Origin of the sequence: Embleya sp. NPDC008237, assembly GCF_042956465.1 — a bacterium.
Lineage (GTDB): Bacteria > Actinomycetota > Actinomycetes > Streptomycetales > Streptomycetaceae > Embleya.
Map to the genome: position 1 here is coordinate 1 of NZ_JBIBGL010000040.1, position 41266 is coordinate 41266.

Sequence of the window (41266 nt, forward strand, 5' to 3'; positions counted from 1 at the left end):
GGGGGTGTGTGTTGCCGTCTGGTTCGGGTGGTTTTTTTTTTGGTTTCGCGGGGGTTCTCCCCCCCATGGCCCGGGGGCCCCCCCCCCCACCAACCCCCGAAGCCGATCTGCCGGACTGATGGAAGGAAGTGCCCCTACGACATCCCGCCGGGCCCTTTCGCGCTCTCCGGCCGGTGGCGATGTCGGCAGTTGCGCGATCATGACCAAGGCAGGGGTCGACGAGGTGATCGAGAGGGCAACGGATGCCGGCCCTCGGCCACTTGGCAGTACCGGTCGCATGCGAGAGGCTGCCGGAGAGGCGACGACAGTGATGCGCCGCCTCGGGAAGACGCCCGGCCGGACGGTCGAAGGGGCGTCCGGCGTCTCAGGGTCCCGCCTCGGCGGGGTACGCCGGACCCCGTTCGGGCTCCGCCGCCGGGCCGAGGCCGGGCACCTCGGACAGGGATGACAGGCGGCGTGGACAGCACGCCCGAATTCTCCGCCCGGGCGCCCGGTTTCCGATGCCGCGCAGGGCCGGACGCCACCCGACCGGCCGCCCTGTGCGTGCTCGCGGGACGGCGTCGTCGCCGCCGTGCGCGGGAGACCCCCCGGCGCGGTTCGCGTGAATCGGATAGTGGCCGTCGGTGCGAGTGGCTACGTTCGAGCGCCATGATCAATCGAATATCGGTACGGCGCAGGCGACGCGTGGTCATCGTCGTTGCCGGAGCCGTCGCGATCCAGGTCGGATTGGGGGCCGGCGCGTTCGCGGCATGGGATACCGCCGGCTCGGGGAAGGACTCCGCCGGCCCCCGGACATGTACGAGCCGCCCGAATCCGGATGCACCCGAAGCCGGCGAGGAGCGCAGCTGCTTTTCGGTGGACGCCGGCGTCGACCACCCGCTCGCGGTCGGCGAGACCGCCACCGTGCGATTCGAGGTACGGTCCCAATTCGCGGCCGGGAAGGTACGCGTGGAGGCGGACCTGCCGGCCAACCTCGCCTGGCTCGAGGCGCCCGTCGGACTGACCCGGTCCACGCATCCCTCCCCCAACCCGGTACACCTGGGCGGCATCGAACGCGCCGCGACCGTACGCACGTTCAAGGCGGGGCAGAGCACCACGTACACCGGACGGATCGTCGCGAAGGCGGCCGGTCCGGCGGAGATCAAGGTACGCGCCGCCGCCGACCTGCGTACCGGAGTGGACGCCGCGGAGGACCTGATCCCGCTCACCGTGGGCGCGGCGCCGGGCAGGTCGAGCCTGGGCGCGGAGCGGTCGACCGATTCCGACTCGGTCGAGGTCGCGGCGGACGTGGCGCCGCAGGAGTCGACTCCCCATCTCGCGGCGGAATCGTTGTCCACGGCCGGCCTGCCCGCACCCGCCGGGGACGATCCGGTGGTACCCCGGGCCCGGACCGCCGCGGCGGCGGCGGCGACCGCGTGCGCGACGGGCAAGTGGCTGTACGTCGACGAGAAGGGCGTGACCAAGCCGGTCGTCAACATGACCGTCGAGGCCTGGGACGCGGACACGAGCAACGCGCACGACCTGCTCGCCAGTGGCCTCACCGGCACCAAGGGCGAGTACAAGCTGTGCTTCGACAACGCCGAGAGCAACAACAGCGGCCAAGACGTCTACGTCAAGCTCACCACCACCAACAAGAACTGGCGCGTCCAGGCGACCGGCACCACGAACGCCTTCTCGTTCACCACACCCACGGTCGCCAACGTCGCCAACGGATCCACCACCGCCTTCGGCAACCGCAAGCCCACCCAGGCCAACCGGATGCGCGCCCTGCACGCCTTCGACGCGCTCAACGACGCCTGGAAATGGGTGCCCGGCAACACCTGTTGGGACGCCCTGGACACCACGTGCCGTCAGGTCGTCGTCAACTGGGCACCGGACTCCACAATCGGCAACTACTTCGGGAACAAGCAGATCCACCTCAAGGCGGATGCTCCCGACTCGCACATGACCGTCGTGCACGAACTCACGCACGCCCTGATGGCCGACGTCTACGAGGACTACGCGCCGCCCATCCCCAATTGCAGCCCGCACGGCGTCTCCGCGAAGTCCTCGACGGGCTGCGCCTGGGTGGAGGGTTTCGCCGAGTGGGTGCCGGCGAGCGTGTACAAGGATCCCTTCTACCGGTGGCCCAGCGGTTCGTCCCTCAACCTGGAGACGCCCACCTGGAGTACGTCGGGCTGGGACGACGGGGACACGGTCGAAGGCCGCGTGGCCGGTGCGCTGATCGACCTCACCGACACCACGAACGAGGGTTCCGACGTCTATGGGGAGGCCGCGCCCGGAAACGTCTGGAACACCTTCCTGCGGCACCGCTCCGCGACGTTCGCGGAATTCTGGCAACACCGCAAAGCGGACGGGTATGACACCTCCGCCAACGGCCCGCTGAAGAGCCTGTACCAGAGCACGATCGACTACTGACGAACGCGCCTCCCCCGTTCCGCACGCCCGACGCGCGCGGAACGAGGGAGGCACACGTCACGCGGCCCGGACAAGCGCGGCGAGCGCACCGGCGGGCGAACGGCCGGCGCCGCCCGGCTCTGTGACCGGACGGCGGTACCGGCGGCACGTGTCACGCCGATCCTGCGGACCGCGGGCCGGGGCGGTCAGTCGGCGGTGCTTCGGGTGATCCGGTCGAAGTGCACGAGTCCGTCGTTGAACGGCTCGACGCCGGTGATGTGCCGGCTGTGCACGGCCGCCGCCGACGCTTCCAGGTACACCCAGAAGGGCATGTCCCGGTTCAGCGCCGTCTGCACGCGTGTGTAGGCGTCCCGGCGGACCTTGGGGTCGGGAGACAGTCGGCCCTCGCCCAACGCCTTGTCGACGGCGGAGTTGCTGTAGCCGGTGATGTTGTTGATGCCCCCGGTGATCAGGAACTGATGCATGCTCGGTTCCACGTCGTCGGCCCACAGTTGGAAGACGGTTGCCTCGAAGTCGTGCTTGGCCGAGGTACGCGTGACCAGCGACGCGATGTCGACGACGTCCACGATCATGGTCACCCCCGGATATCCGGCCAGCGTCCGCCGGATGTACTCGGCGATGTCCCGGGACTTCGGGCTGTCCGGTACCAAGTAGTGGAAAACGAAAGGCTTTTGGCCATTCGAGGTGAGCTTGGCGAAAAGTTCGCCCGCCTGCGGGGGCTTGTTCTCCACGGCCGCCAGGTTGACGTTCGCCAACGGGGAACTCGCGTTGAAGATGCCCCTGGCCTGAACGCCGAGACCCTTGTAGAAGCGGCGGTTGAGCTCCTCGCCGCTCAGCGCCAACGCGATCGCCCGACGGGCGTCCGCGTTGTCGAAGGGGGGCTTGCGCAGGTTGAAGGCGATCATCAGGCCGCCGTTCAGCAGTGTCTCGTCGACCGTCAGGTCCTTGTCCCGGGCGTCGCCCAACACGGTCGGGTCGGTGGTGACGGTGATGTCCGCCCGGCTCTTCGCGATCGACTCCGGTGCGGCCGCGATGTTGCGGTCCACCCGGAACACGAGTTCGTCGAGGTGCGGAAGCCCCTTCTGCCAGTAGTTCTCGTTGCGCACCATGCGCAGGTCTTTCCCGGGCTCCCAGGCGGCGAGTTTGAACGGGCCCGCGCCGATCGGGGTGCGCTTGAGGGCGGCTCGGCCCTCGGGGGTGGAGACGAACTTCGTGGGGGCGACGAACGCGAGGTTGCGGGCGACCATGTGGTCGAAGTTGGCGTTGGCGGACGGAAGTTCGATCCGCAGCTGGAGGTCCGACACAAGGATCAGCTTGACGTCCCGCAACACGCCGCCGACCAAGGAATTGACCGTCGGATCCCGATGGGCGTCCCACGTCGCCTTCACGGCGGCGGCGTCCAGGACCGAGCCGTCGGAGAAGCGCAGTCCCGCGCGCAGGGTCAGCGTCCAATTCGTGTACTGGGCGTCGCTGGTCAACGACTCGGCCAGCTTGGGGTGCACGGTGCCGGTCGCCGGCTCCGTCCAGACCAGGACGTCGTACAGCGCCGACATCCGGTTTCCGTCGGCCACGTTCGGATAGCTCGCGCTGAACGGGTCGAGGCCGCGCGGCTCGCCCGGAAGGAGGAAGACGGCCGACCCACCCGCCCGTGGTGTACCGGATGCGTCGGAGTCGTCGTCGCCGACGAGCCCGCATCCGGTCGTGGCGCTCAGGCAGATCATCGCCAGGGCCAAGCCCGGCGCCAAGGGGCGCAGTACGTTTCGAAAGGGTCCGACGTTGCGAAGGAGGCCACCGAGTCCGGTGGTTCTTCGTGTGGTTCGCGGCGCGAACGGCACGAGGTGTGCACCTGCCCTGTATCGACGAGATATGGATACCGTGCGTCGCCGGCCAACCGGTCGAATCGTCGCGAAGGGGGGCGAGGGATCGCCTGAGTGCGTGCGCCACTCGCGTCGCTTTTCCGCGCGCCGCATTTCCACGCGGCGCACGCCTCGCGTGTCGATCCGTCCGGCGCTACCGGGACGTGGCGAGAACGCCGCGGGACACGGGCGGATCACGCCCCGAGCCTCGCGGCGCAACAGAAGCTATAGGCGCATTCGCGAGGCGGCTATCCATCCGACGCGAGATGCCGCCTCCCGCGGACTCCGGCGTCGCGACCACGGCCCCGGACCAGGGGCGCGCATCGGCGCCCGGGCTGCGCCCCGACCCCGTGCGGTGGCTCGGCCGGTGTCGCTCCCGTCGGGTGGCGCCGGACCGATCGGTGTGGCCGGGTGCGGTCAGCCGGCCAGGTCCTCGGCGTTGCGATCACGCAGGGCCCGGATCCGGGTGCCCCGGCGGTCCGAGGGGTCCGGCTCGCGGGACACCCAGCCGGCGCGTTCGAGTCGGTCCAGGACGCCGGTCATCGTGGCGGCATGGAGACCGGCGCGGCGCGCCAGTGCGCTCGGGCTCAGCGGGCCGTGGGCGTTGACGAGGTCCAGGCAGTCCAAGTCGACGTCTCGGAGCGTCAAATGGGTGCTGACCTGCCGGTTGAGCAGGGACAGCTGGAGGCTCGGCGCACGCAGTCCCTCTTTGACGTCGACGGTCGCCCGGCGGCGCCGCCGGTCCGCGTCACCCGCATCGCGGACGGCACGCGGCACCCACGAGCCGACCCGGCCACAGCACCCGGGCCCGGTCTCGGCGACGCCCGATCGGTAGGTCGCCGGTGGGCGCCGTGGGGGCCACCGGCCGGGGCGCGCTCGATGCCTCACGCCTCCAGGCGGCTCAGCGCTTGCATGGCCTCGCGCTCGATGCGCGAAAGATCGCCGAGGATCGTGCCGGCCTGCACGAGAAGTCGCGGCTCGCCCGATTCACCGGCCTTCTCGATCAGTGCTGCCACTTCCGTCCACAGGGTGGCTGCCTCGGTGTACAGCGTGTGCCCGGTGCGCAGATGGCCGCTGTCGAGCACTTCGGTGCACTCGGCGAGGAAGTCGCGGTAGAGGTTCCGGAACAGGGCGCCGCCGGTGCCGGCCTTCTCCATCAGCAGGGCGGCCTGTGGCAGGTCACGCTGCGGGGCGTCGGTGCGCTGGAACCATGTGCGCACCAGCTTGCCGGCCTTCTCGATGCCGCGGTGGCCGAGGTTGGCGATGGGCGGGTCGAGGAACGCTTGGGCACAGCCGGTGATGGCGGGGATGATTTGCCCCTGCGGCGAGGGCGGGTTCCTCGGAGCGGTGAGGGTGAAGGAGCGGTGCTTGGCGGTCATCGGGCCGCGCGCGGCCCTGGCCCGGGCGAGGCCGGTCAGGCTCGTGGCCACCGCTCCGCCCTGCTGGTCGGTGTCCACCAGGTAGGCGAAGCGGTCGTCGTAGCCGTACATGGCGACGACGTGGCCGCCGAAGTGGACCTTCGATCCGAAGTAGTCCAGATGGTAGCTGTCGAGTTGCAACCCGACCGGTCGACCGGCGTCGATGACGGCTGTCACGTTCTCCCACGCCCTGCGGGGGGAGGCGGTTTCCCGGACCTGGAGTTCGTACCCGAGTCCGGTCGCCAGGTTTTTGGTGAGGTCGAACGGCTTGACCCGTCCCCCGAGGAAGGGGAAGCCCATGCTCTTGCTGTCCCAGTAGATGAAGGACAGGCCGGAGCCGAGGCCGAAGAGCATCGGCTCGGACAGATCGAGTCCTTGGTGACGCAGCAACACCCCCAGAGTCGTCGTCTCGCAGTGCTGCGTACCTCGGGCATCGATGTCCGTCACCATGGTCACGCCGTGTTCTCCTCGCCAGGAATCGTCAGCCGGCTCATCGGTTCTTCGTGCGGTGCCGGTTTCGCCCGACGTGTCCGCGGCTCGTGGCCGGGCCCCGCGGATGAATTCGGCGCGCACACGGGGGAGATCATGCCGCGCGCGGCCCTGCGAAGCGAGCCGGCCCCGGCCGCCGCCCGCGAAGACTTCGACGTCGCCCCGCACACCGGGATCCGCACCGCGGTTCGGCCGGCGGCCGGATCGCCGGAGTGGCGGGTCACCGGGCTCCCCGAAGGCGAGGCCGCGACCCTTTCGGGCCGCCTGCCGCACGGATGCACCGCGCCGCGCGCCGTCCACTCGGTGGACTCGCGTTCCGAACCCGCCCGCGGCCGGCTAAGCTGGCGGACGCAGTCGGTTCGCCCTGCCCGCCAGGCAGACGCGTCGCAAGAGGGAACCCGGTGTGAATCCGGGACTGCCCCGCAGCGGTGAGTGGGAACGACCGCCGTCAACAGCACTGGGCCCGCGCCGGGCCCGGGAAGCGACGGCCAGTAGGAGTCCGCCTTTTCGGTGGGCACGCCCACGAGTCCGAAGACCTGCCACTGCCCGTGCGCCGCCGAAGCGCACGGTGATCTCGGTGACCTCGTGGGCGGGTCGGCGGACAACCCGGTGGGACACGTGCGCGAGTGCGCCGAAGTGGCCCCCGCGGTTTGCCATCCCTTCGCGCCTTCGATTCGTCCCGGGATCCCGGAGACAACTCGCGAAGGAGAGTTCCGTGACCACCAAGTCCGCAGCCGCGGCAGCACGCGCCACCGTGTACGGCTACCCCCGACAGGGCCCGCGCCGAGAGCTGAAGAAGGCCATCGAGGGCTACTGGGCCGGTCGGGTCACCGCCGACGCGCTCGGCGACGCCTCGGCCGAACTGCGCCACGCCAACTGGCGTCGGCTCGCCGATGCCGGGATCCACGAGGTTCCCACCGGTGACTTCTCGCTCTACGACCACGTCCTGGACACCAGCGTGATGGTCGGCGCGATCCCGGCCCGACACCGTGCCGCCGTCGAAGCCGACGCCTTGGACGGCTACTTCGCGATGGCGCGCGGCACCCGGGATGTGGCGCCGCTGGAGCTGACCAAGTGGTTCGACACCAACTACCACTACCTGGTCCCCGAACTCGGCCCCGACACCACGTTCTCCGCGAACTCCGTCAAGCAGGTCGCCGAGTTCGCGGAGGCCACCGCGCTGGGGCTGACCGCGCGCCCGGTGCTCGTGGGCCCGCTCACCTTCCTCCTGTCCGCCAAGCCCGCACCGGGCGTTGCGGCCGACTTCCGGCCGCTGACCCTGCTGGACCGCCTGTTGCCGGTGTATGCCGAGGTGCTCGCCGACCTGCGGGCCGCCGGCGCCGAGTGGGTGCAACTCGACGAGCCCGCTCTGGTCCAGGACCGCAGCTTCGCCGAACTCAACGCCACCGCACGTGCGTACCGCGACCTGGGCGGTCGCACCGACCGACCCAGGCTGCTGGTCGCCTCGTACTTCGATCGTCTCGGCGAGGCGTTGCCGATCCTGGCCAAGGCCCCGATCGAGGGCCTCGCCCTGGACTTCACCGGTGCCGCGGCCGCCAACCTGGACGCACTGGCAGCGGTCGGCGGGCTGCCCGGCAAGCGTCTGGTCGCCGGCGTCGTCGACGGCCGCAACGTGTGGATCAACGACCTCGGCAAGTCGCTGACCGTGCTCGGCACTCTGCTGGGCCTGGCCGACCGCGTCGACGTCGCAGCCTCCTGCTCGCTGCTGCACGTACCCCTGGACGCCGACGTCGAGCACGACATCGACCCGCAGATCGCCCGCTGGCTCGCCTTCGCCCGACAAAAGACCGCGGAGGTCGTCACTCTGGCTCGCGGCCTCGGGCAGGGCACGGACACCATCGCGGCCCACCTCGCCGCCAACCGGGCCGACCTGGCCGCACGCAACGCCTCCGCCCTCACCCACGACCCCGCCGTGCGCGCCCGGGTCGCCGCGGTCACCGAGGCGGACGGCCGCCGCGACCAGCCCTACCCCGAACGAGCCGCCGCCCAACGCACCCGCCTGGGCCTGCCGTTGCTGCCCACGACCACGATCGGCTCCTTCCCGCAGACCGCCGAACTGCGCACCGCCCGCGCCGACCTGCGCGCCGGACGCATCGACGACGCGGCCTACGAGGAACGCATCGAAAACGAGATCCGCGAGGTCGTCTCCTTCCAGGAGAAGGCCGGGATCGACGTCCTGGTGCACGGCGAACCCGAACGCAACGACATGGTCCAGTACTTCGCCGAACAGCTCACCGGCTACGTGGCCACCCGACACGGCTGGGTCCAGTCGTACGGCACCCGCTACGTGCGCCCGCCGATCCTCGCCGGCGACGTCTCCCGCCCCGAGCCGATGACCGTGCGCTGGACCTCGTTCGCCCGGTCGCTGACCGACCGACCGGTCAAGGGCATGCTCACCGGCCCCGTCACCATGCTCGCGTGGTCCTTCGTCCGCGACGACCAGCCGCTCGGCGTCACCGCCCGGCAGGTCGCACTCGCGCTGCGGGACGAGGTCCGCGATGTGGAGGCCGCCGGGAGTTCGGTCATCCAGGTGGACGAGCCCGCGCTCCGCGAGACCCTGCCGCTGCGCGCGACCGACCACCCGCGGTATCTGGCCTGGGCCACCGAGGCCTTCCGCCTGACCACCTCGGGCGTACGCGCGGCCACCCAGATCCATACCCACATGTGCTACGCCGAGTTCGGCGACATCGTGCGGGCGATCGACGACCTCGACGCCGATGTGATCAGCCTGGAGGCGGCCCGCTCGCACATGCGGGTCGCCACCGAACTCGCCGCCCACGGCTACCCGCGCGAGGCCGGACCCGGCGTGTACGACATCCACTCCCCGCGCATCCCCGGTACGGACGAGGTGGTGGGCCTGCTGCGCGAGGCGCTGGCCGCGATCCCCGCCGAGCGCCTGTGGGTCAACCCCGACTGCGGCCTCAAGACCCGCGACTGGCCCGAGGTCCGCGCCTCGCTGGAGAACCTGGTCGCGGCGGCCCGTGAGGTGCGCACGACCCTCCCCGGTCCGCTCTCCTGACCTGGGCCGTGTCCGGCGGACACGGCCCAGGGGTCGCCGGGGCGAGACCTTGCGGTCCCGGCCCGGCGGCCCCTCCGCGACCTGCTTCCTGTGGACCTCGCGTTTCACTCGGCTACGAGCCGACCCGCGGCCTCCGGGTCCGAACGCGCGCGGTCACATCGCGATCCATTCGCTCGACGTGGTCACCTCGTCGAGGACGTCGGCAAGGGGCTCGACGCCCAGGCCGGGGCCGGTGGGGACGTCGAGGTGCCCGTCGGAGAGGACGAAGGGCTTCGTGAGGTCGGTGGCGAAGTATCGGCTGGAGCCGGAGGTGTCGCCCGGGAGGGTGAAGCCGGGCAGGGCGGCCAGCGCCACGTTGGCGGCGCGACCGATGCCGGTCTCCAACATCCCGCCGCACCAGACGGGGATACCGTGGGCGCGCGCGAGGTCGTGAATGCGGCGGGCTTCGAGATAGCCGCCGACGCGGCCCGGTTTGATGTTGACGACGGAACAGGCGCCGAGGGATATGGCCGCCGCGGCGTCGGCGGCGGACCTGATGGATTCGTCCAGGCAGATCGGGGTGCGCAGCAGCTTGGCCAGTGCGGCGTGCTGGACCATGTCGTCGTTGGCCAAGGGCTGTTCGATCAGTTGCAGCCCGAAGTCGTCGAGCCCGGCGAGGTGTTGCGCATCCGACAGCGTGTAGGCGGCGTTGGCGTCGACCTGCAGGAGCAGATCGTCACCGAAACGTTCGCGCACGGCACGTACCGGGCCGAGATCCCAGCCGGGCTCGATCTTCAGCTTGATCCGGACGTAGCCCTCGGCGATGTACCCCTCCACGGCGTCGAGGAGTTCGGGCACGGAGTCCATGATCCCGACCGAGACACCGCACGGGACCCGCTCCCGAACGGCACCCAGGTAGGAGCCGAAGGATTCACCGGCACTGCGGAGCCCGGCGTCCAACACCGCCGTCTCCAGCGCGGACTTCGCCATCCGGTGGCCGGTGAAGGGCTTCAGGACACGTGCCACCGCGTGCACGTCCAGACCGTCCCTCGGCAAGGCGGGAATGAGGAACCTGCGCAGGACGTGCCGGGCACTGTCGACGTACTCGGAGGAATAGCGCGGCTCGGACATGGCCCCGCACTCGGCCCAGCCCTCGTGGTCGGCGGTGACGACGCGGACCAGCAGCACATCGCGGCTGGTCTCCACACCGAAGGAGGTACGGAACGGCGCGACGAGCGGCATCGCGATCCGACGCAGCTCGATGCCGGAAATCTTGGTCTTCACGACTGGTGGCTCCTCTGCGGGCGGTCAGGCATGGGTTGTGGTGCGTTGGACCACGTATCGGCGGCGTTCGTGGAAGCCGATGACACGGGCACCTTCGGCGAGCAGGCCGCCCAGGGTTTCTCGTACGGCCAGCCGCCAGGCGCGGGCGGCGCCGGGATCCGTGAGGCGCAGAGCCTCGATGTCGTCGGGGAGGTCGACGAGTACGGTCTCGGCGTCGGTCGCGGCGGTCTCCGGGCGGCCGTCGTGATTGCGGAGGCCGTGCACGGCGCCGGCGGGCAGTTCGACCACCTCGGGCGGGGAGGGGGCGGTGAGGTCCCAGGCGACCAGGACCCGGTCGGACTCGTCGCCGCCGTTGATGGCGTCGTCCATCAGGCCGTAGAAGGACGCCAGGTACGCTTCCGGCCGAGCGCCCAGCTTGGTCAGATTGAAGTAGGCGTTGCGACGGACGAGCGGGTCGTAGGTCCAGGTGATGCGGCTGAGTCGATGGGCGAGCGCCCACTGCCGCTGGTGCATCTTGAGGGCGAGGCCCACGCCGCGCCCCACCACGGCGCCGGTGATGTGGGAGTGCAGGCTGATGCCTACGGGTTCGCCGAAGAAGGCGACCGACGCCCCCACCAGACGGCCGTCCTCGTATGCTCCGGCCACGTAGTTGCCGGAGTGGGAGAGCGCCCGCATGACCTCGGCGGAGATGGGTGTCCTGCCGGATCGGGACCCCCAGATGTCGGCATAGAGGAGGCTGACGGCATCGAAGTCCTCCATCATGTGCAGTTCTCGGATTACGGACACTTCCTTACGGTTCGTCTTCAAGGCTTCTCCGGATGCCGAGGGCTCCGAGGCGAAGGTGGCGGGGCACCGGCGCACGTCGTCCTCGATGAGCGGGCGGGAGCACGTGGGCCGGAAGCGGACCCGCGTGCACAAGGATTCGGGTGTATTCGTGCCTGCGTGCACTTCCTCGGCGAGGCGTCGGTGGCGCATGACGACGACGGCGTCGCACGCCTCTTCCACGACGCGAGGTTGGGCGACGTGAACGACATGGTCGGGAACTCGGTGCGCGGGTGACGGCGATGCGCCGACGCCGGACGCCGGGGGCATCCGGAAGCGGCGTGCTCGCGTGAGCCGGGGTGGACAGGTCTCCGGACGGCACCACTGCGAGTGTGTGTGTCCCCGCCTTCGTGCGGCTTTGTTTCACGGTACGAGGATGTGCGCGCCCCTTTGGACGGCGGAACAAGCAGGCGGGCTTCCCGACGGCGGGAACCGCTGCGATCGCGATTCGGCGAGCACGGAGTACGTCGGGACGACGGTGGCCGCGTGCTGCCGCTTCCAATGATCCCGACCACTTCGAGGACCGGTCCGAGATCGGGCCCCGGTGCCGCGCATCCGCACCTCTATAGCCAGTCTCACAAAGCATCCGGGGAATCTCTGGACGGGTATCGCATGTACCCGGCCGGCCCGGAAGCGACGCTGTCCGCATGCACAATCCAGCAAGCGTGCGGCCGGCACCGCCGGTAACCGCACCCACCACGGCCCGGGCCGGCGCGACCGGAATCACCCCGCGCACCACCGCCCCCGCCGGCATCCATCCCGCATTCCCCGGCCCGCGACCTGCGACTCGGACAGGGTTGTCTCCCGCGCCGTCGCGAGGCCTGACGGAGTCCTTAGCGGCCGTCGTCTGAATCCCGGTTTCGGTACCGGCCATCTCACGAAGGTGGCGGTACGTGTCCGCCTCGGGCGGATCATCGCCCTCTCCGGGCCCTGCATCGTCGGCGACAGGAAGGTGCGCGCAGGTGTAGGCGCCGACCAGCCGGCCGGCGGTCTGGATAACCGAACTCCCTTTTCCAGCAGGGTCGTTCGGCGCACCATGCATATCCATGCGGGCGGCCGGAGCTCCGGCACCCGCTTGATCGGAACGTCTCCGACTCCTCGGCCCGGCAGCGTGGCGCCGAGATGTCGGGGAGTTCCACAGCAGGGGCGTCCGCCCTTGTGGCCGACCAAGTGATGACGCCGCCACGGCGGCAAGTACCGTCCGGCCGGCGCCGGTTGAGAGGAGTCCCTGTCAGATGACGGCACCATTGCACGAGCCGATCGCGGAACCGGCCCCGAGCGCGGCCGAGGAAGCGGCGGCAGTCCGGGGCAACGCCGAGCCCGTACAGGGCCGTTCGTTGGGGCGGATCGCCTGGGAACGGCTCAAGCGGGACAGGCCGGCGCTGACGGGTGGCACCGTCATAGTCGCGCTCGTCGTGATCGCGCTGCTCGCGCCCGTGATCTCGAACCTCGTCGGACAGGATCCGGACGTCTACCACGAGGACACGATCGACCCGCTGTTCGGCACCCCCAGGGGGGCGCTGGGCGGCATCAGCGGCGACCACCTGCTGGGTGTCGAGCCGGTCAACGGCCGGGACATCTTCGCCCGGATCCTCTACGGTTCGCGGATCTCGCTGCTCGTCGGTTTTCTGTCCGCCCTGGTGGCGGTCGTCCTGGGTACGATCCTCGGCATTTTGGCCGGCTTCTTCGGCGGCTGGGTGGACGCCGCGATCAGCCGCGTCATGGACGGCCTGCTCGCCTTTCCGCAACTGCTGTTCATCATCGCGCTGGTCTCGGTCATGCCGAGCGAGATGCTGGGCATGACCGGGTCGAGTGTCCGCGTCTTCGTGATGATCCTGGTCATCGGCTTCTTCGGCTGGCCCTACATCGGACGCGTGGTTCGCGGCCAGACGCTGTCGCTGCGTGAACGTGAATACGTCGAGGCCGCCCGCTCGTTGGGCGCCGGACGCTTCTACATCCTGTACAAGGAACTGCTGCCCAACCTGGTCGCCCCGATCGTCGTGTACACGACGATGATGATTCCCACGAACATCCTGACCGAGGCCGCGCTCAGCTTCCTGGGCGTGGGCGTCAAGCCGCCCACGGCCTCGTGGGGACAGATGCTCTCGAACGCGATCGATTACTACGACTCGGATCCGCTCTACATGATCGTTCCGGGCGTGGCCATCTTCATCACCGTCCTTGCCTTCAACCTCTTCGGCGACGGCGTGCGCGACGCGCTCGATCCCAAGGGCTCCCGCTGAACTGCCGTACCCCGGGCGGCCCGCGGCACTTCACACGGGGTCTGCCATCACATTCGGAGGATCCGAGATCATGACTACCCAACGCACCTCAGGGCGGCACAAGCGGGCACTGGCCGCTGCGGCCGTGGTCGCCGGGCTGCTTACCACGGCGGCGTGTGGCGGCGGCGACACGACGAGCGGGGCCGGCTACGACGCCGCCGGCACCAAGGTCGTGAACGCCGGCACCGCCAAGGGCGGCACGCTGAAGTTCGCCGGCACCCAGGACGGCGACTCGTGGGACACCACGCGCAGCTACTACGGCTTCGCCTGGAACTTCATGCGGTACTACAGCCGCCAGTTGGTCACCTACAAGACCGAGCCGGGCAAGTCGGGGGCCGCGCTCCAGCCCGACCTCGCCGCCGACATGGGCAAGGTCTCGGACGGCGGCAAGACATACACGTTCACCCTGCGCGACGGGAGCACCTGGGAGGACGGCAAGCCGATCACCGCCAAGGACGTCAAGTACGGCATCGAGCGCCAGTGGGCGCAGGACGTGCTGTCCGGTGGTCCGGTCTATCTCAAGGACATCCTCGACCCCGACGGCGAGTACCCGGGCCCCTACCAGGACGAGTCCGCCGACAAGCTGGGCCTGAAAGCCATCGAGACACCCGACGACAAGACGATCGTCTTCCGACTGCCGCAGGCCAACAGCGACTTCCCGCAGATGCTCGCGATGCCGGCGGCCTCCCCGGTACGGCAGGACAAGGACACCAAGTCCAAGTACGGCCTGCGTCCGTTCTCCAGCGGGCCGTACAAATTCGCGTCCTACGAGCCGGGCAAGAGCCTGGAACTGGTCCGCAACACGCAGTGGAAGGATGCCTCGGACCCGGTCCGCAAGGCATACCCGGACACCGTCAGCGTCAAATTCTTCTCCAACGCCAACGACTTGGACCAGCGACTGATCGCCGGCGACTACGACCTGGACCTCAACCAGTCCGGTCTGTCGCCGCAGGGCCGCCAGACCGCGCTGAAGCAGCACAAGGGCAACCTGGACAACCCGCTCTCCGGCTACGTGCGTTACGCGGCCTTCCCGCAGAACGTGAAGCCGTTCGACAACGAGCACTGCCGCAAGGCGGTCATCCTCGGGGCCGACCACCTGTCCCTGCAGACCGCACGCGGCGGCCCCGTCGCCGGCGGCGACATCGGGACCAACATGCTGCCGCCGACGGTCCCGGGTACCGAGGGCCGGACGTACGATCCGTACGCCATGGCCGGCGCCGACAAGAACGGAAACGTCGCCAAGGCCAAGGAGGAGCTGATCGCCTGCGGCAAACCGGACGGCTTCCGCACCACCATCGCCGTCCGCAACAACAAGCCGGTCGAGGTGGCCACCGCCCAGTCCCTGCAGGCGTCGTTGAAGAGGATCGGCATCGACGCGCAGATCGACCAGTACGACGGCTCGCAGACCTCCGGCATCGTCGGCAGTCCCACCAACGTGGAGAAGAAGGGCTACGGCATCGTCATCGACGGCTGGGCCGCGGACTTCCCGTCCGTCCAGGGCTTCGGTCGGCCGCTGTGGGACAGCAAGTACATCCTGGAGAGCGGCAACGTCAACTACGCCCTGATCAAGGACAAGGCGATCGACGAACTCTTCGACGCCTACGCCCGGGAGCCCGACGAGGGCAACAAGGCCCGGATCGCCACGCAGATCGACCACAGGGTCATGGAGGGCGCGTACTACCTGCCCTTCACCTACGAGAAGTACCTGAACTGGCGCTCCGGCCGCCTCACGAACGTCTACATGACCGACGCGTACAACGGTTACGACTTCATCAGCCTCGGTCTCGAGTCCTCGAAGTGAACTCCGGCGCACCCGCCGAACGGCACGAAAGGCAGGTGAAGGCCGGCGCGGCGTGATCGCGGGCCGCCGGAAGCCCCGGCGGCGCGTGATCCGCGGCAGGCCGTAGGCTGTGCTCGCTTACCTTATCAGGCGGCTGTTCGCCGCCGCAGTGATGCTGGTGGTCATCATCCTGGTGGTCTTCGGCATCTTCTTCCTCGTCCCCCAGTGGGCGGGTGTCGACATCGCCGCGAGCTTCGTGGGCAAGCAGGCCGACCCCGCCGCCGTCGAGGCCGTGCGGGAAAAGCTCGGCCTGAGCGACCCCATCCACCTCCAGGCATGGGAGTTCTTCAAGGGCATCTTCGCCGGCCGCACCTACTCCACCGGCGGCGACGTCGTCCACTGCTCCGCACCGTGCTTCGGCTACTCGTTCAAGAGCGAACAGGCCGTCTGGCCGGTGCTGACCGACCGCTTCCCGGTGACCCTGGGGCTCGCGCTCGGCGCCGCCGTGTTGTGGCTGGTCTTCGGTGTCGCGGCGGGTGTGCTCTCCGCGCTCAAGCGGGGCAGCCTCTGGGACCGCAGTGCGATGGTCGTCGCCCTCGCGGGTGTGTCCCTTCCCATCTACTTCACCGGCATGCTCTCCCTGGCGACCTTCGCGTTCGGGCTGAAATGGTTCGACGCGCAGTACGTGCCGCTCGGCCGGAGCCCGAGCGGCTGGTTCGGCGGCATGATCCTGCCGTGGATCACCCTCGCCTTCCTCTATGCGGCGATGTACGCGCGCATCACCCGCGCCACGATGATGGAGGTCCTGGGTGAGGACTACATCCGCACCGCGCGCGCCAAGGGCCTGCGGGAGCGGACCGTCATCGGAAAGCACGCCATGCGCTCCACGATGACGCCGATCCTCACGATGCTGGGCATGGACCTCGGCGCCCTCATCGGCGGCGCGATCCTCACCGAGTCGACGTTCAACCTGCCCGGCCTCGGCCAGGCCGTGCTGAACGCCATCAGGAACCAGGACCTGCCGGTCATTCTCGGCGTCGTCCTGATCACCTCCCTCTCGGTGCTGCTGGCCAACCTCGTGGTGGACGTCCTGTACGCCGTGATCGACCCCCGAGTGAGGCTCGCATGACCGAACCCGGCACGAGCGCGACTGCGGTGGGCGGGCCCGCCGCCGCTTCCCCCGCTCCGCGTGCCTTCCTCGAAGTACGCGACCTGAAGGTGCACTTCCCGACCGACGACGGTCTGGTCAAGTCCGTCGACGGGCTCGGCTTCCAACTGGAGAGGGGCAGGACCCTCGGCATCGTCGGCGAGTCGGGCTCCGGCAAGTCGGTGACCTCGCTCGGCATCATGGGCCTGCACACCGCCGGCCGATACGGCAGGCGCAAGGCGCGGATCTCCGGCGAGATCTGGCTGGACGGCACTGAGCTGTTGTCGGCCGGACCCGACCACGTGCGCAGGCTGCGGGGCCGCGAGATGGCGATGATCTTCCAGGATCCGCTGTCCGCGCTGCACCCGTACTACACGATCGGCCAACAGATCGTCGAGGCGTACCGGATCCACCACGACGTCGACAAGAAGGCCGCCCGCAGGCGGGCAGTGGAGATGCTCGACCGGGTGGGCATCCCGCAGCCGGACAAGCGGGTGGACAACTACCCGCACGAGTTCTCCGGCGGCATGCGCCAGCGCGCGATGATCGCGATGTCCCTGGTGAACAATCCCGAACTGCTCATCGCGGACGAGCCCACCACCGCCCTCGACGTCACCGTCCAGGCGCAGATCCTCGACCTCATCCGGGACCTGCAGAAGGAGTTCGGCTCGGCGGTCATCGTCATCACGCACGACCTGGGCGTCGTCGCCGAACTCGCCGACGACATCCTGGTGATGTACGGCGGCCGCTGCGTCGAACGAGGCCCGGCGGAGCAGGTGTTCCACGAACCCCGGCACCCCTACACCTGGGGCCTGCTCGGTTCGATGCCACGCCTGGACCGCGAGCAGCAGGACCGGCTCATTCCGGTCGAGGGCTCCCCGCCCTCGCTGATCGACCTCCCGTCCGGCTGCGCCTTCAACCCGCGTTGCCCGTACGCCGACGTGCCCGAGGGCGACGTCACCCGCACCGTACGCCCCGAGCCGACCGAGGTCGGCAGTGGGCACTGGGCCGCCTGCCACATGACGCGGGAGCAGCGGGAGCGGATCTGGATCGAAGAGATTGCGCCGAAGTTGTGAGTGATGACGCGAAGGACGACGCAGTGAGCATCCCTGCACATGGCGACGGCGGCCGGACCGGTGATTTCGGCTCGTCCGAGACCCGCGGTACGACCACCCTCGCGGCGGACGCCGCGCCCGGCGAGGTTCTGCTGAGGGTGACCGGGCTACAGAAGCACTTCCCGATTCGAAAGGGCCTCTTCCAGCGCCGGGTCGGCGCGGTGCGCGCCGTCGACGGCATCGACTTCGAGGTGCGCTCGGGCGAGACCCTGGGTGTCGTGGGCGAATCGGGCTGCGGCAAGTCGACGATGGGCCGGTTGATCGCCCGACTGCTCGAACCGACCGCGGGGACCATCGAGTTCGAGGGCAAGGACATCACGCACCTCGGCGTGGGCGGCATGCGCCCGATCCGCCGCGACGTGCAGATGATCTTCCAGGACCCGTACTCGTCGCTGAACCCGCGCCACACCACCGGCACCATCGTCGGCGCCCCCTTCAAGCTCCAGGGGGTCGAACCCGAGGGCGGCATCAAGAAGGAGGTGCAGCGACTGCTGTCGGTGGTCGGCCTCAACCCCGAGCACTACAACCGCTATCCGAACGAGTTCTCCGGCGGCCAGCGGCAGCGCATCGGCATCGCCCGCGCGCTCGCCCTCAGGCCCAAGCTGGTGGTGGCGGACGAGCCGGTGTCCGCGCTGGACGTGTCGATCCAGGCCCAGGTCGTCAACCTCATGGACGACCTGCAGCGGGAACTGGGCCTGACCTACCTGATCATCGCGCACGACCTGTCCGTCGTCCGGCACGTCTCGGACCGGATCGCGGTGATGTACCTCGGCAGGATCGTCGAACTCGCCGACCGGGACCTGCTCTACAAGGCGCCGATGCACCCGTACACCAGGGCGCTCATGTCGGCCGTCCCGATCCCGGACCCGCGGCGCAGGAACACCGGGCGCGAGCGCCTCCTGCTCGACGGCGACGTGCCCTCGCCGATCGCCCCGCCCAGCGGCTGCCGCTTTCACACCCGGTGCTGGAAGGCGACGCGGATCTGTACGACGACCGAGCCGGCTTTGCGGGAACTGAGGCCCGGTCAGCGGGTGGCCTGTCATCACCCGGAGAACTTCGCCGACCAGGCCCCGCAGGACCCCGTCCTGCCGTCGGTCGCGAAGCGGAGCGCGGAGCCGGGCGCACCCGGGTAGCCGCCGTGACGCACGTACGGCCGGCCGGTACCGATGACACGGGTACCGGCCGGCCGCCGGTCCGGGCGTACTCGCGACGCTCCGGTACCGCCTTGCCGGGCCGAGAGGGGAGTTCGGCCGGTTGCCGTCAGCGCAGGTCGCGCATGAGTTTGCTCATGATGGAGTCCACCTTGTCCGAGTCGAACGATTCCGAGCCGATCAGCAGGGTGACCGCTCGTCGGCCGTCGTCGGTGACGGCGTTCCTGAACTTGTGGCCGCTGGACATACTGCCGCTGTGCCCCCAGAGGACAAGCCCCGGGAAGGGCTCGTGCCGCTCGACTCCCAGGCCGTAGCGCTCATTCGCGACGTCTTCCGAAACGGTCTTCTTCATTTCTGCGAGTTGCGCCGGAGCCAGCAGTTTTCCGGTCAACAGGGCGGTCCAGAAGGCGGTGGTGTCCGCGCCGTCGGAGATCAGCGCGCCCGACGCGTCGGCCTCGGAGGTGTTCCATTCCGTCCTGTCCACCAGCGTGCCCTGCCGATCCGCGTAGCCGCGCAGGTCCGGCTTGGGGATCGTGGTGCGGTCGCCGGCCCAGCGGGTCTCGCACAGTCCGAGGCGGTTGATGATCCGCTCCTCGATCTCGGTGCCGATGCTGCGTCCCGTGACCTTCGTGACGATCAGGCCGGCCAGGTTGTAGTTGGTGTTGGAGTAGGCGAAGCCGGACGCCGTCCGGTCCGGCTTGGGCAGGGTGAGCGCCTGCCGGACAGTCTGCAAGGGCTCGATGTGATCCCAGCGGTGCGCGTCCTCGTCCTCCCAGAACGGGGCGTCCAGGTAATCGGGCAGGCCGCTGGTGTGCTGCAGCAGCTGCCGGATGGTGATGCTGCGCCCGTCGTACAGCCTGGTGCGGACGAGACCGGGCAGGTGGTCGTCCACGGTGTCGTCGAGATCGATCCTGCCCTCGCCGACGAGCTGGAGCACGACCGTGGCCGTCCAGGTCTTGGTGTCGCTGCCGATGCGGCTGTGCTCGTTGCCGACGGCCCTACGGCCCGTTCCGAGATCGGCGAGACCGACACCGCTGTTTCGGACACCGCAGTTCGGGCTCTTGACCGTCACGCTGATGCCCGAGACGCCGATGCCTTGCAGTGACTTCAGGGCTGTTCGGATGGGCGCGGTGTCACACTGCGCTGTCGTGGTCGCCTCCGCGGGCAACGTGATCAGAGAGGCTGCGCATGCCAAGGCCAGGACAGCGCTCGTTCGGTATCGCATGGTGTCCCCTTCTCTTTTTCCGCAGTACTGATGCGTGTGGCGTCATCGACACGGGCTCGATGTCCCGACTCGGCTCGATCCCGAGCACCCGCACGAGGGACGGCGAGGGTGGCCGTGTTTGCTTGCGCTCCACGGGGCCGTGGAAGGTACGGTCACTGGGCATGCCCGCCGCACGCTTGCTGGATTGAGCATGCGGCCAGCGTGGCGTCTGGACTGGCCGGATACATGCGGTACCCGTCCAGAGATTCCCCGAATGCTTTGTGTGTCTGGCTAAAGAGGTGAGGATGCTCGATACCGGGGTTCCCGATCTCGGACAAGTCCTGGAAGTGTTGGGCACGTCGCTGCTGCGGCCGCTGACCGTACCGCCGGAAAACCCGGTTCCGGTCTCGGGCGTACTCATCTTCGAGCGGCGGGCCCCACTTCCGCTTCCCCCCATCCGAGACGCGATCCTGCTCGCCGTGGGAGTGGGGATGGTCGAGGCGCAGGCGATGGAACTGGTCGATTCGGCGGCCGAGGCCGGGTATGCCTGTGTGGTGGTGAAGAGTTTCGGCGAGCCGGTCACTCGGCTGGTGGAAGCCGCCCAGCGGTCCGGCATCGTGCTGCTCGCCGCCGACGAGGCCGTGGCCTGGCACCACTTGGATGCCATGATCTCCTCGGCCCTCACCCCGACGGAGCGTTTCGGGCAGGCCGCGGGTGCCCCGGCCGTCGGCGATCTGTTCGCGCTGGCCAACGCGATCGCGGGGATGGTGGGAGGGGCCACCGTGATCGAGGATCCGCAGCGGCACATCCTCGCCTACTCGACGCTGCCCGGCCAGGCCGTCGACGAGGGCCGCCGCCAGGGCATCCTCGGCCTCCAGGTGCCGGACGGTCCGGAATACGACGAGCAATACCGTGTGCTCACCCGGGCGGGACGCACGTGCCGGTTCCCTGCCGTTCCCGGGGGTTTTCCGCGTCTGGGGATCGCGGTCCGGGTGGGAAGCGAGGTGTTGGGTTCGATCTGGGTCGTCAACGCCGGGGAACACCTGGACTCCGTCGCCGAACAGGCCCTGGCCGATGTGGCGAACAACGTCGCGCTGCACCTGCTCGCGGCCCGCACCACGGAGTCCGCCGTCCGGCGCAGGTACGCCGACCTGTTGCGTCGGCTGCTCGCCGATCCGAGCAGTGTCTCCGTGGTGGCCCCACAACTCGGCCTGGACCCGAACTCGCCCGTCGCGGTGGCCGCATTCGCCGTCGCCTCGGTCGATGCCGAGGATGTTCTCACCGCCCAAGCGGCGACCCGGCTCGCCGACTTGGTGAGCCTGCACTGCGAGGCGCGCTACGGCAGGCACGGCTGCGCCTTGATCGACGGAACGGTCTATGCGCTGCTGCCGAGCGGGCCTTCGCCGAACGCGCACCGTGAACTCGTCGCCTATATCGCGCGGCGGGCCCACAGCGCGCTCCGCGTGCCCGTCCGGGCCGGACTCGGTTCGCTCGTCTTGGGACTGCGCTCGATCGAGAGCTCACGCGCCGACGCGGATCTCGTCCTGCGTGCGCTCTCCGAGCGGCCGGGTGCTCCGGAGCCGTGCCAGGTGGCCGCGATCGACGAGGTGTGGGCCGGCGCGACGCTGTCCGCGCTCGCCCGGATGCTGGCCACGCACGAGGGGCTCCCCCGCGGACTCGGGCCGGCGGTGCGTGCCCACGATCTCGAGCACGGCACCACCTATGCGTCCACCATCCTCGCGTACCTGGACGCCAACGGCGATGTCGCCGCCGCCTCCCATCGGCTGTCCGTGCACCCGAACACGATCCGGTACCGGCTTTCCCGTGCCACGGAAATCTTCGGCTTCGATCTCGCCGACCCGGACGAGCGCCTGGTGTTGTGGCTGCGGTTGCGGCTCGGCGACCAACTCGGCTGGTAGGCCCGATCGGCGCGCCGGCCCACCTGCCGCGCGATCATGCGATGCCGGAGACCGGCGATGGAGGCGAACTCGGCCCGCCCGCCTCCATCCGCCGCCACCGCGCAGCGCCCGCAGCGGTGCGGTGGAGCCGGGTCGACCAACGACCCGAGCAACGAGGCATGAGGGGGCAGCCGTTCCAGGACGTGTCGCCGCCACGCACGCAACAACGGGACGGAGCCCCGGCGTAGGACCCGCAGGCTCATCACCGCCTCGCCGATCCGGAAGCGCGCGGTGGTGAGCGAAGGCCGGCCCCGCCAGGTCCCGCGCCGTGAAGTGGATGCGCAACATGCGTCCCCCCTTGTCCGTTTGCCCGGCACCGTGGCCCCGTGGCCGGTGACATTCGGCCCCACCCGAAAGCGGTTGTCGCCGTCGGCCTCGACCGAAGAGGCTTTACCCAGGCGCAACGCACGAAGCATCGACTCCCGCGCCCATGGCGGCGCCGGCGCTCGGGCTCCGCGCGGGCGACGAACCCGGCACTGCGTCCCGCAGGAAACGGTCGGTGACAACCAGCCGGACGAACGAACCCGCCGGGCCCAAGTCCAGGACTGTGAAAGGAAATCCCCGTGACCGGGAACCACGAGGCGGCGGCCGGCGACGGCTTCCGCTACACGATCACCCGCACGCTCGACGCCCCCGTTGCGGACGTCTGGCAGGCATGGACGACCGCCGAGCGATACGCGCAGTGGGCGGGCGCGAAGGACGTCACCCTCGACGCCCGAACCGACGGCTCGTGGAGCGGCACCGTGGTGCTCCCGGACGGTCGACGGTTCCCCATCACCGGCTCGTACCGCGAGGTCGTCGAGAACCGGCGCCTGGTCGTCGCGATGGACGTACCCGGCGGCGCGGAGCCCGCCGTCATGACCGTCGAACTGACCGACCGCGGCGCCTGCACCGACATCGTCGTCTCGCAGACCTGCGACAGCGCCGAGGAACGCGACCGGACCGAGGCCGGCAGCAACATGCTCCTCGACGGCCTCACCGCCCACCTCGCGAATCGCTGATCCGGGGCGGCGGCGCCGGCCGGTCACCACCCGACCGGACCGGCAGCCGCCCACCGCCCCGGCCGTGGGCGGCTCCACGACCCACACTCCGTACGATCACCCGACCTGCGAGGCAGGAGACAACGACCATGGACACGGAACTCGATCCACGATCGGCACGTACTCCCGCGGAGTTCGTCGCGACCATGCGCCGGTTGCGCCACCGGACGGGGCTGAGCTACCGACAACTGGAGAGCATTGCCGAGGCCAACAGGGACGTGCTGCCCCGTGCGACCGCGGCCGCCGCACTCGGCCGCGACCGCCTCCCCCGGGACGAACTCGTGGCCGCCTTCGCCCGTGCCTGCGGCGGTGACGAAGCCACCGTCGCGATCTGGGTCTCGGCCCGTCGACATCTGGCCGGCACCGTCGAAACCACCTCACCTCGCACCGGCGTCGAACCGGCAACAACCGTGCCACCAACGGTTCTTCCACGAGCCGACACCCACAACCGCCCGACCGCCAACCTCCCGATCACCAACCTCCCGGGAGCCGATCCCGCAGTGGCCGATCCACCGCCGGCCGTCGACGTCGAAAGCGTGCTCCGTGGTTCACCGGCAACGCCGCGCCCGGCCCGGGGCATCCCCTCTCCACGCCGCGGTGACCTCCCCCTGGGATCGATAGCGGTGCTGTGCAGCGCGGTCCTGGGCGCGGTGATTCTCTGGCGCGGCAACGGCGAAGGCGGCCCGAATCCCCGCACCCGGCGCCGACGGTTGGGGCAAATCGGCACCGGTGTCGTGGGGTTCGGTCGTGGACGCCTCCTCAGGCGACCGTCGGACGCACCACGGGCTTGGCCGGCGCGGTAGACGAACGCGATTTCCATGCGCTGCATGACGACGTCATCCTGCCGTCGAAGCCGCCATGATGCGTGTGTCCGCCAACCGTTTTCGCGCGGTCCCGGTTTCAGCCGACCCGGGGGACCGTGACTTCCGCGACCTGGCCGGACTCACCCCCACACAACTGTGCATTCTCGCGGACGGTGCCGCCTCCCGAGGCCAACCCCCCCCCCCGCGGAAGGACGCCTGGCCAACGTCTTCGACCCCTGAAACCGCCGCCCGGCGGTCCGGTTCGCCGCAGGCCGAGGCGGGCCGGATGTCCGGTTCCTCGCCGGCCGCCGCGGGCCGGGTGCCGCGGCGGCGTGCTCCTGCTATCCGGACGTCGCGGAGTGCACGTTCACGCGCATCCGTGTGGTTGTTCCGGTCTCGGTCGAGCGGATCTGGAGCAGGTCACAGATCTGGTTGGCGATCCACAGTCCGCGTCCGCCGTCCTGGTCGGCGGTGGGGCGGTGTCGGCCGGCGAGTGGGTCGACGACACGGCCGGTGTCCCGGATCTCGCAGATCAGGTGGGTGTCCTGGCGCCACAGGGTGATCGTGCCGCTGCCGCCGCCGTGCACGACACTGTTGCCGGCGATCTCGCTGATCGCCAACAGGGCGTGGTTGACCTGGGGACGGGGCACGTCCGACAACACCGTGCGGACCAGGGTCCGGACGCCGGCGAGTTCACCGGAGGCGAACGCGAGCCGCTGTGCGTGCGCGGGTGCGGGGGGCAGGGCGGGGCCCAGCAGGGTGGCCGCGTAGTCGTCGGGGCGCGGATGTGGGTGGTCGATGCGGGCCGCGCCGTCCAGGACCTGCGGGTGGGAGTGGCGAACCGCCTCGATGGTGTCGGGTCCGAGGGTGGTGGTGTCGTACGGGCACAGGAGTTGCCACGGCACGCCTTCGAAGGCGAGGTTGAGGAGGGTCTCGTGGTGGCGGCACTCGACCAGTTCGGCTTCGTCGCGGCCGGCCCAGATCGGCTCGCCGATTCCGCGGAAGCTCCGGGTGCCCTGCTCCCGGGTCCATTGTTGCCATGTCGGGATGATCCGGGCGGGGTTGCGGCCGACGCGTTCCATGTCGATCCAGGTGACCTCGTTCGCGTCGGCGGCCAGTTCCTCCCGCAGGGCACCCGCCCGGGGTTGGATCACCGCGACCGCGACCGCCTCGTCCGCGGCCAACCCCTCGCGCACGAACCGCGCCGTGCGCGCGACGAAGTCGCCCAAACCCGCGTAGAGCAGGGCGTCATGACGGAACTCCGAGACCGCGTTCATCCGGTCGTCACCCTCTCCAATGCCAGGCCGGGCACCTGCCCCCACCCCGCCAGCTCGACCAGATCGCACAACTCTTCCGAGGCTTGGCGCAGGACCAGCCGCCGCCCCTCCCCCAAGGTGCGGGCGGTCTGCACGAGGGTTCGGACGCCGGCGACGTCGATGAACCCCAACGACGACACGTCGACCAGGACATCCCCCGGCTCGGCGCCCCGCTGCGCTTCCAGCGCGGATCGCACGTGCGCGCAGTTGTCCAGGTCGACCTCTCCCAGGAGCCGGACGCCGGGCTGCGGCGAGTTCCGCTCGACACGAAGCACGCCGTCGTCGTAGTCAGCACTCACGTCTGTGTCCCTCGTTCGCCGGACGCTTGTGCAGAAGATACTCGATACCGAACCCGCGTCGCCGCCCCGGACGAAGCGCGGGGCGATGCGTCCGGGGCGTGCCGGGCGTCGGCCGGCCGATCGGCAGCGCACGAACGCCCGGGGCGGCGCGAACCGTTCACCGGCTCGGCTCCCCGTGCCGGCCCGGGGCGGGGCTTCCCCATCGGCGAGCCCGCGCCGCCGCCCCGCCCGCCTGCTCGTCACGAATGGGGTTCAGGGCGAAGCGTCACGGCCTCGGCCGGGGGTGGATCGTCGGGGTGGTCGGGTGAGGGTGATCTGGCGTACGAGCTGGTGCAGGCAGACCGTGGTCGCGACCGCGGGCAGGACGGCGACGACGACGCCCTGAACGGTCATCGGGGCGTGGGTGAGGGAGAGCGCCATGGACAGGCCGGCGAAGGCGGTGACCACGATCCACGAGTGCAGCGCCCGACGGCGGTGCAGGCTGGAGCGCAGGATCGACAACGAGGCCACCACCCACGGCCCCTGGACCAGGACGGGCCACCACCGGGCCGGGCCGGCGGTGAGGCCGGCGGCATGGCGCAGCGGCGCGAGGGTGATCAACGCGCCGAGCACGCTGATCGTGGCGACCACCACGACGCTGACCACCACCATGAAGTGGCTGAGCCGATCCACTCGCCGCACGCCGGTGGCCGGCCGGGCGATGGTCGGGGGCCGCCGGCGATGACTGCCGGATCCCCGTTTCGGCGCGGGTAGTTCGACGGTGGCGACCACGTCGTCGACCGGTTTCCCGAGGAACCGGGCGAGGTCGGTCTCGAATCCCGGATCTCCTACCACCGCGAACGACGAGGAGAGTCCGTCGAATGTCGCGGCGGCGTTCGGTGTCGGCCACTGCCCCACCTCGGGGGAGGATGCGGCGCCCGCAGGGAATTGCATAACGGACGGGGAGTAGGGGTCGTATCCATAACCTTCGTACATGGGCCTGATTCATTCAAGGGCTCGGGCGTTGCCGGGTGCCGAATACAGATTCCCGCTGCGGCGGACGGTTCCGGAACTCACGAACGTCGATCGTCCAGGACGTCGTCGAGGCGGCGCGCGTACTCCGCGGCGATCAACACCATCGTCAGGGCGAACTGCTCCATGTCGGCGGAACAATGACGAAGCAGGACGCGATACCCCGCGCGGTCGATGTACGCGTGCGGAGATCGTTTGAGGAACGTCGCCGCGCGAGGGGTGAGTACCCAATCCCCCATGGGGAACGTGCGTTGGGCAAGCGCGGGTGAAGCCGCAGCGGAGTCGGATGCTCTGGGAGTCACGCCGGGGGTAACGACTCGCTCTCGTCGTGGGCTCTGCTCCGAACCGGTGAACGGCAACCGCGATTCGTGTCCTTTTCGAGCCCGCGTTGTACATTTCCGAACACCGTATCGCCGGAGCGTTTGCCGCCGAGAACGCAAGTTCCTTGCCGGCGCCGGGAAGCGTGACCGTTCACCCGAGGCTTTCTTTACCTTCGCAATGGGCAACACACGAGTCGGCAAAAATTCGGGTCGCCCACCGAACGGCGGGACTGCCTTCCGCCCGTTGTGCGTAGGCGGGCCCAGTGTCGGGGTGGCAACGACCGTGCGAGCGCCCGGGATTCCTCGGCCCCGAGGCGGGCAGCACCGGTGCAGTGCGGCGTGGTGGTCGCGTCGGGTGGGACAAGCGACCGGCTCCGGTCCCGGGGCACCGCGAAATGGCTCGACGTCGCCGGACGGCGCCGGGAGTTGACGGGGTCGTCGATCGGGTGGTCCGCTGCGTGCGCCGCGAACCCCCGGGTGTCCCAGGGGTGTCGGCGACGACGAGGGGCGGCCGCCCCGGCAGGGGGCGCTCGGGTGGCGCGGGCGGGTGGCGCGGGTCGTATCGCCGTGTGGCTACGCACCCTCCTGCGCTCCGCCATCGGAGTGGCTTGAATTCGCCGCTCTTGTAACCGGATTCACGCGTATGGGTTACTGAGGACATCCAACGGTAGGTGCCCATCCTTTCGGGGGACGCGACAACCGACGCGTCCGTGAGCGCCCCTTGACCGGGAAGCAACCGGCATCCGCGTCGGATGTGGCGATGGGCTCCCCCGCAGGGGCCTTGGATGGGTCGGCCGGTGCCGAACCCGGCACCGGTCGATCCGGTGGCTCGATCCACTCCAGGCTCCTCTTCGGATGTCGTTCTCGTCCAGCCCTTGCCCGGGGCTTCACCCAGGACCGCCGGACGTCGGCGCCGTGGTCACGATCCGCTCGTGACCGGACGGCGGTCCGCAAGGCAATCACCGGGACCGGCGCGATCGCCGGGAGCGGCGGATATCCCGTTCCACGAATCCGCAGGACGACCACAAGGGGACAGTCATGCCCATCTCACCCAATCAGGGCTCGACCGGGGGCGGAACCCTCGTCACCATCACCGGCACGAACCTCTCCGGCACCACCGCGGTGAAGTTCGGAACCAAGCCGGCCACCAGCGTCACCAACGTCTCGCCCACCCAGGTCACCGCCGTGTCGCCGTCCGGTACCGGTACGGTCGGCGTGACCGTGACCACCCCCGGCGGCACGAGCAACCCGATTGCGTTCTTCTACGTCGGGGCACCGTTCAAGTCCTCGCTGAGCGACACTTCCGGAGCAACCGCCGGCGGCGAGACCATCTCGATCAACGGCACCGGCCTGTCGACCGCCACCAGCGTGGCCTTCGGCGCCAATTCCGCGGTCCCCACCGTCGTCTCCGACAGCCTGATCAACGTCGTGGTCCCGGCGGGAGCGGCGGCCGGTCCGGTCGGTGTCACCGTCACCACGGCGGGCGGTACCAACAACGGCCTGTCGTACACCTACGTCGACGGCCCCGCCGTCACCACCATCGCCCCCAACGAGGGTCCGACCTCCGGCGGCACGGCGGTGACCATCACCGGAACCAGCCTCGGCAGCACCGAACAGGTCACCTTCGACGGCTCCCCGGCACCGTTCTCGGTCATCTCGGCCACCTCGGTCTCCGCAGTGACGCCCCCCGGCGCCGTCGGACCCGCCGACGTCGTCGTGACCAACCCCGCCGGCTCGGCCACGGTCGTCGGCGGCTTCACCTACGTCGCCGGCCCCGGCATCTGACCCGATCCCCGGCGGCCGCCCACCGCCGGGCACACCGGGACATCGGCCCGGACGACGCGACGTCCGCGTCCGAGGACGAAACCCGACGACGAACACCGGACACCGAACACCCGCACCGAGCCACGGCACGCGGCACACTCTCCGGGCCGTGGCTCCTCCCTGCCGGACAAAGGACCAAAGGCCGTGAATCATCCCGAGTACCAACCCATCACCGGCTCGGAAGCCCTCCTTGCCGCTCCCGTCGTCTCGGTGCTCTCCCCCGCCCAGGGGCCGGCCTCCGGCGGCAACACCGCCACGCTCGGCGGCAGCGGGTTCACCGGGGCCACCGCGGTCAAGTTCGGCACCACACCGGCGACTTCCTTCACGGTGGTCTCCGCCACCCAGATCACCGCGGTCGTCCCGGCCGGGCTCCCCGGACCGGTCGCCGTCACCGTCACCACCCCAGGCGGCACCAGCAACGGCATCACGTACACCTACGTCCCGTTCGTCTCGGTGCTCTCCCCGGCCCAGGGGCCGACCCCGGGCGGCAACACCGTCACCCTCGGCGGCAACGGGTTCACCGGCGCCACCGCGGTCAAGTTCGGCACCACACCGGCGACTTCCTTCACCGTGGTCTCCGATGTGCAGATCACCGCGGTCGTCCCCGCCGGACCCGCCGGACCGGTCGCCGTCACCGTCACCACCGCCGGTGGCACCAGCAACGGCGTCACCTACACCTACATCGGCCAACCCGTCGTCTCGGTGCTCTCCCCGGCACAGGGACCGACGTCGGGCGGCAACACGGTCACGCTCACCGGGACCGGATTCACCGGCGCGACCGCCGTGAAGTTCGGCACCACTGCGGCGACTTCCTTCACCGTGCTCTCCGCCACCCAGATCACCGCGGTCGCCCCCGCCGGACCCGCCGGACCGGTCGCCGTCACCGTCACCACCGCCAGTGGCACCAGCGCCTCGAACATCTTCTACTTCTATGTCGCCGCGCCGGTCCTCACCGGGGTCGACCCGACCCGGGGGCCGACTTCGGGCGGCAACGCCGTCACGCTCACCGGCACCGGATTCACCGGGACCACCGCGGTGAAGTTCGGCACCACGGCGGCGACTTCCTTCACCGTGCTCTCCGCCTCCCAACTCACCGCCGTCGTCCCCCCGGGGGCGGGCACCGTTCCGATCACGGTCACCACCGCGGGCGGCACCAGCAACGGCCTTCTGTACGCGTACGTTCCCGCACCCACCCTCACCGCCCTCGTCCCGGCCCAGGGACCGACGGACGCCGGGTCCGACATCACCCTCACCGGCACCGCCCTGACCACCACGACCGCCGTCACCTTCGGCGGCACACCCGCTGCCTTCACCGTGGTGTCCGACACCACCGTCACCACAACCGCGCCCGCGGGACCGGCGGGACCCGTCTCCGTCAACGTCACCACATCCGGCGGCACCAGCAACTCCCTCACCTACACCCGAGCGCCGTCCCCCATGATCTAGTGCCGCACCCCGCACCGGCATCTACCGTGCTCCACGGCATTGCCCCGACACCCTCGGCGGTGGGTGGGGCGAACGACCGGGCACGGGCCGCGAGTCAGTCCGTCGGTGGCACGATCGACTGTCGGTGGTGGAAGTGGTTCTCCGGGTCCCAGGTCTTCTTGGTCAGTTGCAGGCGGGCGTAGTTGTCCTTGTAGTAGAGCCTGGGGTATTGCGGCGCCGGGTCGGTCGCGATCCCCAGGTCGACGTCGGGATAGTTGACGTAGGCGCCGTCCGTGGTGAGGTCGTGCGTGGCGTCGCTGATCTCGGGGACCCCGCCGGTCTCCGCGTAGACCGCCTCGTAGAGGCCGCGCAGGAAGTCCAGGTGCGCCGAATCCTGGGCGGGATCGGTCCAGTACGTCTGATATTGCAGCTTGAGGACGGAATCCCGCTGTGGGACCGCCGTCTCGTGCGGCCGGACCGCGTTGATGCGGCATCCGTACGAGTCGATCTGGACCAGGGTCTGGGTGAGATCGACGTTGGGGACGTCGCGCGTCAGCCAGGTCCACATGGCCGCGATCTGCGTCGTGGTGAACGCCTTGCGGTGGTAGGCCGACTTGTACTTGCCGCGCTGGTTGGGGCCCGATCCGTTCAGCGTCTGGGTCGCCTGCAACCAGGGCATCCTGCGGTGCTTGTCCGGGTAGGGCAGGAAGTGATCCCCCACGGTGTACATCTGGGTCGTCGACTCGGTCCGCAGGCCCGCCTCGACCGCGGCGAGGAAGTCTTCGACGGGTCCGATGTCCTCCCCGGCCCACTGGCTCGAGAGCACGACGTTGCCGTTGCTCTTGTGGGTGAGTTTCAGCAGACTGAACAGGTTCTGGTAGAGCGGCTCCTCGGCGCCGCTGTGGGTTTCGAAGAACCTGCTGTAGTTCTCCACGAGTTTGGTGAAGTCGTCCGGGTTCTTCGTCAACTCGGCCCACGGCCACGCGATGCTGCTGAGCCAGACGTTCGGCGGCGGCGTCGGGATGGACTCGGCGAAGTAGTAGCGCAGGACGACACCGAAGTTCCCGCCGCCACCACCGGTGTGCGCCCAGAAGAGGTCGGACGTGGGGGAGCCGGGCGGATCCGAGCGGTGTGCCCGGGTCACCACGGCGCGGCCGTCCGCGACGGTGACGACGTCGACCTGGACGAGGTGGTCCACGGTCAGACCGTCGCGGCGCGAGAGCACCCCGTATCCCCCACCGCAGACGTGGCCGCCCGCGCCGACCGAGTAGCACGAGCCACCCGGAATGGTCACACCGTACCGACGAAACAGGGTCGTGTAGATGTCCCAGATCGTGGCGCCGGACTCCACGCCGTAGGCGGCCTTGCCGTACTTGTCCTCGGTCTTCCGGACGCCCTTCATCGCGCTCATGTCGAGGATCGCGCCGCCCGTGTTCTCCACGAAGTCCTCGTAGCAGTGGCCCCCACTGCGTACGGTCGGCCGCAATCCCTGTCGCAGCGCCTCGTCCACGCCCGCGACCACGTCGTCGTCGCAGGTGATCACCTGGATGTAGCGCGGGCTACTGGTCCAGCGTTGGTTGAAGCCCTGACTCAGGGTCTCGTACCGGGGGTCGTCGGGGAGCACACGCGAGGCGCCCGACGCGGCCGCAGCCCCACCGGCGGGACGGGGGTTCGCGGACGGGCCCGGGGTCTCCGCCGCCCGAGCGTCCCCGAGCCCCAGACCGGCGATGGAGGCCCCTGCGGCCACGGCTCCGACGGAACCCAGCAGATTTCGTCGCGATACCTCGTGCGGCATGTCTCAACTCTCTTTCGCCGAATGGCCGGGAGAGCACCCACACTCCACCGCACCCGGCCGAAGCCCGGCGTGACACGCGCTGCGAGCAGCCAGATCCCCCCTTCCGGGCCGGCGCATCCTGCGGCCGCCGGGGGGGCAGGCGCGCCTCTCGCGACGCGCGCCTGCCGCACCCGCCGCGCCCTGGGCGACGGCGCCGACGCCGCCCGGGCGCGTACTCGTCTACCCGAGTGCGACCTGCGGCCGACCGGCGCGGGCCTCAATACCACACGAGGTGAGGGCAGTTCCTAAACGTACGCCCACCACACCCAGCCCTTGACCCCACTGGCGTTGTGCTTCACGTAGTACCACCAGTTGGCCTCGCCGGCGTCCTTCTGGCAGTACACGGTGACGTCGGCACCCTTCTGCAGCAACCGAAGCACCGTGGAGTTGGTGCTCGGCTTGGATCGCAGCCGGACGTTGCTGCCGGAGATCTCCGCGACGTGGTCCCTGAAGTCCTGGTCGCACGAGGGGTGCGACGCGGCCGACGCGCCGGGGGCCACGACGACCGCGCCACCGGTGAGGAGCAACGCGGACGCGGTCGCCATGCCGAGTCGACGTCGAAGCGTCATGGACTTCCCCCGGGACTCTCGGTTTGCCGTACTGGATTTCATCGAATGCCCGTTCCTGCCCGCAGACCTGCGGACGACCTGGGTCGGCGGCGCATCGGCCGCCGCGTGATCACAGTCGGTGGCTCACGCTAGTTCCGCATCTCACGGCGGGCTATCCGTATCGCGCACCCCGAGTGCACAGGGGAAAGCGACGGGCCGGTCAGCGGTTGCGACGCGAGGCACATGTCCACCTCGCGGTCTCCCGGACGCCGCACCATGGCATCGGCATCGGCCTGGACCAGTCGGACATCCACGCCCGGGTACTCGGCGTGGAAACGAGCGAGCAACTCGGTGACCGTGGGCAGTGTCTCGGCCGCCACCGCGGCCTCATGGGCGGGCACGACGCGAACTCGACGCAACGGCGCCGGTGGACTACGGAGGGCATCCGGACGATACTGACCGATGAATCCATGCCCGGCCGGTTCTCGTCGGGTCGCCCACCGGCCGTGGGGAATCGAGGCTGTGGTGTCCGTCCGACCGCGTGAGGAACTGTTGGCGGCGGCCTTCGTGGATCTCGCGAACACGCTGGTACGCGATTTCGACGTCATCAACTTCCTGCACACCCTCGCGGAGCACTGCGTCGAACTGCTCGACGTCGCGGCGGCCGGCGTCATGCTGGCCACCCCCGAGGGCCGGGTCGTCGAGGCCGCGGCCTCGGACGAGCGCACCCGCGCCCTGGAGTTGGCGAGCATCGAGTGGGACGAGGGGCCGTGCCGCGACTGCTGCCACACCGGCGCCCCGGTCTCCGACGTCGCACTGGACACCGAGACGGCACGCCAACGGTGGCCGCGCTTCACCCCCCACGCGCAGGCCATGGGCTTCACCTCGGTGGTCGCGGCCCCACTGCGCCTGCACGAGACCACCATCGGCGCCCTCAACCTCTTCCGGAACCGCTCCGGCCCGCTCGACCAGGCCCAACTGCGCCTGGGGCAGGCGCTGGCGGACACCGCCACCATCGGCGTGCTGCAACACCGCGCCGTGCACGAGCAGATGACCGTGGCCACCCAGCTCCAGGCCGCGCTGGACAGTCGGGTCGTCGTGGAGCAGGCCAACGGGTTCCTCGCGCACCATCGCGACATCGGTGTGGATCAGGCATTCCGGCTCCTGCGCGCGCACGCCCGCGCCCGCAGTCTGCGCCTGACCGACGTCGCCCGGGGGATCCTGGACGGCACCGTGGATCCGGCCCTGATCGGCCCCGGTGCCTGACACTCCGGGTGGTGTGACCGCCTCCAGGCGAGGGCGTCCGCGATGACCACGGTGCCGCAGCGCGCGATGGCCCGGTATCTGCTCGCCCAACAGGCCCGAGCCGGCCCCGGCCTGGGCCCGCTCCCGCTGCCCGAGTGTGCCGAGTCCCTGGGCCTGGACGGACTGGCCTTCCTCCTGGCACCCGGCGGCCCGCCCCCCGAACTCCTCCAGTCCTGCGGTGACTTGACCGCCCCGTTGGAGGACCTGCAACTCACCCAGGGCCAAGGGCCCAGCACCGACGCCGCCCGCGGCACGCTCTTCCTCGCCGCCGACCTCTCGTCGATCCCGCCGACCCGCTGGCCCGGACTGCTCCCTGCCATCACGGACCTGGGCGTGCACGCGATCTTCGCGTTCCCCCTTCGGGTCGGCGTCATCGTCCTGGGCGTACTCACCGGCCACCGCACCACACCGAGCCCGATGACCCCGGGCCAACTCACGGACGCGTTCGTCCTGGCCGGATCCCTGAGCTCACTCCTCATCGGCACCGCCGCACACCCCGACACCCCCACCGCATTGCTCGCCGAAGGGCAGGGACTGCACTTCGCCGAGGTCCACCAGGCCACCGGCATGGTCAGCGCCCAACTGGGCGTATCCCCCGCCCAGGCCCTGGTCCGCCTGCGCGCCCACGCCTTCGGCCACGACACGCCCCTGCTGGAGACCGCCCGCGCCGTCCTCGGCCGCCGCCTGCGTTTCCACACCGAGGACGACGACGACACGAGGACAGGCCGCCCCTGACCGGCGTCCGGCCCACGAGGACTGTGACCGGAAGCCTCCGGCCCGACTCGGATTTCACCGGAAGAGGACGACATGACGCCCATCGAAACGACCCGGGACCCGACCACCTCGCACACCGCCGCCGTCTCCGACGCGGTGTCCGATCCGCAGCGGATCGCCGCGGTCACCGCCAGCGGCCTGCTCGACAGCCTCCCGGACGAATTCTTCGACGACCTCGCCCGCCTGGCCCTGACCATCACCGGCGCCCGCGCGGCGTTCCTCACGGTCGCCGACACCGAGCGCGCCTTCTGGAAGAGCGCCATCGGCATCGATCCGGACGCCGCAGCCCGCGAGAACCCCCTCTCGGACAGCCCCTGCCACTTGTTGATCACCACTCGCGCACCCCTGATCGCCGAGGACGCCCACTTCGCACCCCGCGTCCACGGATTCGAAGTCCTGTCCGCCGCCCGCATCGGAGCCTGGGCGGGCTACCCGGTCTTCTCCACCGAAGGACACGTCCTCGGCGGCTTCTACGTCATCGACGCCCACCCGCGTCCCTTCACCACGGCCCAACTACAGGCACTGCAGACCGTGGCCCGCGCGGCCTCCTCCGAGATCGCGCTGCGTCAGGCCCTGGCTCTGGCCCGGGACGCCGGCAGCGCCTCCGCCGCGCTGGCCCGCACCCTCCAGGACAACCTCCTGCCACCGCGCCTGCCCACCGTCGCAGGCCTGGACGCCGCCGCGATATATCTGGCCGCCGACGTCACCGGCACCGACATCGTCGGCGACTTCTACGACCTCTTCCACACCCGCGGGAAGAACTGGTGCGCGGTCATGGGCGACGTCTGCGGCAAAGGCATCGAAGCCGCCAAGATCACCGCACTGGCCCACTACACGATCCGCACCGAGGCCACCCAACACCCCGCACCCGCCAAGATCCTGCACCGCCTGCACGAAGCCCTCGTCGAACAACGCACCGACGACCGCTTCCTCAGCGCCGCCCTCGCCCTCCTGCGCCCGGGCCCCGACGGCATCACCGGCCGCCTCTCCAGCGCGGGCCACCCGCCCCCGTTGATCCGCCGCGCCGACGGAGGCGTCGAGGAAGTGCACTGCCCCGGCACCCTCGTCGGCGGCTTCATCGACGACGTCCGGCTGACCGAGACCCGCTTCCGCCTCGACCCCGGCGACGCCCTGCTCCTGTACACCGACGGCATCACCGAAGCCCGCGCCGGACGCGGACACCCGATGTTCGGCGAAGAACGTCTCGCCGAAACCCTCGCCGAGACCCGCGGTTCGGACGCCGCGAGTACCGTGGAGCACCTCTCCCGCGCGGTCGCCGCCCACGCCCGCGGTCACGCCTGCGACGACACCGCCCTGATGCTCCTGCGAGCGCCACCCATATCCTGAACCGCCGCACCGCGCTGCCGCGTCCAAGGCGCGCGGCAGCGAACGCGAACGGGGCCCCGGTCGGAAGATGTTGACCGAGGCCCCGCACGATGTCGGGCACAGCCCGCACAGCTCACCCCGAGTGACTGTGTGGACCCGACGAAGGGCATCTACCCGGCCGGGGCACCGACCACTCGACGACGCGCAGGTCGTCACCCGAAAGAGTCGCGGGCGTATGAGAGTTCCACTCGCGCCGCACCCACCCGATCGCGCCGGTCGCGGCCCCACGGAGCGAGCCCCGGCCTTGGCCCCGGAGACGGGTCACAGGCCGAGACCCGAGGGTCCGAGGTTCGAAAGGCGACGACCTGTGATCGGAAATGTCCGCCCTGTTACCCGAGTGCGACATGTCCGTGATCGTTCGTAGGCCGTACCCCGCGTCCGCGCGGGCAGCCACACCGGCATGAAGCACAACGATCCGCTTCCGAAGTCCACCGCCGACGCCGACGCGTTGGCGGCCCTGGTCGCCCAGGCACGGCAGTGGAGCGACCCGCGGCCTCTTCCGGATCGGGGATGGACGTTCCCGGAAGCCGTCGCGGACGCAATCACCGACCGGCTGCGACGCCCCTCGCCCCGCCTTCGGGCGATCCGGGCAGGATGGCGCCGAACCCGCGACGGAGAAGGCCGGTTGAACCGCCCGTAAGCGACCTCCACGCACGACCCGACACGACGTCCCCCGAGCCGAGTGGGTGCGTCGAACCCACGGCCGACCGGCGTGCCCCTCCCCGTGGCGGAGGGAAGCGGCGCCCTACTCGTCCCCGCGCCGCGAATCATCGGGCGGGCGGCGGCGGATCGACCAGGCCGCCGACGCCGGAGCGCCCGGCCGGGACGCCGACGATCCGAACACCGACGTGCTCCCGCACGGATTCGCCGAAAACGCCGGCGACTGCGTCGGTGATCGCCCGGATCAACTGCCCTGCGGCGTCCTCGATTCCCGGCAGGTGCAGCGCGCCCTCGCGCACGTGCAGCGAGACGGCCGGGGCGTGCACACCACCGGGGGCGCCACCCGGCACCCCGCCGACACCCCAGCGATGCCTCGGGATGCCGAGGATCTCCACGACGGCCATCGAACGCACCCCCTCGCCGTACACCCGCACCAACGCCTCGGTGAGCGACCGGACCAACCGGCCCTCGACCTCCCCGTCCAACTCCTCCTCGTGAACACCTACCTGGAAATGCGGCATCGGATTCTCCCCTCGCCGGCTTCTTCGCCTACGCCGAGCACAACTTTGCTTTGCAAGCAAAGCATCTTTGCTCACAAAGGTAAACCGCATCTGCCGCATCGATCAACCGGGAGCGAGTACGGCGGCCGGACCCGGGGCCGGCTCGACCTCGGAACGACCGCCGGGTGCGTAACCGGGCCGAGCGCACGCAAGGCGGCAACGAGCAGGTCGCCCGGTCCCGCCCGCCGCGCGCCCTCCCCATCCGGGTCGCACCGCAGCAGGCCGCGGAGTCGGATCCGGCTCCGATATCCCGTTCGCGCGACCGTTCCGGCCGGATGACGCGAGGCCCCACGGGCCCGAGTTCGTGCCGAGGACCTCCCTGTACCGTGGCTTTTCGGCCGGCGCCGCAAGGCGTGTGCACGGCCTTGAACGAAGGGTTACGGGGATTTGAAAGTCACGGGGAAACGCCGAATATCGTTGGTCGCCGCGATCGCGGCGACCGCCGCGATCGTGGGCGGATTGCAGCTCTCGGGCTCGGCGTTCGGCGACCAGAGCGATCAGGACGCCAAGCCGACCGCCGAGGCTCCGGCGCCGACCCAGCAGGCGCTGGAAGGGCTCGAGCCACCCGACTCCGGTTGGTCGGATGTGGACGGCACCGCGTTCGTCAACGGCCGAATGACGATTCCCGCAGTCGGCCCCGCCCGGCAACGGGCGAGCATGTCCGCCGCCGCGGCGGCGCCGTCCGGGCCCGGGTGGAAGTCGGCCGGCGCGACGAAGCTCCTGTCGACCGGCTACACGATCAAGTTCTACGACCAGAAGTCCGTCGACTGGCTGGGGCCGTACGTCAAGCGCTCCGCAGCCGAGATCCAGCGGGACACCGCGCTGCCGATCAAGGTGGACACCAAGCCGGTCGGCCACGACTACGTCCGCCCCAAGGGCGAGATCGTGATCGGCGCGTTCCTGAACCCGTGCGTGACCACCACCGACGGCAGTCCGTGGAAGATCGTCATGGACGGATCCGGTACGCCGGGCTGGAGTTGCGGGTTCCACTCGCGCAGCACTCCGGACACGGTGACCAGCGGGCACGCGTACATCAACACGTCCTTCTTCACCACCGACGGCAAGCCCATCGCGCGCTTCGGCGAGGTCGGCATGCGGAATCACATCAGCCACGAACTGGGCCACACCCTGGGCCTGGCACACGCCGACGACGCGCCGAAGACGTGCGTCAAGGGCACGGACTCGGGCGAGACCCCGGTCATGTGCTCGGTCGTGAACGCCTACCCGGACTCCCGCGCGGGTCAGTACGTGCAGCAGTTCGACGTGCAGGGCCTGCGCTCGCTGGCCGCCGCGGCCGGCGCTCCGGTGTCCCCGCAGGGCAAGGTCACCGGCATCGCCGGCAAGTGCCTGGACGTCAAGGGTGGGAAGCCGGCCAACGGCACCCAGATCCAGATCTACACCTGCAACACCGGCCCGGGCCAGTCCTGGATCCTGCATCCGGACGGCACGCTGCGCTCGATGGGCAAGTGCCTGGACGACGCCCGCAATGCGAGCACCGAGGGCAACAAGATCTCGTTGTGGGACTGCAACGCCTCGGCCGCCCAGAAGTGGAAGCTCGACGCCAAGGGTCGGATCGTTCACGTCGCGAGCGGCAAGGTCCTCGACGTCAAGGGCGGAAGCACCGCCAACAGCACCGTGGTGCAACTCCACTCCGCCAACGCGGGCAAGGGCCAACTCTGGAACGTCCCCAAGTAGGACGAAAGCGCGACCGAGGCAGGACCGAGGAAGCGGGACGGAAACAGGACCGAAGCAGGACGGCGGACACTTTGGTCGATCGGTGACGCGAGCCCCGGCAAGCGCACCCTTCGGCAAAGCGGCCCGGGTCGGCTCCACCGACCCGGGCCGCCACGTGTTCGCCCTTCGGCCCCACCCCGCGACTTGCCGCGCTCGGGCAGCTTGTGCCCTTCCCCGGCCGCCGCCCGCCCACCGGCGATCAAAGCCGGCCGGGCGGTGGTCCGTCGGTGGCGGCCTCTTCCGTGGCCAGCAGGCCGAGCGCTGTTCTCAGCATGGCCGTGCTCCAGTTGAGCGGCGTATGGGGCGAGGGGACGATCAGTTCGTTGCCCTGGTCGTCACGGTACGTGACATGGCATTCCGGGACGCGGTAGGGCGGCACTTTCCTGACGTGGTAGCCGTCGTCCTCGCGGAGCACCGCGTGCCACTGGTCCTCGCCGGTGACGGCGGCCAGCAGGGCATTCAGCTGCCGTACCGCGAATTCGCGGTATTCCCGGGCCTGTTCGGGGTCGCTCCGCCGCGTGTGCAGACTTCGGCGGGCGCCCCATGCGGCCAGCTGTCCGAGTGGGTGCGTCCAGGCGGCTTCGCGCCCCTGCGGTGTCAGGCGGCCGCGCAACTCCTGCTTGCGGTCCAGGTCCACGTCACCGCCGCGGACCTCCGCGTCCGCCCGTACCTCGTCCTTGATGGCGCGGACGATCGCCTGCACCTCGTGCGTATGGAAGTTGACGCGCTGGTAGGAGTCCCCCGCATAGCGGATGAAGCCACCGGTGACCGGATCCACGAGGGAGAGCAACGCGTCGAGGACCACGGTCTCCACCTCGCGCGCGGTCATCGGCCGGGCCGGCTCGCCGATGGGGACGCGGGCTTCGGCGAGCAGTTCCGGCAGGCCGTACATCAGCAGGTACACCAAGGACGCGTCCGCCCGGCGGTGTCGGATCGAGTCGAGCTCGTAGTCGGGTGACTCGAACGGGATCCTGCGGCCGATTTCGCGGAGACCGGCGTCCACCATCGTGCCGACTCTCGTGCCGAAGTCCTCGCCGTCCGCCAGGAAAGCCAGTTTCCCGTTCTCGGTCAGCACCCTGATCCTGTCGAGCAGGGCTGTTTCGACGGCCATCACCGAGGTGCGCCGCGCGGCGATCTCCTCCCACGATCCGGAGCTTTCGTACCGGGGGAATCCGACCGCCCGCAGGAACGGCACCACGAAGCGAAGGAACTCCCGGTGCGACGGCAACAGTTCGTCGGTTCCGAGGAACCCCCGAGCCACGGCGTCCAGGACGAGGAACGCCAGCATCTGGAACGAATCCTGCTTGTTCCGCCAGGAGTTCGGCTTCTCGGCCTCGAGATCGTCGAACCACAGGGATATGTGCGGCCACTCCTCCTGCCCGGTGTCCCCCCGCTCCACGACGGCGGCGAACCGGGCGAGTTGCGCCGGTGTCGAGATCAGGTGCAGCGCGCTGTGGATCAGTTCGCGCCCGATGTCCCCTTCCGTCGCGTATCGGACCGGGTCGCTCAGGAAGAGCTCCATCATGGCGCTCGCTGACTGCACGTGATCGCGCAGGTAGAACATCGTCGACATCTCGCCGTGCCGCACGGTGGGATCGGCGCCGATATCCGTCGCCGCGACGATGGACACCCGGCGCGCCGCACCGTCGACCCGGACGCTCCCCGCCTCGATCACCGGCAGATCGAGCGCGCCCCGCTCCTTCAGCAGCGCCTCCACGGCGCGCAGGTGCGTCGGCGAGTCCCCCGCCTCCACCAAGCGTGCCGGAGCCCGATCGGCGAACCGGATCCCGGCGCCTTCGGTCGCCCGGTACGCGCGACTTTTCGCCATCAGCTCGCGCAGCAGGACCCGGTCGTACTGCCGGTGGGATGCGGACACACTTGCTCCGTCGTACGTGGCCGGCGCCGGTACGGCACGGCCTGTGGATCCTGGGAAAACAACGTCACACAACGTCACACCGGGCATCGCGTCGACGTCGACAATCCTCGGCGCGATCCGTCCGGCGATGATCCTCCCACGGCACGGAATCGGTCCGCCGGGGAGGCGGGCACGTCCGTGGCGATGGGCAGGCGATCGGATCCGGGCCCGCCGCGCGAACGCGCGGGAGCGCGGGAGCGCGGAAGCGCGGGAGCGCGGGAGCGCGGAAGCGCGGGAGCGCGGGTTGGCACCCTGAAGCCGGTGCTCCAGGCATGGAAGGCGCGCCTTGCCGCCGGCCGGTTCGTACATCAGTACGATGCTCCAGTGACGAGCGACGCGGCGACCGGTCAGCCGATCCGCAAGCAACTGCCGGAGCGGGATGCGGAGTTCCCCGGCAGCCCCGGTGCCGCACGTGCCGAGGCCGCAGGTCGGGGGTGGAACTGGTCACCGGCTCGATTACGGCATCGGGGCCGTCCGCAGACCTCGCTGCGCGAGCGGTTGGTGCCCTCGTACACCGACAACAGCCCGTACACCGGCGGCGGCTGGCTGCCCTGCATCCTGGTGACGCT

30 protein-coding genes, 1 pseudogene and 1 riboswitch are annotated in these 41266 nt (G+C 70.0%); of the genes and pseudogenes, 16 read left to right on the forward strand and 15 right to left on the reverse strand.

Features of this window, described 5'->3' with window-relative positions; translation table 11 throughout:
* The first annotated feature begins 648 nt into the window (after positions 1–648).
* The gene (locus tag ACFZBU_RS47400; protein ID WP_391590050.1) at positions 649–2418 is read left to right on the forward strand and encodes a hypothetical protein; all 1770 of its coding nucleotides are present in this window, start codon (positions 649–651) and stop codon (positions 2416–2418) included.
* 185 nt (positions 2419–2603) lie between these two features.
* On the opposite strand, the gene ACFZBU_RS47405 is transcribed toward ACFZBU_RS47400, so the two are convergent.
* The 3 genes from ACFZBU_RS47405 to ACFZBU_RS47415 all read right to left on the reverse strand — a co-directional run bounded on the left by ACFZBU_RS47405 (position 2604) and on the right by ACFZBU_RS47415 (position 6142).
* Positions 2604–4163, reverse strand: a complete 1560-nt coding sequence (locus tag ACFZBU_RS47405; protein ID WP_391590051.1) for an ABC transporter substrate-binding protein — start codon at positions 4161–4163, stop codon at positions 2604–2606.
* 528 nt (positions 4164–4691) lie between these two features.
* On the reverse strand, positions 4692–5051 hold the full coding sequence (locus ACFZBU_RS47410) for a MarR family transcriptional regulator (RefSeq protein ID WP_391590052.1): 360 nt from the start codon (positions 5049–5051) through the stop codon (positions 4692–4694).
* Positions 5052–5158: 107 nt separating this feature from the next.
* Positions 5159–6142 (reverse strand): BtrH N-terminal domain-containing protein, encoded by a 984-nt coding sequence (locus ACFZBU_RS47415; protein WP_391590079.1) that lies wholly within the window; start codon positions 6140–6142, stop codon positions 5159–5161.
* 413 nt (positions 6143–6555) lie between these two features.
* A riboswitch (cobalamin riboswitch) is annotated at positions 6556–6722 on the forward strand.
* A 174-nt stretch (positions 6723–6896) separates the two neighbouring features.
* On the opposite strand from ACFZBU_RS47415, the gene metE reads away from it, so the two are divergent.
* Positions 6897–9221 (forward strand): 5-methyltetrahydropteroyltriglutamate--homocysteine S-methyltransferase, encoded by a 2325-nt coding sequence (gene metE, locus ACFZBU_RS47420; RefSeq protein WP_391590053.1) that lies wholly within the window; start codon positions 6897–6899, stop codon positions 9219–9221.
* Between the two features lie 153 nt (positions 9222–9374).
* Here the strand turns inward: metE and menC are convergent, their stop codons facing one another.
* Both menC and ACFZBU_RS47430 read right to left on the reverse strand, forming a co-directional pair.
* Positions 9375–10484: an o-succinylbenzoate synthase gene (menC, locus tag ACFZBU_RS47425; RefSeq protein WP_391590054.1), complete on the reverse strand. Its 1110-nt coding sequence runs from the start codon at positions 10482–10484 to the stop codon at positions 9375–9377.
* A 24-nt stretch (positions 10485–10508) separates the two neighbouring features.
* The gene (locus ACFZBU_RS47430; RefSeq protein WP_391590055.1) at positions 10509–11270 is read right to left on the reverse strand and encodes a GNAT family N-acetyltransferase; all 762 of its coding nucleotides are present in this window, start codon (positions 11268–11270) and stop codon (positions 10509–10511) included.
* A gap of 1271 nt (positions 11271–12541) precedes the next feature.
* Here ACFZBU_RS47430 and ACFZBU_RS47435 point away from each other — a divergent pair.
* From ACFZBU_RS47435 to ACFZBU_RS47455, 5 genes and pseudogenes are all read left to right on the forward strand, one after another.
* Positions 12542–13549, forward strand: coding sequence for an ABC transporter permease (locus ACFZBU_RS47435; RefSeq protein ID WP_391590056.1), 1008 nt, complete (start codon positions 12542–12544; stop codon positions 13547–13549).
* A gap of 70 nt (positions 13550–13619) precedes the next feature.
* Entirely contained in the window at positions 13620–15389 is a 1770-nt protein-coding gene (locus tag ACFZBU_RS47440; protein WP_391590057.1) for an ABC transporter substrate-binding protein, read from the forward strand.
* A 109-nt stretch (positions 15390–15498) separates the two neighbouring features.
* Positions 15499–16497: an ABC transporter permease gene (locus tag ACFZBU_RS47445; protein WP_391590058.1), complete on the forward strand. Its 999-nt coding sequence runs from the start codon at positions 15499–15501 to the stop codon at positions 16495–16497.
* On the forward strand, positions 16494–17591 hold the full coding sequence (locus ACFZBU_RS47450; RefSeq protein WP_391590059.1) for an ABC transporter ATP-binding protein: 1098 nt from the start codon (positions 16494–16496) through the stop codon (positions 17589–17591). Before ACFZBU_RS47445 ends, ACFZBU_RS47450 begins: the two co-directional genes overlap by 4 nt.
* Positions 17592–17614: 23 nt before the next feature.
* Positions 17615–18745 (forward strand): annotated as a pseudogene (locus tag ACFZBU_RS47455) (ABC transporter ATP-binding protein); the annotation flags it as partial.
* 145 nt (positions 18746–18890) lie between these two features.
* On the opposite strand, the gene ACFZBU_RS47460 reads toward ACFZBU_RS47455, so the two are convergent.
* A complete protein-coding gene (locus tag ACFZBU_RS47460) occupies positions 18891–20006 on the reverse strand; it encodes a serine hydrolase domain-containing protein (protein WP_391590060.1) in 1116 nt (371 codons plus the stop codon).
* 284 nt (positions 20007–20290) lie between these two features.
* Here ACFZBU_RS47460 and ACFZBU_RS47465 point away from each other — a divergent pair, with 284 nt between their 5' ends.
* Both ACFZBU_RS47465 and ACFZBU_RS47470 read left to right on the forward strand, forming a co-directional pair.
* Positions 20291–21904, forward strand: coding sequence for a PucR family transcriptional regulator (locus ACFZBU_RS47465; protein WP_391590061.1), 1614 nt, complete (start codon positions 20291–20293; stop codon positions 21902–21904).
* Between the two features lie 602 nt (positions 21905–22506).
* Complete coding sequence (locus ACFZBU_RS47470; protein WP_391590062.1) at positions 22507–22944, forward strand: SRPBCC domain-containing protein; 438 nt, start codon at positions 22507–22509, stop codon at positions 22942–22944.
* A 1183-nt stretch (positions 22945–24127) separates the two neighbouring features.
* Here the strand turns inward: ACFZBU_RS47470 and ACFZBU_RS47475 are convergent.
* The 4 genes from ACFZBU_RS47475 to ACFZBU_RS47490 form a co-directional block, all read right to left on the reverse strand.
* Positions 24128–25063 carry an anti-sigma factor RsbA family regulatory protein gene (locus ACFZBU_RS47475; RefSeq protein ID WP_391590063.1) on the reverse strand — a complete coding sequence of 312 codons (936 nt, stop codon included), beginning with the start codon at positions 25061–25063 and terminating at the stop codon, positions 24128–24130.
* A complete protein-coding gene (locus ACFZBU_RS47480; protein ID WP_391590064.1) occupies positions 25060–25401 on the reverse strand; it encodes an STAS domain-containing protein in 342 nt (113 codons plus the stop codon). Before ACFZBU_RS47480 ends, ACFZBU_RS47475 begins: the two co-directional genes overlap by 4 nt.
* 252 nt (positions 25402–25653) lie before the next feature.
* Complete coding sequence (locus tag ACFZBU_RS47485; protein ID WP_391590065.1) at positions 25654–26376, reverse strand: DUF2637 domain-containing protein; 723 nt, start codon at positions 26374–26376, stop codon at positions 25654–25656.
* Positions 26377–26453: 77 nt separating this feature from the next.
* Positions 26454–26651 carry a hypothetical protein gene (locus ACFZBU_RS47490; RefSeq protein ID WP_391590066.1) on the reverse strand — a complete coding sequence of 66 codons (198 nt, stop codon included), beginning with the start codon at positions 26649–26651 and terminating at the stop codon, positions 26454–26456.
* Positions 26652–27770: 1119 nt separating this feature from the next.
* On the opposite strand from ACFZBU_RS47490, the gene ACFZBU_RS47495 reads away from it, so the two are divergent.
* Complete coding sequence (locus ACFZBU_RS47495; RefSeq protein WP_391590067.1) at positions 27771–28517, forward strand: IPT/TIG domain-containing protein; 747 nt, start codon at positions 27771–27773, stop codon at positions 28515–28517.
* 183 nt (positions 28518–28700) lie between these two features.
* A complete protein-coding gene (locus ACFZBU_RS47500) occupies positions 28701–30002 on the forward strand; it encodes an IPT/TIG domain-containing protein (protein WP_391590068.1) in 1302 nt (433 codons plus the stop codon).
* 94 nt (positions 30003–30096) lie between these two features.
* Here the strand turns inward: ACFZBU_RS47500 and ACFZBU_RS47505 are convergent, their stop codons facing one another.
* The 3 genes from ACFZBU_RS47505 to ACFZBU_RS47515 form a co-directional block, all read right to left on the reverse strand.
* Positions 30097–31776 (reverse strand): FAD-binding oxidoreductase, encoded by a 1680-nt coding sequence (locus ACFZBU_RS47505; protein ID WP_391590069.1) that lies wholly within the window; start codon positions 31774–31776, stop codon positions 30097–30099.
* Positions 31777–32060: 284 nt separating this feature from the next.
* Positions 32061–32384, reverse strand: a complete 324-nt coding sequence (locus ACFZBU_RS47510; protein WP_391590070.1) for an SH3 domain-containing protein — start codon at positions 32382–32384, stop codon at positions 32061–32063.
* A gap of 128 nt (positions 32385–32512) precedes the next feature.
* Positions 32513–32764 carry a LysR substrate-binding domain-containing protein gene (locus tag ACFZBU_RS47515; protein WP_391590071.1) on the reverse strand — a complete coding sequence of 84 codons (252 nt, stop codon included), beginning with the start codon at positions 32762–32764 and terminating at the stop codon, positions 32513–32515.
* Between the two features lie 124 nt (positions 32765–32888).
* Here ACFZBU_RS47515 and ACFZBU_RS47520 point away from each other — a divergent pair, with 124 nt between their 5' ends.
* The 3 genes from ACFZBU_RS47520 to ACFZBU_RS47530 all read left to right on the forward strand — a co-directional run bounded on the left by ACFZBU_RS47520 (position 32889) and on the right by ACFZBU_RS47530 (position 35789).
* Positions 32889–33629 carry an ANTAR domain-containing protein gene (locus tag ACFZBU_RS47520; protein ID WP_391590072.1) on the forward strand — a complete coding sequence of 247 codons (741 nt, stop codon included), beginning with the start codon at positions 32889–32891 and terminating at the stop codon, positions 33627–33629.
* A gap of 42 nt (positions 33630–33671) precedes the next feature.
* Positions 33672–34403: an ANTAR domain-containing protein gene (locus ACFZBU_RS47525; RefSeq protein WP_391590073.1), complete on the forward strand. Its 732-nt coding sequence runs from the start codon at positions 33672–33674 to the stop codon at positions 34401–34403.
* 72 nt (positions 34404–34475) lie between these two features.
* Positions 34476–35789: a PP2C family protein-serine/threonine phosphatase gene (locus tag ACFZBU_RS47530; RefSeq protein ID WP_391590074.1), complete on the forward strand. Its 1314-nt coding sequence runs from the start codon at positions 34476–34478 to the stop codon at positions 35787–35789.
* An 806-nt stretch (positions 35790–36595) separates the two neighbouring features.
* Here ACFZBU_RS47530 and ACFZBU_RS47535 read toward each other — a convergent pair.
* Positions 36596–37009 carry a hypothetical protein gene (locus ACFZBU_RS47535; RefSeq protein ID WP_391590075.1) on the reverse strand — a complete coding sequence of 138 codons (414 nt, stop codon included), beginning with the start codon at positions 37007–37009 and terminating at the stop codon, positions 36596–36598.
* Positions 37010–37435: 426 nt separating this feature from the next.
* Between ACFZBU_RS47535 and ACFZBU_RS47540 the strand changes: the two genes are divergently transcribed.
* A complete protein-coding gene (locus tag ACFZBU_RS47540) occupies positions 37436–38743 on the forward strand; it encodes a ricin-type beta-trefoil lectin domain protein (RefSeq protein ID WP_391590076.1) in 1308 nt (435 codons plus the stop codon).
* A gap of 238 nt (positions 38744–38981) precedes the next feature.
* Here the strand turns inward: ACFZBU_RS47540 and ACFZBU_RS47545 are convergent, their stop codons facing one another.
* Positions 38982–40658: a hypothetical protein gene (locus ACFZBU_RS47545; RefSeq protein WP_391590077.1), complete on the reverse strand. Its 1677-nt coding sequence runs from the start codon at positions 40656–40658 to the stop codon at positions 38982–38984.
* Between the two features lie 363 nt (positions 40659–41021).
* Between ACFZBU_RS47545 and ACFZBU_RS47550 the strand changes: the two genes are divergently transcribed.
* Positions 41022–41266: hypothetical protein (locus ACFZBU_RS47550; RefSeq protein WP_391590078.1), on the forward strand; the 245-nt coding region annotated here is incomplete at its 3' end.

Coding starts and splice junctions, on each gene's coding strand:
- ACFZBU_RS47505 (WP_391590069.1), bottom strand. CDS start 31,776: ATGCCGCACGAGGTATCGCGACGAAATCTGCTGGGTTCCGTCGGAGCC.
- ACFZBU_RS47510 (WP_391590070.1), bottom strand. CDS start 32,384: ATGACGCTTCGACGTCGACTCGGCATGGCGACCGCGTCCGCGTTGCTC.
- ACFZBU_RS47530 (WP_391590074.1), top strand. CDS start 34,476: ATGACGCCCATCGAAACGACCCGGGACCCGACCACCTCGCACACCGCC.
- ACFZBU_RS47460 (WP_391590060.1), bottom strand. CDS start 20,006: ATGCGATACCGAACGAGCGCTGTCCTGGCCTTGGCATGCGCAGCCTCT.
- ACFZBU_RS47525 (WP_391590073.1), top strand. CDS start 33,672: ATGACCACGGTGCCGCAGCGCGCGATGGCCCGGTATCTGCTCGCCCAA.
- ACFZBU_RS47450 (WP_391590059.1), top strand. CDS start 16,494: ATGACCGAACCCGGCACGAGCGCGACTGCGGTGGGCGGGCCCGCCGCC.
- ACFZBU_RS47400 (WP_391590050.1), top strand. CDS start 649: ATGATCAATCGAATATCGGTACGGCGCAGGCGACGCGTGGTCATCGTC.
- ACFZBU_RS47475 (WP_391590063.1), bottom strand. CDS start 25,063: ATGAACGCGGTCTCGGAGTTCCGTCATGACGCCCTGCTCTACGCGGGT.
- ACFZBU_RS47485 (WP_391590065.1), bottom strand. CDS start 26,376: ATGTACGAAGGTTATGGATACGACCCCTACTCCCCGTCCGTTATGCAA.
- ACFZBU_RS47415 (WP_391590079.1), bottom strand. CDS start 6,142: ATGGTGACGGACATCGATGCCCGAGGTACGCAGCACTGCGAGACGACG.
- ACFZBU_RS47495 (WP_391590067.1), top strand. CDS start 27,771: ATGCCCATCTCACCCAATCAGGGCTCGACCGGGGGCGGAACCCTCGTC.
- ACFZBU_RS47465 (WP_391590061.1), top strand. CDS start 20,291: ATGCTCGATACCGGGGTTCCCGATCTCGGACAAGTCCTGGAAGTGTTG.
- ACFZBU_RS47535 (WP_391590075.1), bottom strand. CDS start 37,009: ATGCCGCATTTCCAGGTAGGTGTTCACGAGGAGGAGTTGGACGGGGAG.
- ACFZBU_RS47490 (WP_391590066.1), bottom strand. CDS start 26,651: ATGGGGGATTGGGTACTCACCCCTCGCGCGGCGACGTTCCTCAAACGA.
- ACFZBU_RS47440 (WP_391590057.1), top strand. CDS start 13,620: ATGACTACCCAACGCACCTCAGGGCGGCACAAGCGGGCACTGGCCGCT.
- ACFZBU_RS47435 (WP_391590056.1), top strand. CDS start 12,542: ATGACGGCACCATTGCACGAGCCGATCGCGGAACCGGCCCCGAGCGCG.